Annotated in this window: 59 protein-coding genes and 1 tRNA gene (2 of these 60 running past the window's edge); 39 read left to right on the top strand and 21 right to left on the bottom strand. The window is 32.6% G+C overall.

Annotated elements, in window-relative coordinates; genetic code table 11:
* From Q1B37_RS01355 to Q1B37_RS01345, 3 genes are all read right to left on the bottom strand, one after another.
* Positions 1–101: the 5' end (the start) of a PorP/SprF family type IX secretion system membrane protein gene (locus Q1B37_RS01355; RefSeq protein ID WP_299894581.1), read on the bottom strand. Its footprint begins 811 nt before the window's first position; only the first 101 of its 912 coding nucleotides appear in the window; its start codon is at positions 99–101; the stop codon falls past the left edge of the window.
* A 5-nt stretch (positions 102–106) separates the two neighbouring features.
* Positions 107–7,279: a BspA family leucine-rich repeat surface protein gene (locus Q1B37_RS01350; RefSeq protein WP_299894578.1), complete on the bottom strand. Its 7,173-nt coding sequence runs from the start codon at positions 7,277–7,279 to the stop codon at positions 107–109.
* Between the two features lie 246 nt (positions 7,280–7,525).
* Positions 7,526–9,151: an AraC family transcriptional regulator gene (locus Q1B37_RS01345; protein ID WP_299894575.1), complete on the bottom strand. Its 1,626-nt coding sequence runs from the start codon at positions 9,149–9,151 to the stop codon at positions 7,526–7,528.
* Positions 9,152–9,389: 238 nt separating this feature from the next.
* Here Q1B37_RS01345 and Q1B37_RS01340 point away from each other — a divergent pair, with 238 nt between their 5' ends.
* Positions 9,390–10,904: an NADP-dependent isocitrate dehydrogenase gene (locus Q1B37_RS01340; protein ID WP_299894573.1), complete on the top strand. Its 1,515-nt coding sequence runs from the start codon at positions 9,390–9,392 to the stop codon at positions 10,902–10,904.
* 69 nt (positions 10,905–10,973) lie between these two features.
* Complete coding sequence (locus tag Q1B37_RS01335; RefSeq protein WP_299894570.1) at positions 10,974–11,351, top strand: hypothetical protein; 378 nt, start codon at positions 10,974–10,976, stop codon at positions 11,349–11,351.
* 154 nt (positions 11,352–11,505) lie between these two features.
* On the opposite strand, the gene Q1B37_RS01330 is transcribed toward Q1B37_RS01335, so the two are convergent.
* Positions 11,506–12,030, bottom strand: a complete 525-nt coding sequence (locus Q1B37_RS01330; protein WP_299894567.1) for a hypothetical protein — start codon at positions 12,028–12,030, stop codon at positions 11,506–11,508.
* 191 nt (positions 12,031–12,221) lie between these two features.
* On the opposite strand from Q1B37_RS01330, the gene Q1B37_RS01325 reads away from it, so the two are divergent.
* A complete protein-coding gene (locus tag Q1B37_RS01325; protein WP_299894564.1) occupies positions 12,222–12,761 on the top strand; it encodes a DUF427 domain-containing protein in 540 nt (179 codons plus the stop codon).
* Between the two features lie 95 nt (positions 12,762–12,856).
* Here Q1B37_RS01325 and Q1B37_RS01320 read toward each other — a convergent pair.
* A tRNA-Leu gene (locus Q1B37_RS01320) sits at positions 12,857–12,938 on the bottom strand.
* A 156-nt stretch (positions 12,939–13,094) separates the two neighbouring features.
* On the opposite strand from Q1B37_RS01320, the gene Q1B37_RS01315 reads away from it, so the two are divergent.
* From Q1B37_RS01315 to Q1B37_RS01290, 6 genes are all read left to right on the top strand, one after another.
* Entirely contained in the window at positions 13,095–14,036 is a 942-nt protein-coding gene (locus Q1B37_RS01315) for a ribose-phosphate pyrophosphokinase (RefSeq protein ID WP_299604191.1), read from the top strand.
* Positions 14,037–14,061: 25 nt separating this feature from the next.
* Entirely contained in the window at positions 14,062–14,664 is a 603-nt protein-coding gene (locus Q1B37_RS01310) for a 50S ribosomal protein L25/general stress protein Ctc (RefSeq protein WP_299894562.1), read from the top strand.
* Between the two features lie 230 nt (positions 14,665–14,894).
* Positions 14,895–15,521: an aminoacyl-tRNA hydrolase gene (gene pth, locus Q1B37_RS01305; RefSeq protein ID WP_299894559.1), complete on the top strand. Its 627-nt coding sequence runs from the start codon at positions 14,895–14,897 to the stop codon at positions 15,519–15,521.
* Positions 15,522–15,720: 199 nt separating this feature from the next.
* Positions 15,721–16,653, top strand: a complete 933-nt coding sequence (locus tag Q1B37_RS01300) for a bifunctional riboflavin kinase/FAD synthetase (protein ID WP_299894556.1) — start codon at positions 15,721–15,723, stop codon at positions 16,651–16,653.
* Entirely contained in the window at positions 16,650–17,969 is a 1,320-nt protein-coding gene (locus tag Q1B37_RS01295; RefSeq protein ID WP_299894554.1) for an HTTM domain-containing protein, read from the top strand. Before Q1B37_RS01300 ends, Q1B37_RS01295 begins: the two co-directional genes overlap by 4 nt.
* Positions 17,970–18,004: 35 nt before the next feature.
* Positions 18,005–19,903: a histidine kinase gene (locus Q1B37_RS01290; protein ID WP_299894551.1), complete on the top strand. Its 1,899-nt coding sequence runs from the start codon at positions 18,005–18,007 to the stop codon at positions 19,901–19,903.
* 332 nt (positions 19,904–20,235) lie between these two features.
* On the opposite strand, the gene Q1B37_RS01285 is transcribed toward Q1B37_RS01290, so the two are convergent.
* Positions 20,236–20,787, bottom strand: a complete 552-nt coding sequence (locus Q1B37_RS01285; protein ID WP_299894548.1) for a M23 family metallopeptidase — start codon at positions 20,785–20,787, stop codon at positions 20,236–20,238.
* Between the two features lie 824 nt (positions 20,788–21,611).
* On the opposite strand from Q1B37_RS01285, the gene Q1B37_RS01280 reads away from it, so the two are divergent.
* On the top strand, positions 21,612–22,298 hold the full coding sequence (locus Q1B37_RS01280; RefSeq protein ID WP_299894545.1) for an AraC family transcriptional regulator: 687 nt from the start codon (positions 21,612–21,614) through the stop codon (positions 22,296–22,298).
* A gap of 99 nt (positions 22,299–22,397) precedes the next feature.
* Here the strand turns inward: Q1B37_RS01280 and Q1B37_RS01275 are convergent, their stop codons facing one another.
* The 7 genes from Q1B37_RS01275 to Q1B37_RS01245 form a co-directional block, all read right to left on the bottom strand.
* The gene (locus Q1B37_RS01275) at positions 22,398–22,574 is read right to left on the bottom strand and encodes a hypothetical protein (RefSeq protein WP_299894543.1); all 177 of its coding nucleotides are present in this window, start codon (positions 22,572–22,574) and stop codon (positions 22,398–22,400) included.
* A 63-nt stretch (positions 22,575–22,637) separates the two neighbouring features.
* Positions 22,638–22,820, bottom strand: a complete 183-nt coding sequence (locus tag Q1B37_RS01270) for a hypothetical protein (protein ID WP_299894541.1) — start codon at positions 22,818–22,820, stop codon at positions 22,638–22,640.
* Positions 22,821–22,920: 100 nt separating this feature from the next.
* Complete coding sequence (locus Q1B37_RS01265) at positions 22,921–23,154, bottom strand: hypothetical protein (RefSeq protein ID WP_299894538.1); 234 nt, start codon at positions 23,152–23,154, stop codon at positions 22,921–22,923.
* A 30-nt stretch (positions 23,155–23,184) separates the two neighbouring features.
* Positions 23,185–23,343 carry a hypothetical protein gene (locus Q1B37_RS01260; protein WP_299894536.1) on the bottom strand — a complete coding sequence of 53 codons (159 nt, stop codon included), beginning with the start codon at positions 23,341–23,343 and terminating at the stop codon, positions 23,185–23,187.
* 459 nt (positions 23,344–23,802) lie between these two features.
* The gene (locus tag Q1B37_RS01255) at positions 23,803–23,961 is read right to left on the bottom strand and encodes a hypothetical protein (RefSeq protein WP_299604214.1); all 159 of its coding nucleotides are present in this window, start codon (positions 23,959–23,961) and stop codon (positions 23,803–23,805) included.
* 41 nt (positions 23,962–24,002) lie between these two features.
* The gene (locus Q1B37_RS01250) at positions 24,003–24,239 is read right to left on the bottom strand and encodes a hypothetical protein (protein ID WP_299604217.1); all 237 of its coding nucleotides are present in this window, start codon (positions 24,237–24,239) and stop codon (positions 24,003–24,005) included.
* Positions 24,240–24,264: 25 nt separating this feature from the next.
* Complete coding sequence (locus tag Q1B37_RS01245; protein ID WP_299894533.1) at positions 24,265–24,492, bottom strand: hypothetical protein; 228 nt, start codon at positions 24,490–24,492, stop codon at positions 24,265–24,267.
* 272 nt (positions 24,493–24,764) lie between these two features.
* On the opposite strand from Q1B37_RS01245, the gene Q1B37_RS01240 reads away from it, so the two are divergent.
* Positions 24,765–25,367: a hypothetical protein gene (locus Q1B37_RS01240; RefSeq protein WP_299894531.1), complete on the top strand. Its 603-nt coding sequence runs from the start codon at positions 24,765–24,767 to the stop codon at positions 25,365–25,367.
* A 1-nt stretch (position 25,368) separates the two neighbouring features.
* Entirely contained in the window at positions 25,369–26,118 is a 750-nt protein-coding gene (locus Q1B37_RS01235) for a hypothetical protein (RefSeq protein WP_299894529.1), read from the top strand.
* Here the strand turns inward: Q1B37_RS01235 and Q1B37_RS01230 are convergent.
* The gene (locus tag Q1B37_RS01230) at positions 26,107–29,241 is read right to left on the bottom strand and encodes a CHAT domain-containing protein (protein ID WP_299894526.1); all 3,135 of its coding nucleotides are present in this window, start codon (positions 29,239–29,241) and stop codon (positions 26,107–26,109) included. The two genes, Q1B37_RS01235 and Q1B37_RS01230, sit on opposite strands and share 12 nt — an antisense overlap.
* Before the next feature lie 246 nt (positions 29,242–29,487).
* A complete protein-coding gene (locus Q1B37_RS01225; RefSeq protein ID WP_299604232.1) occupies positions 29,488–29,865 on the bottom strand; it encodes a hypothetical protein in 378 nt (125 codons plus the stop codon).
* Positions 29,866–30,247: 382 nt separating this feature from the next.
* Here Q1B37_RS01225 and serS point away from each other — a divergent pair, with 382 nt between their 5' ends.
* The 9 genes from serS (at position 30,248) to Q1B37_RS01180 (ending at position 38,582) form a co-directional block, all read left to right on the top strand.
* The gene (gene serS / locus Q1B37_RS01220; RefSeq protein ID WP_299604235.1) at positions 30,248–31,519 is read left to right on the top strand and encodes a serine--tRNA ligase; all 1,272 of its coding nucleotides are present in this window, start codon (positions 30,248–30,250) and stop codon (positions 31,517–31,519) included.
* 95 nt (positions 31,520–31,614) lie between these two features.
* Entirely contained in the window at positions 31,615–33,402 is a 1,788-nt protein-coding gene (locus tag Q1B37_RS01215) for a tetratricopeptide repeat protein (protein WP_299894523.1), read from the top strand.
* A gap of 125 nt (positions 33,403–33,527) precedes the next feature.
* On the top strand, positions 33,528–33,836 hold the full coding sequence (locus Q1B37_RS01210; RefSeq protein WP_299604239.1) for a DUF4286 family protein: 309 nt from the start codon (positions 33,528–33,530) through the stop codon (positions 33,834–33,836).
* 32 nt (positions 33,837–33,868) lie between these two features.
* Complete coding sequence (locus Q1B37_RS01205; RefSeq protein WP_299894520.1) at positions 33,869–34,285, top strand: hypothetical protein; 417 nt, start codon at positions 33,869–33,871, stop codon at positions 34,283–34,285.
* Between the two features lies 1 nt (position 34,286).
* Positions 34,287–35,153 carry a 16S rRNA (adenine(1518)-N(6)/adenine(1519)-N(6))-dimethyltransferase RsmA gene (rsmA, locus tag Q1B37_RS01200; RefSeq protein WP_299894517.1) on the top strand — a complete coding sequence of 289 codons (867 nt, stop codon included), beginning with the start codon at positions 34,287–34,289 and terminating at the stop codon, positions 35,151–35,153.
* A gap of 86 nt (positions 35,154–35,239) precedes the next feature.
* Complete coding sequence (gene mgtE, locus Q1B37_RS01195) at positions 35,240–36,595, top strand: magnesium transporter (protein ID WP_299604246.1); 1,356 nt, start codon at positions 35,240–35,242, stop codon at positions 36,593–36,595.
* Positions 36,596–36,654: 59 nt separating this feature from the next.
* On the top strand, positions 36,655–37,056 hold the full coding sequence (locus tag Q1B37_RS01190; protein WP_299604248.1) for an acyl-ACP thioesterase domain-containing protein: 402 nt from the start codon (positions 36,655–36,657) through the stop codon (positions 37,054–37,056).
* 16 nt (positions 37,057–37,072) lie between these two features.
* Positions 37,073–37,438 (top strand): cupin domain-containing protein, encoded by a 366-nt coding sequence (locus tag Q1B37_RS01185; RefSeq protein WP_299604250.1) that lies wholly within the window; start codon positions 37,073–37,075, stop codon positions 37,436–37,438.
* A gap of 55 nt (positions 37,439–37,493) precedes the next feature.
* Positions 37,494–38,582 (top strand): Gfo/Idh/MocA family oxidoreductase, encoded by a 1,089-nt coding sequence (locus Q1B37_RS01180; RefSeq protein ID WP_299894514.1) that lies wholly within the window; start codon positions 37,494–37,496, stop codon positions 38,580–38,582.
* A gap of 59 nt (positions 38,583–38,641) precedes the next feature.
* On the opposite strand, the gene Q1B37_RS01175 is transcribed toward Q1B37_RS01180, so the two are convergent.
* Positions 38,642–39,076, bottom strand: a complete 435-nt coding sequence (locus Q1B37_RS01175; protein WP_299604254.1) for a hypothetical protein — start codon at positions 39,074–39,076, stop codon at positions 38,642–38,644.
* Positions 39,077–39,605: 529 nt separating this feature from the next.
* Here Q1B37_RS01175 and Q1B37_RS01170 point away from each other — a divergent pair.
* The 12 genes from Q1B37_RS01170 (at position 39,606) to Q1B37_RS01115 (ending at position 46,523) form a co-directional block, all read left to right on the top strand.
* On the top strand, positions 39,606–40,376 hold the full coding sequence (locus Q1B37_RS01170) for a hypothetical protein (RefSeq protein WP_299894511.1): 771 nt from the start codon (positions 39,606–39,608) through the stop codon (positions 40,374–40,376).
* Between the two features lie 181 nt (positions 40,377–40,557).
* The gene (locus tag Q1B37_RS01165) at positions 40,558–41,499 is read left to right on the top strand and encodes a 2-hydroxyacid dehydrogenase (protein WP_299894508.1); all 942 of its coding nucleotides are present in this window, start codon (positions 40,558–40,560) and stop codon (positions 41,497–41,499) included.
* Positions 41,493–42,113, top strand: a complete 621-nt coding sequence (locus tag Q1B37_RS01160; RefSeq protein ID WP_299894505.1) for a hypothetical protein — start codon at positions 41,493–41,495, stop codon at positions 42,111–42,113. Before Q1B37_RS01165 ends, Q1B37_RS01160 begins: the two co-directional genes overlap by 7 nt.
* 56 nt (positions 42,114–42,169) lie before the next feature.
* Complete coding sequence (locus Q1B37_RS01155; protein ID WP_299604262.1) at positions 42,170–42,586, top strand: response regulator transcription factor; 417 nt, start codon at positions 42,170–42,172, stop codon at positions 42,584–42,586.
* 144 nt (positions 42,587–42,730) lie between these two features.
* Positions 42,731–43,252, top strand: coding sequence for a DUF4199 domain-containing protein (locus Q1B37_RS01150; protein ID WP_299894502.1), 522 nt, complete (start codon positions 42,731–42,733; stop codon positions 43,250–43,252).
* A 14-nt stretch (positions 43,253–43,266) separates the two neighbouring features.
* Complete coding sequence (locus Q1B37_RS01145) at positions 43,267–43,725, top strand: DUF1801 domain-containing protein (RefSeq protein WP_299894499.1); 459 nt, start codon at positions 43,267–43,269, stop codon at positions 43,723–43,725.
* A gap of 57 nt (positions 43,726–43,782) precedes the next feature.
* Positions 43,783–44,166 carry a VOC family protein gene (locus Q1B37_RS01140; RefSeq protein ID WP_299604271.1) on the top strand — a complete coding sequence of 128 codons (384 nt, stop codon included), beginning with the start codon at positions 43,783–43,785 and terminating at the stop codon, positions 44,164–44,166.
* Positions 44,167–44,230: 64 nt separating this feature from the next.
* Positions 44,231–44,674: an NINE protein gene (locus tag Q1B37_RS01135; RefSeq protein WP_299604273.1), complete on the top strand. Its 444-nt coding sequence runs from the start codon at positions 44,231–44,233 to the stop codon at positions 44,672–44,674.
* A gap of 84 nt (positions 44,675–44,758) precedes the next feature.
* Positions 44,759–45,082 carry a metalloregulator ArsR/SmtB family transcription factor gene (locus Q1B37_RS01130; RefSeq protein ID WP_299604276.1) on the top strand — a complete coding sequence of 108 codons (324 nt, stop codon included), beginning with the start codon at positions 44,759–44,761 and terminating at the stop codon, positions 45,080–45,082.
* A 15-nt stretch (positions 45,083–45,097) separates the two neighbouring features.
* Positions 45,098–45,580, top strand: coding sequence for a DUF6428 family protein (locus tag Q1B37_RS01125; RefSeq protein ID WP_299604279.1), 483 nt, complete (start codon positions 45,098–45,100; stop codon positions 45,578–45,580).
* A gap of 5 nt (positions 45,581–45,585) precedes the next feature.
* Positions 45,586–46,083 (top strand): GNAT family N-acetyltransferase, encoded by a 498-nt coding sequence (locus tag Q1B37_RS01120; protein WP_299894496.1) that lies wholly within the window; start codon positions 45,586–45,588, stop codon positions 46,081–46,083.
* A 17-nt stretch (positions 46,084–46,100) separates the two neighbouring features.
* Positions 46,101–46,523, top strand: a complete 423-nt coding sequence (locus Q1B37_RS01115) for an arsenate reductase ArsC (RefSeq protein ID WP_299894493.1) — start codon at positions 46,101–46,103, stop codon at positions 46,521–46,523.
* Positions 46,524–46,538: 15 nt separating this feature from the next.
* Here the strand turns inward: Q1B37_RS01115 and Q1B37_RS01110 are convergent, their stop codons facing one another.
* From Q1B37_RS01110 to Q1B37_RS01095, 4 genes are all read right to left on the bottom strand, one after another.
* Complete coding sequence (locus Q1B37_RS01110; protein ID WP_299894490.1) at positions 46,539–47,483, bottom strand: mechanosensitive ion channel family protein; 945 nt, start codon at positions 47,481–47,483, stop codon at positions 46,539–46,541.
* 378 nt (positions 47,484–47,861) lie between these two features.
* Positions 47,862–49,670, bottom strand: coding sequence for a lysophospholipid acyltransferase family protein (locus Q1B37_RS01105; protein ID WP_299894487.1), 1,809 nt, complete (start codon positions 49,668–49,670; stop codon positions 47,862–47,864).
* A gap of 53 nt (positions 49,671–49,723) precedes the next feature.
* Complete coding sequence (locus tag Q1B37_RS01100; RefSeq protein WP_299894484.1) at positions 49,724–50,977, bottom strand: aspartate kinase; 1,254 nt, start codon at positions 50,975–50,977, stop codon at positions 49,724–49,726.
* A 41-nt stretch (positions 50,978–51,018) separates the two neighbouring features.
* Positions 51,019–51,501, bottom strand: a complete 483-nt coding sequence (locus Q1B37_RS01095) for a GNAT family N-acetyltransferase (RefSeq protein WP_299604293.1) — start codon at positions 51,499–51,501, stop codon at positions 51,019–51,021.
* A 177-nt stretch (positions 51,502–51,678) separates the two neighbouring features.
* On the opposite strand from Q1B37_RS01095, the gene fbp reads away from it, so the two are divergent.
* From fbp to Q1B37_RS01070, 5 genes are all read left to right on the top strand, one after another.
* Positions 51,679–52,692: a class 1 fructose-bisphosphatase gene (fbp, locus tag Q1B37_RS01090; RefSeq protein ID WP_299604295.1), complete on the top strand. Its 1,014-nt coding sequence runs from the start codon at positions 51,679–51,681 to the stop codon at positions 52,690–52,692.
* A gap of 269 nt (positions 52,693–52,961) precedes the next feature.
* Positions 52,962–53,312 carry a fructose 1,6-bisphosphatase gene (locus tag Q1B37_RS01085; protein WP_299604297.1) on the top strand — a complete coding sequence of 117 codons (351 nt, stop codon included), beginning with the start codon at positions 52,962–52,964 and terminating at the stop codon, positions 53,310–53,312.
* A 17-nt stretch (positions 53,313–53,329) separates the two neighbouring features.
* The gene (locus tag Q1B37_RS01080) at positions 53,330–54,154 is read left to right on the top strand and encodes a cell envelope biogenesis protein OmpA (protein WP_299604298.1); all 825 of its coding nucleotides are present in this window, start codon (positions 53,330–53,332) and stop codon (positions 54,152–54,154) included.
* Positions 54,141–54,632 (top strand): Rab family GTPase, encoded by a 492-nt coding sequence (locus Q1B37_RS01075; RefSeq protein WP_299604300.1) that lies wholly within the window; start codon positions 54,141–54,143, stop codon positions 54,630–54,632. The genes Q1B37_RS01080 and Q1B37_RS01075 overlap by 14 nt, the downstream gene beginning before the upstream one ends.
* Positions 54,633–54,636: 4 nt before the next feature.
* Complete coding sequence (locus Q1B37_RS01070; protein WP_299894481.1) at positions 54,637–56,175, top strand: ATP-binding protein; 1,539 nt, start codon at positions 54,637–54,639, stop codon at positions 56,173–56,175.
* Positions 56,176–56,227: 52 nt separating this feature from the next.
* On the opposite strand, the gene Q1B37_RS01065 is transcribed toward Q1B37_RS01070, so the two are convergent.
* Positions 56,228–56,659 carry a TerB family tellurite resistance protein gene (locus tag Q1B37_RS01065; RefSeq protein ID WP_299894478.1) on the bottom strand — a complete coding sequence of 144 codons (432 nt, stop codon included), beginning with the start codon at positions 56,657–56,659 and terminating at the stop codon, positions 56,228–56,230.
* Between the two features lie 186 nt (positions 56,660–56,845).
* On the opposite strand from Q1B37_RS01065, the gene Q1B37_RS01060 reads away from it, so the two are divergent.
* Positions 56,846–57,671: the start of an AraC family transcriptional regulator gene (locus Q1B37_RS01060; RefSeq protein ID WP_299894475.1), read on the top strand. 914 nt of this gene lie beyond the right edge of the window; only the first 826 of its 1,740 coding nucleotides appear in the window; the start codon lies at positions 56,846–56,848; its stop codon lies beyond the right edge, outside the window.

Below are 57,671 nucleotides of genomic sequence, written 5' to 3'. Positions count from 1 at the left end.
TTGTAGTAATAATCGGAGAAAACTGGTGTCTGTTGAGCTCTTGTGTTATTATAGTATGACGATAGCATTACCGCCATTAGTAGGTATATATATTTTCTCATAAAGTCTATCTTTTTAAAACTAAAAAGCCTTTTAGTTTTTTAAGTGAATTAGGGTTAGCAATACGAATGTTGAAAAAATATGTTCCTTCTGGTAGTTCTCCACCTCCAAGATTTGTTAACCTGTTTGCTGTCCCTCTAAAAACCCTTGAAGTATTATTATATCCTGAAATTTCAAATACCATATCTCCCCAACGGTTGTATATAGAAACAACATTTTCAGGATAATTTTCTATCCCGTCTATTTCCCAAAACTCATTAATTCCATCACCGTCTGGCGAAAATCCATATTTAGTATCGTCTTCAATAGCTACTACGAGTGTCTCAGTAATAAAACTCTGCTCGGCACAGCCTATAGCATCACCTACAGTATTGTAAGGAATGATGGTTACGAATATTTCTGTAGCCTCTGGCAAATCTGCTGGCAATTCATATGTTGTTGCATTACCAACGTCTTCATTATTTATAATATCAGCTCCTCCAGAAGTAGTTCCAACAGAAATAAGATACCCTGTTGCATCAGTCGCGGTATTCCAACTTAGGTCTGTAGCAATGGAAACATCAGTAGCTCCATTTAATGGAGAAGATAAACTGGTACAACCTGGAATAGTTGCTAAAGTTTCGGTAGTAAAACTCTCTTCGGTACAGCCAGTAGCATCTCCCACAGCATTATAAGGCATGATAGTTACAAATATCTGGGTGTTTTCGGGTAAATCAGTTGGAACATCATATGTTGTTACATTACCAACATCCAAATTATTTACAATATCACTTCCATTCGATGTAGTTCCAACAACTAATCTATAACCTGTAGCATCTGGAACAGCATTCCAACTTAAGTCTGTAGTAATAAAAACATCAGTAGCTCCATTTAATGGAGAAGATAAACTGGTACAACCTGGAATAGTTGCTAAAGTTTCGGTAGTAAAATTCTCTTCGGTACAGCCCGTAGCATCTCCAACAGCATTAGAAGGAATGATAGTTACAAATATCTGGGTGTTTTCGGGCAAATCAGTTGGAACATCATATGTTGTTACATTACCAACATCCAAATTATTTACAATATCACTTCCATTCGATGTAGTTCCAACAACTAATCTATAACCTGTAGCATCTGGAACAGCATTCCAACTTAGGTCTGTGGCAATGGAAACATCAGTAGCTCCATTTAATGGAGAAGATAAATTGGTACAACCTGGAATAGTTGCTAAAGTTTCGGTAGTAAAACTCTCTTCGGTACAGCCCATTGCATCTCCAACAGCATTATAAGGAATGATAGTTACAAATATCTGGGTGTTTTCGGGCAAATCTGCTGGTAGATCGTATGTTGTCGTATTACCAACATCCAAATTATTTACGATATCGCTTCCCCCCGATGTAGTTCCAACAATTAATCTATAACCTGTTGCATCTGTAACCGTATTCCAATTTAGATCCGTGGCAATGGAAACATCAGTAGCTCCATTTAATGGAGAAGATAAACTGGTACAAACTGGAATGGTTGCCAAAGTTTCGGTAATAAAACTTTCTTCGGTACACCCAGTAGCATCACCAAAACCATTGTAAGGAATGATAGTCACATATATTTCTGTAGTTTCAGGCAAATCTGCTGGTAAATCATATGTTGTTACATTACCAACATCTAAATTATTTACGATATCGCTTCCACCCAATGTAGTTCCAACAATTAATCTATAACCTGTTGCATCTGTAACCGTATTCCAATTTAGATCCGTGGCAATGGAAACATCAGTAGCTCCATTTAATGGAGAAGATAAACTGGTACAAACTGGAATGGTTGCCAAAGTTTCGGTAATAAAACTTTCTTCGGTACACCCAGTAGCATCACCAAAACCATTGTAAGGAATGATAGTCACATATATTTCTGTAGTTTCAGGTAAATCTGCTGGTAAATCATATGTTGTTACATTACCAACATCTAAATTATTTACGATATCGCTTCCACCCAATGTAGTTCCAACAGTTAACCTATAACCATCTGTATTCGAACTACTATTCCAGGTAAGGTTTGTCGTTACCAAAACATCTATAGCTCCATTTAGAGGGTCTGAAAGAGTTGTACAACTCGGAGGATCATTTAATGTAGAGTCTCCAGTTCTAAAACTTTCTTCAGTACAAGCTACTGCATCTCCCACATCATTATAGGGAATAATCGTAACATAAAACGTTCTATTTTCAATAAGGTCAACAGGAAAATCATAGGTAGTTGTATTACCGACATCAATGCTATTGGCAATTTCAATACCTCCTTGAGTAGTCCCAACTGAAACTAAATAACCATTTGCTCCATCTACACTATTCCAACTTAAATTAGTATCTATAGGGACATTTGTAGCACCGTTTAATGGCTCTGAAATAGTTGTACAAGAAGGCACAACTGGAATTAATTCTGTTGTAAAACTTTCTTCCACACATCCTGCAGCATTTCCTTCTTCATTGTAAGGGGTTATCGACACAAAAATCTCAGTATCCTCTGGTAAATCCGTTGGTAAATCATAGGTGGTAATATTACCAACGTCTTGATTATTGATAATATCGTTTCCTCCAGAAGTTGTTCCAACTGTAATCAAATAACCATCTGCATCTGGAATAGCATCCCACGAAAGATTAGTATCAATGACTATATCAGCACTTCCATTTACAGGATCTACTAATGAAGTGCATTCTGGTACGGATGCAACATCTGTAGATAAACTAAATGATTCGGAAACACAACCTGTTGCAACTCCTTCATCATTTCTGGGTTCTATCAAAACAGTCACACTAGTGGAGCCTACTAATGCATTAGCTGCAAATTCATAAGATGTAGTAGTTACAGTTTCAGTAATAACTGTGCCACTTGGTTGTAAAGTAATCGTAAGATCATAAGATGTTGCATATAGCACAGATTCCCATACCAAATTAGTATTTACAGGCACATCTACATCACCATTTTCTGGAGAAATAAGTTGTGTACACACTGGTATGGGACAATCAAGAATATCATCTGTAAAAATCCATCCATAATTATCGATCATGGATTGTCTTTGGGCTATACTTTCACAATAGAGTAAGGTCTCTGCACCGAGATTAATCCCTGGAGTTAGTGATTGCTCTGACCAAGAAATCAAAGTATTATCATAATTTTCTCTAGATAAGGCTGTATTATCAAGCATATCTTGCATATTGCTCACATTACTCACATTCCAATCTCCTAAGAATTGATCAAAGATCGTTGCATCCTCAAACATCGATCGCATACTTACGTTCCCAATAATCCACATATTCATTTCCTGATTATAACTGGAAGCATTTCGAAACATATAATCCATATTTTCAGCTCCACTTACTCTCCAATTGTTCAGAAGTTGATTAAAAGAAGTAGCACCGTCAAACATAGATTCCATGGTATTTACACCTCTAACATTCCAACTACTTATATTTTCATTGAAAGCCGTTGCATTACGGAACATCCCTTCCATTGTGGTTACCGAAGCAACATTCCATGAGTCCATTCCTTGGTTATAACTTGTTGCATCTCGAAACATTTCTTCCATGGTAGTGACAAAAGAAACATTCCATGCATCAATATTTTGATTAAATGCAACTGCTCCACTAAACATTTCCTGTGTGTTCTGCAATTCTCCTGTATTCCAGGAATTTAAAGGTTCATTAAAAGTTATAGCATCCTGAAACATCGATTGCATATTCGTAACTACGCCAACATTCCAAGAATTAATATTTTGATTAAACACGGAAGCTCCTTCAAACATAGAATTCATTATGGTTACAGAACTTACATCCCAATTATCTAAGGGTTGGTTGAATAGTAAAGTATCCTCAAACATCGAAGTCATATTTGCTACCGCACTAACATTCCAGGTATTTAAAGGTTGATTAAAAACATCTGCTCCTTGGAACATACTTGACATATCCACTACAGAATTAACATCCCAATTATCTAAGGGTTCATTAAACACATCTGCATTACTAAACATGGCACGCATAGTAGTTACATTTGTAACATTCCAACCATTGATATTTTGGTTAAATGAGGACGAACGTGAAAACATACTGCTCATAATTACGGCTCCAGAAACATCCCAATTATCTAGTGGTTGATTAAAAGCCGTAGCATTATAAAACATCCTATCCATAGAAGTCACATTTGCTACATTCCAAGAATTTAAAGGTTGATTGAATACAGTGGCGCTATCAAACATATCATTCATATTGGTTACACTACTTACATCCCAATTATCAATGTTTTGATTAAAAACAGCGGCGCTATCAAACATTTCTTCCATCGTAGTAACATTACTTACATCCCAGTTATCTAATGGTTGATTAAATGCATTTGTATCCTGAAACATTTCGGACATGTCCGTTACGTTACTAACATCCCAGTTATTTAAAGGTTGATCAAAAGCTTCAGCTCCTTCAAACATTCTAGAAGTATTAAGTACATTTGTTGTGTCCCAATTACTGATATCCTGATTAAAAAGAGTAGTTCTAAAGAACATCAACCTCATACTTGTTACATTACTAACATTCCAATTGTCCAAAGGTTGGTTATATAGATCTGTTACTCCAAACATAGCAGACATATTGGTTACATTACTAACATCCCAATTATTGATATTTCCATTAAAATTTCTGCATACAATAAACATGGAACTCATACTAGTAACATTGGAAAGATCAGGAATATCTGTAGCATTGTATTCCATGTTTTCGCAACCTGCAAATGCACTTTGCATACTTTCCCAAACTCGAGTTCCCCATTGATCAATGGAAAGTAATTTTATGGAATCACTATTAAACTCTGCATGTCTAATAGAAGGAAAAGTACCAATAATACTTACTGTATAAATTCCAGGTACTAAATAAGTATGTATAATTTCTCCTGTTACATTATTATCATATTGTCCATCTCCCCAATCTATTGAATAATTATATGCTAATCCAGAAGTAGTTTGAATTCTCAATTGGTTCGTTGGTGTAGACTGATTTGCTTCCTGAATTCTGGTGTCATAAGTCAATTTAAAAGCATCAGGGCTATTAACCCAACTTTCAACTACGGTAAAACTAATTTCAGGGCATCCTGTTGCTGGTCCGTCATTATTATAAGGTACTACAGTTACATATACAGTATCTCCTGGAGTGAATTCATTAGTAAAATCCAATCCTACCACATTACCAAAATCTTGATTGTCATAAATTATTTGGGTGGTTCCACCATTTTCTCTTCGTATACTAACTCTATATCCTGTAGCATTTGGTGCTGGATCCCATCGAATATCGGAATTAGCGGGTACATTGGTATCCCCATCCACTGGAGAAGTGATTTGAGTACAGAGTACAAATGTACAATTCACACTATCGCCAGTTATATTCCAATTATGAGTATCTATTAAATCTTGTCTAGCATCTCTTCCATCACAATACTCAAGATTAGTAGCACCCAAGTTTACATTACTTTGAACTGCCTGAGCGGCCCAACCTATTAAAATATTATCATAATTCTCTTGAGAGATTCCACTATTAGACAACATATTGGTCATATTAGTAGCGGTCGTAATATTCCAAGCCGATAAATTTTGATTAAAGCTTGAAGCACTAGAAAATGTTTCTCGAAAATTAGAAACCAAACCAACATCCCATGTATCTAATGGTTGGTTGAAAGCAGGTGCTCCTTGGAACATATTACTCATATTACTAACTAAAGAAACAGTCCAATTATTTATGGGCTGATTAAATTCGCAAAAGCGAAACATACCACTCATATTTGTAACATTAGAAACATTCCAATTATCTAATGGTTGATTGAATGGATGTAAAAGATCTGACCTGGTACCACTAAACATTCCAGACATATCGGTAACGCTACTCACATTCCAAGCATTGATTGGTTGATTATAGCTAGAGGATCTGAACATCTCGGACATATTGGTAACATTACTCACATCCCAATTGTCAATTGGCTGTGCAAACGCAATCGCACTATCAAACATATTACTCATATCAGTCACCGCACTCACATTCCAATTGTCAAGCGGTTGATTAAATGAGTTAGCTCTTTCAAACATCCCACTCATATTAGTCACATTAGATACGTTCCAATTATTAATAGATTGATTAAAGAACTCACATTCTCTAAACATTTCTTGCATATTGGTTACATTACCAACATCCCAATTATCTAAAGGCTGATTGAAATCCATACCAATAAAACCATAAAACATCCTTGTCATATCGGTTACATTACTCACATTCCAATTATTCAGAGGTTGATTAAAATCTCTGGCATCATCAAACATGCGAGCCATAGTGGTAACATTAGATACATTCCAGTTATTCAAAGGTTGATTAAAATCATTAGCATCTTGAAATGTACTATTCATAGTAGCTACCTGACTTACATCCCAATTATTAATATTTTGATTGAATCTACCGGCAGCAGCAAATGTGCTAGACAACGTAGTTACCGAAGCTGTATTCCAGTTGTCTAAAGGTTCATTAAAGGAATTTGCTCCCAAAAAAGTTTCTGACAAGTCTGTTACTGAAATTGTATTCCAGTTATCTAACGGTCTATTAAAAATACGAGCACCTGCAAAAAGACCAGACATATCTACGATGGTACTTACATCCCAATTGTTTACAATTCCGTTAAACGAAATACAGTCTCTAAACATGTTTCTTAAACTTGTCACTCTAGATAAATCAGGAGCATCAATAGCGTCAAAATTTAAGTTTTCACAACCATGAAAAGCGTCCTCCATAGTTTGCCACTCGATAATTCCCCACTCCAAGATTTCAATGATTTTTCTCCTGTCTCCACCATCATTAAAATATATTGCAGGAAAATCCCCGCTTATTTTTACAGTATAGGTACCAGCCGTGGCATAGGTATGGGTTATATCTCCCGTAATATTCGTATCTGTAGATCCATCTCCCCAATCCACTATATAATTATAAGTAAATCCAGGATTCGTAGGAATTGTGATTTCATTACCTGCAGAAGTACCTTCTTGCGTAGTATCCCAAATAGAGGTAAACTCTCCAACGAATGCTGTCAAGTCTAACTCACTATGATTCCTATTAGAAAAACTAAATAAAGTTGTACTAATAAATAAGCCGCATACATACAATAAGATACGTTGGTGTATTTTTTTAATCATATATAAGATCTATTTTCCCTTGTTTATACATTGAAAAATTCCGTGTTCATAGAAATTCTTCAGTTGATTTAAACAAAACTAGCTGGTGTGTACTTTTCTATCAACCTTGAAAACCACTGTTTTTAGATTTCCTTAACATAGTTGTGCATTGATAAAAGATCACCTCTAAAAATGTTCATTTCAAAACTAGCTATAAATGTTTGGGAAGAGGTTTCAAATTATAATTTGAAACGTGTAAATAGTCCTTTAAGCACTCTTTTTCCTGTATTCAGAAGGTGTTACTCCTACAAGGTTCTTAAAAGCTCTATTAAAAGAAGTCTTACTTTTAAAACCTGCTTCATAGCCAATGGCTACAATTTTATACTCTTCGTAAATTGGGTTTTTCATTAATTCTTTAACCTCATTTATTCTGTATAGATTCAAAAAATTATTAAAATTCTTTTGAAAGCAAGCATTTAAAACTTCAGAAACCTGTGGAATATTCATCTCTAGAGCTGTTGCAAAATCTGATTGTTTTAGATCTTCATTGAGATAGGGTTTTTCTTCTTCCATATATTTTAGGATTCTTTCTGCATACGCGTTTCTATCTTCAATACTCAATGAAGAATTTTGATATTTATTGGAAGTATTAGTGACACTTGTTTCAAGTTCTTGATTTTGTTCTCGAATCCTAATTTCATTCAACTTATCTCTTAGACTTTGATTTTCATTTTCCAAAAGTTCTTTATCCTTTGCTAGACTTTCGGATTCCTTTTTTAGTACAACCTTTCGTTTATAAAAATACACCCAAATACCTAAGGCTATTATAAGGATTATTAGGGCACCAAAAAATAGTGCCCTTTTATTCCTGCTTTCCAAAACCTCTTTTTCCTCTGCGAATTGTATTTCTTGCTCTTCCAAATCTCTTTCAGCAATAATACGTTTCCCTTCAGAAAGACTATTTAGATACTCATCTTTAACTTCCTCATACTTTTTATATGCATTGATACTTTTTTGCAATTCTTCCTGTAATTCGTATGCTTTTGCCAAATACTTATTTGAATACATTGTCAACCTTAAAAAACTATTCTCAGTTGCAATTCTTTCCACTTGCAAAAGGTTATCGATTGCTTTTTGAGATTCTTTCAATCCTACATGTGCTACCCCAAGATGTAAATAAGAATTTGCCTTACTTTCTATAGATTCCTCTTTAGTTATTAATGCTAAAGCTTCCGTAGCATTTTGTTTTGCTTTCTCATATTTCTTTAGCTTTGTGTAACAATCTGCGATATTATTAAGTGCTATAATCTTCATGTCATTTCTAGCCAATGCTGTCGCAAAACTATCTACCTTTTGAACATAAGCTAAGGATTCTTCATAATTCTTTTGATGCATGGCTGTAATCCCCAAAGCATTATATGATGCAATCAAAACACGCTCTGGATTATCATGCTGTTTTGCTAATCGTATTACTTTTTTAAAAGTTTCAGAAGCCTTATCGTATTGAGAAAGGTTATTATAAATATTTCCCAAATTAGCTAAAACAATGATCTTGGTTTTAGAATTTTCGGGCAACTCTTTTGCCTTATCTAAAGCAACCAGATACCTCTTCAAAGATTCGTGATATACATCCAAATTGCTATAATAAATTCCTTGACCTACAATAGCCAAAATCTCATCCTCCAAAAAACCGTAATCTTCCGTTATTTGTTGTAATGAGTCTACGTATTTTTTATATAATTCAAAATTACCTTTTCTATAAGTGGCTTGGGAGATTTGTTGAAGATCTCTTATCTTCTTAAGTGCTACAGAATCTTTATGAGAAGATTGAGCTAGTAAACCGGTATAAAAAATGGAAATAAAAAATAAAAGAAATACTCTAGAAGGATACATAGTAATCAATTGGGATCGTACGTTAAGTTAGTTAAAACTTTACCAATTAACGAAACTAAATATAGAAATAAGTTGAATCAACCCTGAAAACCACTATTGTTCATTAATTCCCATTAAACAGGCAAGAACTAATGAGAAAACATTTTTTCATAGATTATATTTATTTAATTCATAATATATATAAATAAAAATTTATGAATAATTATCTAGATATTTGTACTGGATAAAAATTAATTATATGAAAAACAATATATTAACTCAAGAGATCTCGAAAACAGATATTAATAAAACTATCAAAGTAGCGGTTGCTAAAGGAGATGGTATTGGACCAGAAATAATGGCTGCTACACTAGATATTCTTGATAAAGCTGGAGCTAAAATTGAACCAGAATTTATTGAATTAGGGGAAAAAGTCTATTTATCTGGAAATTCTGCAGGTATAGATAACAGATCCTGGGAAATCATTAATAGAAATAAACTTATTCTAAAAGCTCCAATAACTACCCCACAAGGTAAAGGGTTTAAAAGTCTAAATGTTACTCTCAGGAAATCATTAGGATTATACGCAAATGTACGACCCGTAAATTCTTTTTATCCATTTGTAAAAACCCATTTCCCTCAAATGGATGTTGTTATCATAAGAGAAAACGAAGAAGATCTATATGCTGGAATAGAGCACCAACAAACTGAAGATGTTGTACAATGTCTTAAGTTAATAACAAAACCTGGATGTGAACGTATTATTAGATATGCCTTTGAGTATGCAAAAGCATATAACAGAAAAAAGGTTACTTGTATGGTTAAGGATAACATCATGAAATTAACCGATGGACTGTTTCATCGTGTGTTTAAAGAAATATCTTTAGACTATCCTGATATACAATCTGAAACTCAAATAATCGATATAGGATCCGCAAAACTCGCTGCCAATCCAGAGGACTATGATGTAATTGTAACCTCTAATCTGTATGGAGATATCATTTCTGATATTGCTGCAGAAATTGCGGGATCTGTTGGACTAGCAGGTTCTGCTAATATTGGAGATAATATAGCCATGTTTGAAGCCATACATGGTTCGGCACCAGATATTGCGGGACAACAAATTGCCAATCCCTCTGGACTTATAAATGCAGCAATTCTTATGTTAGCGCATATTGGAGAATTAAAAATTGCCGACAAAATAAAAAATGCCTTGTTATCAACTATTGAAGCAGGATACCATACGGCAGACATCTATCAACAAGACTCAAGTTATAAGAAAGTATCCACTCGAGAGTTCGCAAATGAAATAATATCACGACTAGGACAAAAGCCTAAAAAATTAGCTCCAAGCAAAATTAATAAAGGATCAGGAATAATCAGGACGTTTGCCTACAAACGTAAGAAATCCAAAAAAGAACTTGTGGGAGTTGATGTATTCATTGATTGGCAAGGTTCTGACCCCAAAAAAATCGGTGACATGTTATCTAAAATTCAGGCTTACAAGTTAAAACTTAAGATGATTACAAATCGAGGAGTGAAGGTATATCCAAATGGTATGGAAGAAACCTACTGTACGGATCATTGGAGATGTAGATTTGTTGCCTATGATTCTGACATAAAAAAAGCGATTCCATCTTATAATTGTATTGACCAAGAACAAATAATCGCACTTTTATCCAAACTTAACAATCAAGGGTTTGATGTTATAAAAACGGAAAACCTCTATGAATTTGATGGAAAAAGAGGTTTCTCTCTAGGTCAAGGAGAGTAGTAAGATAATTCAAATTAAAACACATACATTCATAAAAGGCACTATACATAGCAAAAGAATAATTAAAAAATGAATAAGTGCCTTTTTCATTGTTATGAATCCAAAACAACATTATCTATTATCTTCCAAAAACAATTAGTTACACCAACCTATTTACCTATGAATTCCATGTATAACAATATAAAATTGGTAGAAGGAATTTATTCTCCTATCAACTCTACAGATGTGCTTTTATCTCTTATTGCTGATAAAATCAAATTTCACAACTTACAAATCCTTAGTTCAAAAAACGAAGATGACCCGAATGTAATTCATGCAAAAAAGAGAATAGCAGAACTAAAAGAATCCAGAAAACTCATAACCAATTTAATAATCCATGCGCGTGATCAAAATTTTCATATGAAAATTGACGGAACTGTAAATATTGAGTTGTTTAAACCAGCTTAAATCACTTTACCTTTTGAACAAATAAATAATTAATCAAACCTCAGCCGTTTGAAGTTTATCCTTAAAAACAATTTCTAAAGGTCTTATATTATTTGATCTTCATTAACCCTTTAAATATGATACTTCTATGTTTGATTTGACTACTCAAGTTTCACTAATTAGTTATAAAATATTCTACATCTAACAACTCCATAGCTGTTTGTGTTGCAATATCTAATGACTCTTCAATATCTAAAGTATGAATACAGCTAGAATTGGCTTCTATTTGTAAACATGGTGATTGAGAAATATTCGAATAACTGTTGGAAAACTCTAGTTGATCCGTTTTTATCGTTAGATAAGGTACACCCTTTACTGAATTATCGCTATTATTGTTCAACTTGATTTCAAACTGTAGGCGCAGCGTATTATTACCCGTATTTGGGGTAAATTCAAATTTTAAAACTTCATAAGTAAAACCTTCTAAAACTGGAGGTTGTGTTAAAACCTCTGGTTCTGTCGGTTCTGGTGTGTCGCAAGAAACTTCCTGTTCTCTATCGATAGTAAAACTTTGATTATTAACAAAATAAACCTGAGGTATTGTAATAATTTTTGTGCAATTTTCGTCATCACTGGATGAGCAACTAAAAAAGATTACACAAAACATTAAGCTGATCAAATATTTATATTTGTTTTTCATAAGCATGATTATGATGAATTGATGAATTTTCCGATAGTTTAAATGTAATATCAAAGATAATTCAATAGCATCTCTTTATTCAAAAAAGCAATTAAAACTTTGACGAACTACGAATAACAAAAATGCCCACAAGTTTTGTAACTTCATAGAATGTTTCAGTAATCTAGAACTAAAAACTTTATAAGACAACTATGAATTGGTTAGATAATGCGCGTAATCATTGGAAAAATAGAGGTGACAAAAGGCCTCCTTTCGCAATAGAACCTAAAAAAGGACAAAGATCTGTTTGGGATTTTCCTAGACCACCCATTATTGAAAAAGTCAATAAACCAGTACTAGTCAAAGATCATGATCACATAATTGTGGATTCAAAAAATGCATTGGCAGTATTAGAAACCGCAAGTCCTCCTACATATTACATTCCAAAATCGGATGTGAATATATCTACTTTGATCCTAATGCAAGCCAAAACTTCTTTTTGTGAGTGGAAAGGAAAGGCAATATACTATGCTTTACGCACCAATCCTCATCAATCAATAGCCTGGTCCTATCCTAAACCATTTCCTGAATTTACCTTATTAAAAGATTATATTGCTTTCTACCCACAAAATCTGCAGTGCTTTGTCGATGGGAATTTAGTAAAAGCTCAAAACAGTAAATTTTATGCAGGATGGATCACACCAGATGTGGTTGGACCTTTTAAAGGCGAACCCGGAACAGAAGGATGGTAATTAATGAAATGGAATAACTATTTTTAATCTAAAAGCCAAACCAAAAAGATTAATAATAAAAAAAAGCCTTCAGAATTAAATCCTAAAGGCATTTGTACTCAAGGTGGGAATCGAACCCACACTCCCGAAAGAACTGGATTTTGAATCCAGCGCGTCTACCAATTCCGCCACTTGAGCATTTTTAATCGAATTGGACGGCAAAATTAAAAAAATAATTCATCAGATCCATTAAATAAGTAATAAAATACTCACCAGAGTAGAAATAAATTTTTAAATTTGCACCTTGTTTTAAAAAAATAAGTTTTAACTCATTACAAAACAACTGTTTACCCTATGCCTAAATCAATTACAGAAGCGCAATTTTTTGCGTGTACCCAAAGTACAGAATTAGCTGAGAAGATCGTACATGCGTATGGGGCGAAATTAGGTAATGTTATTACATCAACGTATAGTGATGGTGAGTTTCAACCGTCTTTTGAAGAATCGGTAAGAGGATCTAGAGTTTTTATTATTGGATCTACTCATCCTAGCTCTGATCATCTAATGGAGATGCTGTTAATGTTAGATGCTGCAAAAAGGGCTTCCGCCAGACATATTACAGCAGTAATGCCATATTATGGTTGGGCACGTCAGGACAGAAAAGACAAACCGAGAGTTCCGATTGCTGCAAAGTTAATTGCAAAAATGCTAGAAACTGCTGGTGCCACAAGAATTATCACTATGGATTTACATGCAGATCAGATCCAAGGATTCTTCGAAAAGCCCGTAGATCATTTGTTCGCTTCTACTATATTTTTACCGTACTTACAATCCTTAAACCTGGACAACCTTACCATAGCTTCTCCAGATATGGGTGGTTCTAAAAGAGCATATGCATATTCTAAAGCACTGCAAAGCGATGTGGTAATCTGTTATAAGCAACGTGCCAAAGCCAATGTGATTTCTCACATGGAATTGATTGGTGATGTAACCGGAAAAAATGTTGTATTGGTAGATGATATGGTAGATACTGCCGGAACACTTACCAAAGCTGCCGATTTAATGATGGAACGAGGAGCAAAAAGCGTAAGAGCTATTTGTACTCACCCTATTTTATCTGGTACAGCTTATGAAAGATTACAAAATTCTAAACTAGAGGAATTAATCGTTACAGATTCTATTCCTTTAAAACAAGAAAGTAACAAAATTAGAGTGATTACTTGTGCAAATTTATTTGCAGATGTAATGAATAGAGTTCATAATAATGAGTCTATCAGCTCTAAATTTATAATGTAAATTAATAACTATTAATATATTTAAAATGAAGTCATTAACAATCAATGCATCTCAAAGAGAAAGCGTAGGCAAGAAAGCTACAAAAGCCTTACGTAATGCTGGACAGGTACCTTGTGTTATTTATGGTGGAGACACTATTGTACACTTTGCAGCGCCAGAAATTGCTTTCAAAAATTTAGTGTACACTCCAGACGTTCATACCGTGGTAATAGCGTTGGATAATGGTCAAAAAATAAATGCAATCCTACAGGATATTCAATTTCATCCTGTAACGGATAAAATTTTACACATCGACTTTGTTGAGATTTTCGATGACAAACCAATTACGATGGAAATTCCATTTAAAACTACTGGAAATTCTCGTGGTGTAAGAGCTGGTGGTGTGTTACGTTTTAACTTAAGACGTATCAAAGTAAAAGGTTTAGCATCAAAATTACCAGATGTAATCGAAGGAGATATTACAGAATTAAAAATCGGTAATAAATTATATGTTACTGATGTAGCTAGTGAAGATTATACAATTCTTCATCCTGATAACACAGTAATTTGTCAAGTGAAAACTTCGCGTAACGCAGTTGCAGATACTGATGATGAGGAAGAAGAAGAAGCGGCAGCAGCTGAAGCTTAATCTTTTCTTCATAGAAAACAATCAAAAGCGCTCTGATTATTTTTTCAGAGTGCTTTTTTTATTTTTGCAATGATTTTATGAGGGCGTGTCCTCCGCTATACTTCGGTCGGGCTATTCGTTTTACTCCTCGATTATTTATCTATCGAGAGCACTTCGACAAGCTCACTGCAGTACCGCAAAATCTATAATCTGCGGGGTGCTCACTACTATCCTCACGCAAAAAAAGAGCTATGTTTGCTATTTTTAGAAACCTTTTTTCAAAAAAAGAAGAAGAAACTCAAGAAGATCTTATGAAAAAATTTCTTGTTGTAGGTCTTGGTAATATTGGACCTAAATATCACAATACACGCCATAATATTGGTTTTAAAATTTTAGACGCTCTCGCAAAAGAGGAAAATCTTACTTTCGAAACTGAAAAATTAGGAGATCTAACCACCTATAAATATAAGGGGCGTACTTTATTATTACTAAAGCCAAATACATATATGAACCTCAGCGGAAAAGCAGTTCGCTATTGGCTTACCAAAGAAAAAATAGCTATCGAAAATCTTTTAGTCATAACAGATGATATCAATCTACCATTTGGTACAATTCGATTAAAAGCTAAAGGAAGTGCTGGTGGACATAATGGCTTAAAAGATATAGAAGCACAACTAAATACTTCCAAATATAGTAGGTATAGATTTGGTGTTGGAGCAGAGTTTAGCAAAGGCAGGCAAGTAGATTACGTATTAGGAGAATGGAATTCTGAAGAAGAAGCTGCCATGCCAGAAAGATTGGATAAATCCATTGCACTTATTAAATCTTTTGCAGGTGCAGGATTAGCCAATACAATGAACACCTTTAACGGAAAATAAATAGTAGATCTCGCAACATTTGCTTAATTTTATAGCTATCTAGCATTATGTATCTAATTATGAGTTATAAAACTAGAATAGCCACATGGTTGTATCAAAATTAATCTTCTTGAAATCAGACAAACACATAACACATACCACAGTTGTTGCTCATCTAAATAAATTCCATCTTACCCCTAAAAATCAATAAGAAAAGCGGATGAAACTTTATAATGACGCAAAAACATATGATAATCATTCTCCTTCAGTTGTTACTATCGGAACTTTTGATGGAGTTCATATTGGACATAAAAAAATAATTGATCGGTTAATTGAAGCCGCAAATCGAGATAATCTGGAATCTGTTATTCTTACATTTTTTCCCCATCCTAGAATGGTATTACAAAAGGATACTAATATAAAATTGATCAATACAATTGACGAACGTATCCAAATTTTAGAAAAAACAGGGTTGGATAACTTGGTAATCCACCCATTCACAACAGAATTTTCTAGACTTACTGCCAAAGAATATGTAGAACAAATGCTTGTTGATACGTTGAATATTCGCCATGTAATTATAGGATATGATCACCGTTTTGGCCGTAATCGGAATTCTAATATTACTGATTTGGCATCCTTCGGAATTCAAAATAATTTTACTGTCGAAGAAATTTCAAAACAAGATATTGACGATGTCGCTGTTAGCTCTACCAAAATTAGAGAAGCTTTGCTAGAAGGAGATATTACCAAAGCGAATAAGTACTTAGGGTATAATTTTATGCTTACAGGTAAAATTGTAAAAGGAAAAGAGCTTGGCAGAAAACTAGAATATCCAACAGCCAATCTTTATATAAAAGAAGAATATAAACTAATCCCTAAACGAGGAGTATACGTAGTAAAATCTCAAATTAATAATAAAACATACTTTGGGATGATGAATATCGGTAATAACCCAACGGTTAATGGACAACATCAGACCATCGAAACTCACTTTTTTGATGCTTCTTTTAATTTATATGAAAAGAAAATTCAGATAGAACTTTTAAAACGCATAAGAGACGAAAAGAAATTTAATTCTTTGGAAGATTTAAAAATTGCGATGCAAGAAGATGAGGATTTTTCTAGAGAATATATAAATTCTATGGTATGATCAATCGTTGGCTATTTACACAAATCGACAATAGTGCATTAATAATTTTTAGAGTTTTTTTTGGGTTTTTAATTGCTGCAGAGTCCTTTGGAGCAATCTTAACTGGATGGGTACGACGTACATTAGTAGAGCCCCAGTTTACATTTAATTTTATTGGTTTTGAGTTTTTACAACCATTACCTGGTAATGGGATGTATTTCTATTTTGCGCTTATGGGAATCTTTGGAATCTTTGTAATGATAGGTTTCAAATATCGATGGAGCATGATTGCATATACCATACTTTGGGCTGGTGTATACTACATGCAGAAATCGTCATACAATAACCACTATTACCTCTTATTATTACTTTGCATGCTCATGAGTACATTACCTGCTGGTAATTACTTTTCCATAGATGTAAAACGAAATCCCGTGCTCAAAAAAATATCAATGCCTAGATGGTGTGTTTTATTTATTATCATTCAATTATGGATCGTTTATACCTATGCTTCTGTAGCAAAATTATATCCGGATTGGCTGGATTATACTGTTGCAAGAAATTTGATGCTCTCTAGAGCAGACTATCCAATTGTTGGAAGTATCTTACAAAAACACTGGACGCACGTTAGCATTACATATTTTGGCATTCTATTCGACCTTCTAATTATACCATTATTATTATGGAAAAGGACACGATTAGCTGCTTTTTGTATAAGCATATTTTTTCACCTTTTTAATTCATTCGTATTTCAAATAGGCATATTTCCGTATTTATCGCTAGCATTCAGTGTATTCTTCTTTTCCAAAGAAAGAATACATAAAATTTTCATGCCCAAAAAAGAATTCTATATCGATAACGAAATTATTGTACCTTCTTATAGAAATCTTTTGATACCCGCACTATCGATATGGTTTCTTATTCAACTCGCCTTACCTGTTCGGCATTGGTTTATTCCTGGTGATGTTTTATGGACCGAAGAAGGTCATAAATTAAGTTGGAGAATGATGTTGAGAGGAAGATCAGGACATACTAACTTCTACATAGAATTTAAAGATAACATGTGTAAAAGAGTACAAATAGATAAAAATCAATATTTGACTAAAAAACAACGTCGAATCGTAAATACCAAGCCTGATGCTATCTGGCAGTTTGCTCAGTTCCTGAAAAAAGAACACGAAAAAAAAGGAATGAATATAGCTGTGTATGCTTCAAGTAGAGTATCTGTAAATGGCAAAAAATCTAGAGTTCTCATAGACCCAGATGTGGATCTTACTAGTGTTGATTGGAACTACTTTACAACCAATCCTTGGGTAATTAAATATGATAAAGAATAATTCTTTATTATTGTATAGCAATATTTTAGTGTGTAATGGGGGTTTCTACTAAAAGAATATTACTTGTATGTATACTACTTTCTTTTCTGACGAATAGCCAAGAGAAGAAAGATTGGTACTCTTTTTTTGGAAAAATACCCAATACAGTTTCAAAACATTATTATCAGAAATTAAAAAATTCAGAAAATCCATTAGACAAGGCTAGAATAATAGATACGATTGCTACGATACACATCCAATCTGGAAATACGGATTCGATTATTTATTACGGCAACTTATTGCAAGATCATATTTTATCAAAAAAAAGCGCATTAGAAGAATTCAATATTTATCTTTCTAAATCCTATCATATCCTCGGAAAAGGAAAGCTACAGAAAGGCCTTTTTGATGATGCTATGAAGCACCATCTCGATGGTATTGAGATCTCACCCATTTCAAATATGGAAAGAATGCACTATTCTCATCAACTAGGTCTAGGAACAGTGTATTTATATCAAAAGGAATATGACAAGGCACAACCTATTTTTGAAAATTGTATCAATAACACTAAAGATACGAGTCTATTGCTTTTAGCCAACAAACTATTAGCAGATACATTCTTTTTCAAAAACGAATATTCCAAAGCAAAGTCGATATATCTTGAAGTATTAGAAGGTCTGAGACTTTATGAGAATAATAAAATAAGACTACAGACCCAATTAAAATTAGGAAGAATAGATCTTTTCGAAAAAAATCTTTCTCATGCACTAACCTATTTTTCTTCGGTAAAAGATATCGCCTTAGAAAGCAAATTCTATGACTTATATATCGATGCGGTTATCCAAATGGGTATCGTTTATTATAATCAAGGTTATACACAAGATGCAGAAATAATACTATCCTCTGCTTATGTAAATACGGTACAATGGAATAAACTAGAACTACAACGCGACGTAATCAATGTACTTAGAAACTTAAAAGTTGCAGACAACGATTATGAAAACGCTTACAATCTGATGACCCAATATCTTTCTGTTTCCAACCAGATTCTTAAAGATCAGAACAAAGCGATTGTAAAAGAAATGGAGGTAAAGTATCAGACTCTAGAAAAAGAAAAGGAAATACTTGCTCTTAAGGAAGAACAACTATTAAAAGAAAGTGAAATTAAAAGACAACGTACTATCAAAAAAGCTTTTTTGATAGGTTTCCTAATTGTTTTACTCCCAGTCATTGCTCTATTATTTGTTTATTTTCAAAAACTAAAAACACAAATTGCGCTAAACAAATCACAAGAAGAAGTAAACTCTCAAAGAGTTCACGCATTAATGATTGACCAAGAATTAAACCTTATCAATGCTACCATGGAAGGTCAGAATAATGAAAGAAAACGATTAGCACGAGAATTACATGATAGTATAGGAGGAAATCTAGCCAGTATAAAACTGCAACTTTCTGGCGTAGATGATCAAGAAAGTTTTCAATCTAAGATTATCAAACAAATTGATGAAACCTACCATCAGGTGCGCGATATTTCTCATAATTTGGCTTCCAAGAAGTTTCAGGATAATGGTGTATCTTCCCTTATTAAAGAATATGTGAACAACATAGAAAACGGTAGTAATCAAAAAATTTCATTCAATCCTTATCCCGAAGAGAAGATTAATGAAATTGAAAGTCCATTAAAAGAAGAACTATTCAAAATCATACAGGAATTACTCACCAATACATTAAAACACGCCCAAGCAGATCAAGTAGATATATATTTGAATAGATATCAAACGATTCTACAACTCCTTTTTGAAGATAATGGTGTTGGGTTTGACACTTCAAAAACCAGAGAAGGAATTGGTTTTGAAAATATTAGAAACAGACTAAAACTTCTTTCGGGTAGTTTAATGATAGACTCCACTATTGATAGAGGTACAGTGATCAATATCGAAATTCCCGTTTCTTAATCTCATTATGGATTCTTCTTTTCTTTAATTCGATTTCTTTGGATATCATTTTCAAGTTACTAGTAGTAAATATCCATTGATCGACAGAAAACACAGGCTGATCTATAGTAATCATACGCTCATCTTTTTGGACACATAAATCATATAAATGCTTCTTACTTTTATACCAGAGTTATAAAAAATAGTACAGTTTGTATGAAACATAAAATAAGTAACCAGGAGTTGCCACTAGAAAGAAACATACAGTAATACTTAAACATATTGATCCCCAAAATTTCGCATCGTCATATTATGTCAAAGCTATGCATCTCGCATAGCTTTTTTTATATAGTTTAGGGTCTCAACCAAGTATCAGGATCTAGATAAAACATCTTACGATTTCCTTGAATAACGTTTGGATCTCTTAACCACCAATAAGGAAAAGGTGTCGTAATTGAATAATGTAAATGTGGTGGTTTCCCGATAGCATTCCCAGTATTACCAACAGTTCCTAATTTGGTTCCTAATTTTAACGGCTGAAAAGGAAAAGCCTCCACTTGATCTAAATGCGCATAATAATGAAAACGCCACTTAGGTCCTAACACCATAACCGTTTTCCCTCCTTTCCCACCTTCATAAGTGTAAATCACTAAACCGTAAGTAGCAGATATTACATCGGTTCCCTTCTCTTTAAATATATCGATTCCCTTGTGTGTTACAGAACTTCCCCAAGGATACGCCCAAAAAGAATTATCATCCCAATCTTTTATGGTTGCACCATGAACAGGAATTACCATTTTTTGAGGGATAAAAAAGCCAACAGCTATTATTATTAGAGGCAACAAAGTATATTTTCTGGTTTTACGATTTCTATATAGAAAACCCATCCAAGAAAATAATGACACCAGAAAGTTTTTTGTTGTAGATGTAATCATATTATAGATAAATATACAATATTAAATACACAGCTATTTTAAAGAGCTATATTACAAATGACTTTATAGCGGTTTTTAATCCTCTTTAATAAAGGTAAACTTTCAATATTGTTCTTCTCGAAAAATCCCAAAATACAAAAGGGGAAATTTACGGTAACATATTATTAGGTTTTTGCATAAACTAAAAGTAGGCCTTGGTTAAGAGGTCTCATTAATAAGCATGGTCCGATAGATTAAAACAGTTTGTCTATAGTGCATAGCTTGTTAACCAAGTAGGTTATTATTAACGAACCTATCGCATTCATATTTTGAACAAATTTTAAATGATTTTCACACTACACTTAGGAATTCTTTCCAACTCTTTACTTCTTTATATTTTATGGAAAAATGGTAGAAAAGAACTTCATTTCAAAGTACTTTTTATCATCTTTTTATGGATACTTTTTACGCAAATAAGTTTTTTAGGCTTTATTAACGAAAGTAAAATTATTTTTTATGCTATGTTCTTGTTTCAAGATACTCTTCCAACAAGCGTAGGCCCCTGTTTATATCTATATGTAAAAACAATCTTTTTTCCTAGTAAGCATGTTTTTAAAAACAATTACAAACACTTCATTATTCCTTTCCTCTATCTTCTTTTTGCTAGTATTCCTAAGCTAATTAGTCTCATAAATAACTCTGAACCCTTTACCCATCTTAGAATTGGTCTCGAAAACCTTTGGGCACTTAGCAATATCTACTCACTAATTTATTGTATACTAGCACTTATCGTTTTGTCAAAAACAAAAAAACTTGTGAAGTTCTATTATTCAAATATCAACTCCAAGGATTTAGACTGGTTACAGATTTTTTTATATGGTACAATTGTTATTATAGGTATTGATATTTCTATAACTATTTACGAAGTACTATTCGGTGATATCACTTCTGCAATCGGAATTATTGCCGTTTTCGTGGTCTTTTTAATTGTGTATTTAGCATACAAAGGTATTTCACAAACAAAGGTATTATTACCAGAATTCTTATTAAAAAAAGAAGATGTCATACACGAACAGAGTACAGAAGAATCTAGTTCTCATCAAACCAAAATCACACATGATCCAGAAGAATTGGATATTTTATTCAAACGACTAGAAATCATTATTCGCGAACAAAAATGTTATCTAACACCCGAATTATCCTTAAAGTCAGTATCCGAAAAACTCAACATCTCTGACAAAAAGCTATCCTACTTACTGAACCAACATATGAATGTTAGTTTTTATGATTATGTAAATCAATTTAGAGTAGAAGAAGTAAAGAAAAAGATTATAAACCCTTCATTTTCTAAATATACACTATTGGCTATTGCTCTGGAATGCGGTTTTAACTCTAAGACCAGCTTTAACAGAACTTTTCAACGCTTTGAAAAAATCACACCTTCAAAATTTAGAACCCAAGTTTTGAAATCAAAAAGTAATTATGACTTAAACGAATTGTAATATTTACAACTTGTGATAAACTTAAATACCAAATCTATTTCACATAAAAAAGCCGCCTACATATAGCAGGCGGCAATAATAAATTAAAGTATTCTCCTACTATAATTTACAACATATACAATGCCCTGTGATATAATAGCCAGGCTCGCAAGTTCCATCCGAAGAAAAATATGGCGCTCTGCATCTGTCCACTGCTATAGGAAGTAACCCTCCATTAATATTTTTTTGTTCTGATTTCTCTAAAATTTTACCTAAAGCTTGAATTGATTTTTTCATAAAATAATGAATTAATGATTTGTATATAATTACTGTTGTTTGATGATTTGACTATGAATCTTATTAAGAATACAAACAAAATTCTGGAATACACTGAATAGGTATAGTATCACTAAAAAGGTAACAACAACTAACATTGTCACAAATAAAATCTACGGTTGGACAATCTTGCGAAAAACCTCCATTGATTTGTTTTTGAGCATTTTTAGTAAGCACTATTCCAAAGCTTAATAATGATTTTTTCATAATGTACTAGTTTATTTGTTATTAAAACATTTCGCGTAATAATCCCTGTTAATTACCATCTTTGAAAACGGTATTCTATTAAAGATGCTTAGTCTTTTTATTAATAAAACCAAAAACCTCCACCGATACCTGTGCAAGCTGCGGCATGTCCGTTGATGGTACAACTCTCATCCTGTTCACGACCTACGCAAGCACTTGAGTGCCCAACAGAACCCACTCCGCCAGTACCTGTTCCGATACAAGTTGTAACTATAGCGATTAGACGACTTCCTGCGATTTGTTGTTGTTCTTTTCTAGTCAATACTTTACCTAAAATGGACAATGATTTTTTCATATTTAAAACTTAAAAATTAATCTTATTCAATTACAGAAAACAATTACCCATAAAGCAAGGCACTGGACATCTTGGAGCATCTGCTGGAGCATTTCCTCCTGCACACCAGAAGCCTCCCCCTTTTCCATTAATTTGTAGTTGTTGAGATTTACTTAATTCTTTCCCGAAGGTTAACAAGGATTTTTTCATTCCTAAACAATTTAGTGAGTTAATTAATCCCTGACCCTTTTTCGACACTCAGGGCTGTGTCTTTTTTTTCAAAATACACTCTCAAAAATAGATATATCCTACAAAACCAATGAGATAAATTATTCTGATATAAGCGTAAAGCTCCCCGAAGTAAAGTGTAAATTCCCTGAAAATCGTACCAAAAGAAGATGTGGTACCTTTTTTATTCGATTATAGTTTCGAATATGTACTTGAAGTAATTTTAAGAATACTTGGAAATAATAATTTAAAAAATAAAGAAGTGAGAACTCAATGACTTTTATTTTCTATTTTAAAATTTTACTATTCTACTGCATTTAAAGTGTGGTTTCAAATCTAAAACCATCTTTTAGGTCGCCATAGACCTAACTTGTTGTGATGTTTATAATAATTTTTTAAGATAAGAGCTTCATAAATCGAAGCTCTTATTTACTACATTAATTATAATAGACAATTACCCATAAAGCATCGAACAGGACACCACTGATTTGTAGTATGTGCGTTCCCGCCAGCACACCAGTAAATGTTTCCTTTTCCATTAATTTGTAATTGCTCTGATTTACTCAATTTCTTGCCAAATTCTAATAATGACTTTTTCATGGTTTTAATAGTTTATTTGTTTATTTAAGAATTATATGGTTTTAAACGCAGCATTGTCCATTAACAACACTACCAAAACAACGTCCTCCTGGAAAAGGATCTCCCCAAGCAGTTCCATTTGCAACGAAAGAACATTCTCTTCCATTAACAAACTCTCCACCTTCTAAAATGTAATCTGAAGAACATCCACAAGCCACAAAAGCAAGTCTTCCTCCATGGATCTCTTTTTGTTCTGATTTACTGATTGTTTTACCAAACTCTAACAATGTTTTTTTCATGATTCTAAAAGTTTTGATTTAAAAATTAAGCGCAAACACCTTGTCTTCCAAAACCAGCATCCAAATCACATCTTCCTGTACCGCAATCAGAATTGCTAGTACACGCACATCCTCTAGGACGCCCTTCTCCAGTATACACGTCTCCTCCACCAGCGCAGATATCTTCAGAATCGGTAAACGAAATACCTCCTTTGATTTGTTTTTGTTCGTTTCTGTTTAAAGCTCTTCCTAAGTTTAACAATGATTTCTTCATTAGTAATTATTTTAAAATGATTAAATCCTTGAACATTTTATGACACTCAAGGTATATGTCAATTCATTTATCAATCCCCTACAAAATGAATTTTCAGATAGGGTTCTATGGTAGTAATGCAGGAACTAAAAAACATAACAGCTTTTATCAATATTTTTTGATTTTTATTTTTTGATTAGCTTTGTATCCTTTTGAAACAATGATCCATAAAGGTTGTCTTTAATCAATAGATTTGATCACCGTTTAATTGTTTTAAAGAAATTTACCCTTATATGAATAGAAATAAACTTGAAAAGATTGTTGAACAAGCGAGGCAAGGAAATGAACTGCCATTTGACTACTTTTTCAAGGATCTTTTTAAGCGATTACAACCAAGACTTTTATCACTAACTAAATCTCCACAAGAAACTGAAGAGATATTTATTTCGGCTATGCAAAAGTTTTGGGAACGTTTCGTTATTCAAGAAGAAAACTTACCAATAAATAGTTTGGGATACATTTATCAAATGTGTAAAAACAACTGGCTAATGAATAAGAGGAATCCATGGAATTCCTTTGCATTAAAAGACGATTTACATTTGTTGAGTAACCGAGAACAATCTAATAATACATATAGCAATGACTCTATAGAAGATCTCGAACAGGAATGGCTACAAAACAAAGCATTATCACAAGCATTAGATGCCTTATCCGACAAATGTAAAATGCTAATGCAGTCGGAAATAAATCCTGAAATTAAATTAAAAGATTTACAACAAGAATTAGGATTTGGAAATTATCAAGCTCTTGTGCAAGCAAAATATAATTGCAAAAAAAGACTTATTAAAAAGGTATATGAAATATTTGATCAACTAATAGCTCATAAACAACGTTAAGATGAAGAAGATAGAGGATAACGATATAGCATTAATTACTCGGTATTTTGACCTTGACCTTTCTGAAAAAGAAATGGAGGCGTTTGATCAAAGATTTCAAAATGATCCTGACTTTGCGATTAAGGTAACGAAATATCGTCTTAGTATAGGTATTATTAAAGAACATTATCCTAACCAAGAGCAAGAACAACGCTCTGAAAAATGGAAACAATTAATTTCTGAGAATCCATCAGTGAACCAAAAACAATCCTGGAAATTAATTGCGGCTATTGCTGCTACAATTGTAATATTAGTAACATCTTGGTATTTCTCGGTTTCATCATCCGAAATTAATCTCAAAGTTTTAGCAAAAAATGCTTGGGATAAGAATGTCGGTTTTAGTGATTATCTAGTAAGAAACAATGTTGAAGACAATCCAAAAAAACTAGTAATTAATGCCTTTAAATCTTATAAAAAGAAAAATTATCAGTCAGTGCTTGAGCAATTAAAAGATTTAGATAATTCGTATACATATTATGAAGATGTTCTTTTAATAAAAGCTCTTGCTACGTATAAAACAGGACATTCCAAAAAAGCATTGCAGATATTAGATTCTTTGAAAAATTATCCCTCAGAAAAGCTATCCAAAGAAGCGCAGTGGTATATGGGATTAATTTATTTAGATCAAGATGATCTTATAGCCGCTAAAAGATATCTCGTAATTCCTAATCACAAAGATCATGAGATACAATTAAGCGAATCATCTTATTAATTTTCTTTTCAGGAAGAAAAATATACCTATAACTAAAAATCCTAACAAAAAGAACCACTTCCAGTTATTTGTACTGGGTGTTTCAAATGTAATAGTACTATAATCCCCTAATAAAAAAAAGCCTCCCCAATAAAAAGGGTCTTTTGTAAAAACATCTGTAGTTTCCAGATATTCTAATTTTGCTTGTTGCAAGGCTATAGCTTTATTCATTCCTTTAGTAAGGTTACTATAAAAGCTTTGTATTATTATAGGCGTAGTTTTATCTGATACTTCCCAACTAGTAAGCAATAAACTTTTTGTTCCTGCATATTGAAAAGCAGTCCCTAAGCTTAAAATCCCTTCTCCTTTAGCGACCTTCCCCATTCCAGTATTACAAGCACTTAACACGGTTAACTCCGCCGGAATCTCGAGTGAGTACAATTCATGACTATAAAGAATATTATCTTCTAATGAATCTTTGGTTTTGGTAAAATAAATTCTGGAATTATCTGGGTTTTGATGATCCACTTCTCCATGGAGTGCTAAATGAACCACATTATAGGAAGAAATATTATTTTTGAAGTTGCGCTCGATAGCTTGATCTCCATAAAAATAACGCCCTTTAACTAGATTCGCAATACTTTTTATTTCCTTTCGCGTACCAGGAAGGTCATCATCACTATTCCGTAACAGTTCAAAATCTACCACATTGCCTTCATTTAAAGAAGAATCTGGATTAGAAAAAGAAAATGCCAAACATTCTTTTCTTAGGCCATGTGATTCCTTCTCTTTCAAAAATTTTCCAAACAAAAGACTAGCAGAATTAGCATAACTTATAGCATAATCCTTTAGCAAATATGGTAATTCTTGATAATCGCTCGTTCCCAAATCTGAAGTTAATAGCAGTTCAAAATTTAAATGCCATAAGGATTCATCCGGCACAATTATAAGTTGATTTCCAACAATATATTCTTTTATCGGTAATAAAAGTTGTTCATATAGTTCATACGCTAAAGTTTTATACGCTTCTTTATCTTTATCTAGAATAGCAGATCTAAATTCCTTTATTTTTTTATTAATTTTTTCTCCAGCAAGTTCTTTTACATTTGCTGTGTTTTTAGTTATTACAAAAGAATACATCTTATCATCTGCCATAAAATACTCTACAAGTGTTCTTTGTTCACCTAAATGTTTTTGAACATCTGATATGGAAAGTAGATTGTCATCATATTTTAAACTATAATATCTTGGATACTGAATTTCCAAGGACTTTTTTAATGAATCCTGACGCCTAGAAATATCACCAATTACAGTATTTATTTCAGATACTTTAGTACTATCTTTATTTTCTGTTCCTATTAAATTGTAATATTTAGATTTGACAGAGGACAACTCTTCTCTTAGCTTCTTTTCGTAAGCCAACAGCTCTTCCGGAAGCTCTGAAAATCCTTTAGCGTTTGCTTCATTCAATAATTCTTTTAGCAAATTTGCTTTGCTACTTTCTGCATAACCAAAAGCCCTTTCTATGGTTAGATCTTTATTGCTGTTTCGTAGTAATTGAGTAGCAATACCTCCATGAAAAACATTTTTAACATCCTGAGCAAATGTTATCTTATCTTCTTTGTGATATTGTGTTTTTCTTATTACTTCTATCAATCTATCTGCCTTTGCATAAGTATCTATACTTTCTTTAAGTAACTCTAGATCATTTTCCTCTCTATACTTCCTTCGCAGAACCAATCCCTTCTGTTCCAAGGACTTCAACAATCTGGTTAAACTCACATAACTGTCAAATTCTTCATCATCGAATAAATCACTGGTCTCGGATTTATTATTAGCCATAATTGCTTTTTCAAGATATCCCAACGCTTTATCATAAGCATTTGCTTTCGTTTCTATGTCAGCCATAAGGATATAAGATTCTACCACATAAAAGCTATTAACACCAAAGCCTTTTAAACGAATATCGAGTGCTTTATTAGCATACTCAATAGCTTTTTTATACTGTCCTATTTCCATATAAAGTTCACTAGTGTAAGAATAGAAATAACTAGTTCGAACGTTTTGTTCTCCATAAGCCTTGCGTGCTAAATCAAGTGCTTTTTTAATGTAAGTAATGCCATGTTCTCCTCTAATCAACAACCCTTTTATGCTATAAGGTAAGGCTAACATTGGAAAATCAGCACCGAATACACCCTCTCCTATATTGATTGTTTTATTGATGTGGAATAATGCTTTTTCCTTATTATTTTGCATATAATAAACATCACCGATATTATAATGCATTTGAACTTGATCAGGATGATTTTTACCCATGTGTAGTTCACTAAGATGCAATGATTTTGTAAAGTACTCAAGACTTCTGTTATACTCATTATTATACTTATACATCAAACCAATATTGTTATATAAGTCGACAAAATGGAAATTATCGGGTTTGTATACCTCATTTGCAATTGCTATTGATTTCTCTAGATATTCCAAGGTCTTGTCATACATACCTTGCTCAAAGAAAACATTCCCTATCTGGCGATAAATCTCGATTGTATTAATTGCTTTCGAACCATTAGTTTTATGCTCTAAATCTAAGGCCTTTTCAAAATAACTAATAGCATCTTTATAACTTCCTTTGGAAGTATATACTGTTCCTAAATTAAAGTATGACTTAGCAAAATCATAGTGATTAATAGAGAGATTTTTTGTTCTCAATTCTAAGGCCAAATCGTAGTGTTTTTTTGCTAAATCAAAATCAGACTTACCTACCACATAATAAGATCCTAAATTATCTAAGGCTTTTGCTCTTATCACAAAGTTTTCAGGTATTTTATGTTCACATATCTGCAAAGCACTTTCTACGTGGGATAAGGCTTTATCTAAAACAAAAACATTCCTATAGCTTTCAGACAACTTACATTCGGAAAGAGCAAGTCCCTCCCAATCCTGATTTCGTTTGTATATTTTCCGTGCTTCTTTGAAATACTCTATGGATTTCTTAAAACTTTTTTGCTGTAATAACGAATCCGCTTTTTTAAAAAATTGTATAGCAGTTGGACTGTCCTTGGCTATTTGGGAATTGGAGTTTGTGCAATAAAAAAGTACGAATAGCTGAAATAGTAGAGGTAATAATGAATACTTATTTATCATAAGTGGCAACTAAATTTTGAGATGATGTGTGTTTGTTATTAATAACACAAAGATCATAAATGTTACCAAGAACGGAACGCATTTCTCACTAACAAAAAAGTATAAAGTAAAACAAAAGTTCTTTTTTATTGTAAATCAAAGGAATACCAAAAAATCATTTATAAAAAAATGAGTATGATTATTACCACACTCATCTAAATTATAATTTTTAATCTTTTTGCAAGGTATCTCAGCAATAATAAAAACCTAAAAAGTCGGAATGGAAGCTGCTAAAACTTCTTTTTCGTAATGCGTGATTTTATTGTCCTCAGAAAACTCAAACTTCATGATCATCGAGGATTTTTCTGCTTGCATAATGTATGATTTTTCTCCATCCTTTTCAGAAATCATTCGACAGTCTTCTATCATTCCAAGAGTTTGATTTGTACTATCCAGAAAACGATCAATTTCTTCCATAGTCATTTTCTCTTGATACTTTTCGTCTAATAGATCAAAAATCATCGATGGAGAAAGATAATTATATCCTTTGGTGAAATCTGCAATAATTACGTCCTTATCATCCAGATTCTGAGCAGAGATTGTGTGAATAAAAAATACGGTAAATAAAAAATATAATGGTTTCATGTTGGGGGTGTGTATTGATTATTCCTTTTATAAATGTAAGAAAAAACTTCAAAATAAAAAATTATTTAATCGATAAAAAAACATTTTTTATCGATTAAAAGAATGTGTAAATCAAAGTATTACCCCTTGAATATCATCAAAAATTATAAAAAGATAAAGTCTGGTTTACTTGATTACATTTTTCATCGATCCATACTAATTTTTACCCACATAATACTATGCTCGTTTTCTATCTTTATTTAAATTTGCTTCTTTAATGCGAAAGGGATAGTAGCGACATCCTTTTGTTTTATTATTCTGAGCTTGTCGAAGGAAAAAACAAAAGATATAGCGAATAGCCCGACCACGAGGAAAGCGAGTGGAATCGCCCAAAACAAAACACATGTTACTTGCACAACAAATCATAGCCAATAAAGAGGAGTACGTTAAAGCTCTAGCCAAAAGAAATTTTGATGCTGCTGAGATATTAGAAAAAGTCATCAGTCTAGATGAAGAACGTCGTGCTACGCAATCTAAATTAGATACCATAAAAGCTGATTCTAATAAATTAAATAAAGAAATTGGTTTTTTATTTAAAAATGGAGAACAACAAAAGGCTAATATTTTAAAAGAAAAAGCTTCTCAAATAAAGGAAAGTATGAATTCTCTGGAACAGCGACTTCCAGAGGTAAAAACAGAACTTACAGAACTTTTGTATACGATTCCAAATATCCCACATGATTCTGTACCCAATGGACAAAGTGATGAAGATAATGAAGAAGTGTTTAGAGAAGGAGAAATTCCTGTGCTAGAAGAAGGTGCATTACCACATTGGGAATTGGCGAAGAAATATGATATTATAGATTTCGAGCTTGGAGTAAAAATTACAGGAGCTGGATTCCCAGTATATAAAGGAAAAGGAGCGCGACTACAACGTGCACTAATTAGTTACTTTTTAGATAAAAACACTGCGGCTGGTTATAAAGAGTACCAAGTACCTCACTTGGTAAATGAAGCTTCTGGATATGGAACCGGTCAATTACCAGATAAGGAAGGTCAGATGTATCATGTAACTGCAGATGATCTATACCTGATACCTACGGCAGAAGTGCCTGTAACAAATTTATTTAGAGATAATTTAGTAAATGAAAATGATCTTCCGATTACTTGTACTGGATACACACCTTGTTTTAGAAGAGAAGCAGGGTCTTATGGAGCTCATGTAAGAGGATTAAACCGTTTACATCAATTTGACAAAGTAGAGATTGTTCGTATTGAAAAACCAGAAAACTCTTATGAAGCATTAGATGGAATGGTCGCTCATGTAAAAGAAATTTTGAACGAACTTAAATTACCTTACAGAATTTTGAGATTATGCGGTGGTGATATTGGTTTTACTTCTGCACTAACTTATGATTTTGAAGTTTTTTCTACCGCTCAGGATCGTTGGTTAGAAATTAGTTCTGTATCAAATTTTGAATCTTATCAGGCAAATCGTTTAAAACTTAGATACAAAGATAGTAATGGTAAAAACCAATTAGCGCATACCCTAAATGGTAGTTCTTTAGCTTTACCGAGAGTACTTGCTGGAATTCTAGAAAACTATCAAACACCTAATGGAATCAAAATTCCGGATGTGTTGGTTCCTTATTGTGGATTCGAATACATTGATTAACACATACTATATTGGATTGTTAGCATACTAGTTTAACAGTATCTATAACATTATATCAAAGCGCATTTTGCTATATTTACAAAAAAACTTGCAGAATGCGCTTTATTGCTATCATTATATTTTTTGCTTTCTTAACACCTGTTTTCGGTCAATCCGAACAATTGGCAAAGAACTATGTGCAGCAAGGTCAATATGAAAAAGCACTTTCTATTTATCAAAAGCTTCATTCTAGAAACCCAAATAGAACTACTTATTTATTAGGTCTTGTAGAAGCTCATCAGCAGTTAGAACAATTTGATAAAGCAGAAGAAATTCTGAAAAAGCAGATTGAGCGAAAACCCAGTAATGCGCAATTGTTAGTGGAACTTGGTCATCATTATGAAGTTCAGGGAAACCCAGAAAAAGCAAAAATGTATTATGATAAGGCTATTAAAATATTTAATAGTAATAATGTAAATGCTGCTTATTCTCTAGCACAGACTTTTGAAAAATATAACCTTTTGGATCAAGCTGCTTTGATCTATGAGAGAGGTATGGCCTCTAATCCAGGTTCTAATTTCAACGTACAACTTGCTAAAATCTATGGAGAACAAGGAAAACTAGAAAAGATGTTTAATAGTTACCTTTCGTTACTCATTTTACAACCTAATTACAAAAATATTGTTCAGCGAAATTTTAGTCAATATATAACTGAAGATCCTTTTAACGAAGCTAATGTTATATTCAGAAAATTATTGATTAAAAAACTACAACAAAATCCAGATATCATCTATAACGAAATGCTCAGTTGGCTTTTTGTGCAGCAAAAGGATTTTAAAAAAGCTTTCGTGCAAGAAAAAGCAATTTACAAACGTAAAGATGAAGGTCTGCAAGGTATTATCGGTCTTGCGAGAATTGCCATTGGCGATAAAGACATTAAATCAGCAACGCAAATTTTGGATTATATCCTTAAAGCTCCCGCTGGAAACGACATGAAACTTACTGCTCATAAGATCATTCTAAAAGCAAAAACAGATCTGGCAGAGAAAAAAGACTATAAAGAAATTAATAAACAGTATACCGAAGTATTTAACACCTATGGAAAATCTCGAGAGACTATCGGATTACAAATAGACTATGCTCATTTCTTAGCTTTTAATCAGGATGAAAAGCAACAAGCAATTGATTTTTTAAAACGCTTACTAAAGGAAGAAAAACTATCCAGATTTCAATCATCTAGAGCAAAAATGAAAATTGCGGATATCTTAGTATTGGACCAAAAGTTTAATCAAGCATTGATTTATTATTCTCAGGTACAAAATGCCCTAAAAAATAATTTTCTTGCTCAAGATGCACGTTTTAAAGTCGCAAAAACCAGCTATTATAAAGGGGATTTTGCATGGGCGCAAACTCAACTGGATGTTTTAAAATCATCAACTTCTCAGTTGATCGCAAATGATGCTATGGAATTGAGTCTCATTATTAGTGACAATTCATTAGAAGATTCTACACAAACAGCTCTTAAGATTTTTGCAAAGGGAGACTTATTATCTTTTCAGAATAAAAACCTAGAAGCTATTGCCAAATATGAAGAAATTTTAGTCAATCATAAAGGAGAAAAGATAGAAGATGAAGCCTTTCTGAGACAAGCTAAATTATTCGAAAAAGAACAGGAATTTGAAAAAGCGAAGGTAAATTATCTAAAAATTATAGAATTCTATCCTGATGACATTTTAGTAGATGATGCTTATTATTGGTTGGCTGAGCTCTACGTAAACCAACTAAACCAACCAGAGAAAGCAAAAGAATTGTACGAAAAGCTCATCTTTAATCATGCAGATAGTATCTATTTTGTAGATGCGAGAAAAAAATATCGTGCACTACGTGGTGATGCTATAAATTAGATTCGCTTTTAATCCCTTGTCACTTTTAAATATTAACTAAGAAGTAATAGTAGGTCTTAGCTTCTTCGTACCTTTGCCTGCTACCAATAATTTTTGGTGTAGCAATAATAAAGAAGAATATTCGCATGTACATATATAACGTAACTATCAATATTGAAGAATCCAAAAACGAAGAATGGTTACAATGGATGAAAAGCGAGCATATTCCAGATATGTTGGCAACAGGAAAATTTAGTAAAGCACTAATGACTAAAGTTTTGGTAGATGAAGAAATGGGTGGTATTACTTATTCGGTGCAGTATACTACCGACAGTAAGCAAACTTTAGAGAAATACTATCAAGAAAATGCCGAGCAATTGCGTGCCAAATCCAATAGGTTTGCTGGTCACTTTGTTGCTTTCAGAACGGAACTAGAAATTATTAGTGAACACTAATTCATACCTAAAAAACAATTAAAAATAGATTTGTGAAGACATATCATGCGTCCATACTATATGCTATCAAAATTTTCGGTCTCATTGTTTGTGCTGGCTTTGCGGTATTTATTATAAGCCTATTCATTAATATCGTCTCATTTTTTATAGAAAGTTCACTATTCGAAAAAATTGTTGTTGGTATTCTTGGTACTTCATTTTTAATAGCAGCATTTTTAATTATTAGATCTAATAATCCATCGATAAGCTTTCACGAGAAGTATATGCGTATTGGACGTCAGGAAATTCCTTATGAAATTATAGCTAGTTTTCATAGCGCAAAAGGAGGTTCAGAACCGTATTTACTAACCAAACAAGGAAATAAGATTGATCTTGAAATTTCCTGGTTTAGAAAAAAAGATCGATTAGAAATCGAAGAGACTCTTTTAGAGAAATTAAATCCATCATAGCATGTCATCTAAATTTAAAAAAAATAAAAAGCATAGTTCTCATGATAAAATCAATTATGAGAAAACTGCTGTACGTGCTAAAAAACATTTGGGACAGCATTTTTTAAAAGATGAAAATATAGCGAGAAAAATAAGTGATACTCTAACGCTAAATAACTATATTAATGTTATTGAGATTGGCCCTGGAATGGGCGTACTCACCAAATACATACTCCAGAAAGATCTCAATCTGGTTGCTATGGATTTGGACACAGAATCTATTGAATATCTCAATACTAATTTCCCTTTGGAACATCCAGAAATAAGAAATGGAAAGGGTAGCTTTACCGTGATCGAAGCGGATTTTTTACGATTTGATCTCGATACTTTATTTGATAACGAACCTTTTGCGATAACTGGTAATTTTCCATATAATATATCCTCACAAATAGTCTTTAAAACCTTAGAAAAAAGAGAAATAATTCCTGAATTTACAGGCATGTTTCAAAAAGAAGTTGCCCAACGTATTTGTGAAAAACCAGGAAGTAAAACATATGGTATTTTATCTGTATTAACTCAAGCGTTTTATGATGCTGAGTACCTATTTACCGTGCCTCCATCTGTTTTTAATCCTCCACCAAAGGTGGATAGTGGGGTCTTGCGTTTGATCAGAAAGGAAAACTATACACTGCCATGTAACGAAAAACTATTTTTTAGTGTGGTAAAGACGGCTTTTGGTCAACGTAGAAAAACCTTAAGAAATAGTTTAAAAACATTTCAACTACCTGATGATATTAAAGAAATGGACTTGTTCACCAAAAGACCTGAACAATTAGATGTCACTCAATTTATAGAGCTTACCTTACTCATAGAAAAAACAGTGAATTAATTCATTTAACATCATTGTAAAGTGCAATTCATTTCTTTGGTTATCTTTGTGAGCGTTTGTAAAGAATTCCTATAAACGAATATCCTATGGCATTTGAGATTTCCGATAAATTTATTGACCAAGTGAAGCACCTTGTGGAAACGGAAGGGAATGTTCATTTGCAAGAAATGCTTGAAGAAATTCATTTTGCAGATATCGCAGAGATAATAGGCGAACTCAACCTTTATCAGGCAACCTACATTATAAAACTACTAGATAGTGAAAAAACTTCTGAGGCTCTTATGGAGTTAGAAGAAGATTTTCGTGAACGTATTTTAGAAAACTTATCTGTAAAAGAAATTGCGGAAGAGTTAGAAGAAATGGATACGGATGATGCCGCTGATATTATTGCCGAATTGCCTGATCACCGTGCAGAAGAAGTAATTGCCGAAATAGAAGATGAAAAACATGCAGAAGATATTAAAGAACTGCTGTTATATGAAGAAGATACTGCTGGTGGGTTAATGGCTAAAGAATTAGTGAAGGTAAAAGAAACTTGGACAGTAGCAGGTTGTGTGCGTGAAATGCGTAGGCAAGCAGAAAAAGTTACCCGAGTACATTCTATTTATGTAGTTGATAAAGAAGGTAGACTTAAAGGACGATTATCTCTAAAGGATTTACTTACTGCTTCTGCTAAGGCATATATTAAAGATGTATATATTCCAAAAGTAGATTATGTAAATGTAGCAACTGAAGGAGAAGAAGTTGCTAGGATTATGCAAAAATATGATTTGGAAGCAATTCCGGTTGTTGATAATGAGACCGTTTTATTAGGTAGAATTACCATTGATGATATGGTTGATTTTATCAAAGATGAAGCCGAAAAAGATTATCAAATGGCAGCTGGTATTTCTCAGGATGTGGAAGCCGATGATAATGTATGGGAGCTTACAAGAGCAAGATTACCATGGTTAGTTTTAGGACTTTTTGGTGGTTTAGGTAGTGTCTTTATCATGCAAGATTTTGAAGATGTCATGAACAACCCCCAAATACGAGACCTATTCTTTTACACACCTCTTATAGCCGCTATGGCAGGTAATGTAGGTGTACAATCTTCTGCTATTATCGTTCAAGGTTTAGCCAACGACAACGTAAAAGGAAGTCTTTGGAATCGTTTATTAAAAGAAATTGGATTAAGCTTAATCAACGGTGCTGCTCTTGCTTTATTGATTATTCTTTTTGGTATGATCATGGGATACGAAATATCCTTTAGTCTTACCATTGCTATCTCGCTAATGAGCGTAATTATTGTAGCTGCTTTAATAGGCACTTTCGTACCAATTATTTTAGACAAAAGAGGAATAGATCCCGCCATTGCTACCGGACCTTTTATCACCACTAGTAATGATATTTTTGGAATTTTCTTATTCTTTTATATTGCCAAATTAATCCTCGAATTTTAGCCGTAACATTCAGCTAAGTATTGTATCTTATTCCAGAAGAACAATGCATTACTTCTTATATGAATACTGAAATATTTGAATATAATATTACTGTTCCTGCATCGGCAATTGATGATATGAATCACGTAAATAACGTAACGTATCTTCAATGGGTACAAGATATTGCCAAAAAACATTGGGAAGCCAAAACGAGTAACGAATTAAGAAACACCTATGTTTGGGTTGTTCTTAATCATTACATAGAATATCACCATCCATCTTTTGAAAATGAAAAATTGATCATAACCACCTGGATTGATCATCATCGTGGTGCAAAAAGCGAACGACATACCAAAATCGTAAATAAAGTAACCAAAAAGGTAATTATAACAGCCAAAACCTCTTGGTGTTTGCTACATAAAGAAACGTTAAGACCCACCAGAATCACCGAAGAAATAAGTACCTTGTTTTCGTATCAATAATTTATCAATCGAAAACATGGAAGCGATAAACATAAAAGACAAACTTTCGCAATTTAATAAGCAATGGCATCCACATCGTATTGCTACCGTAGATGATAATCAAATTTACCTAGCAAAAGTATGTGGTGATTTCGTATGGCATAAACACGATGATGAAGATGAACTTTTTCAGGTAGTAAAAGGAACTCTTTATATGAAATTTAGAGATAAAACTGTAAAGGTTGAAGCTGGTGAAATTATTGTGGTCCCAAAAGGTGTTGAACATTGTCCTACGACAAAAGATAATGAAGAAGTACACCTATTGCTATTCGAAAAGGCGAGCACTAAACATACTGGAGAAACCATTTCCGAACGAACTGTATCTGAATATATTGACATTTAGAAAACGCTTTTGATTTATAAAAAGCATCTATCTTGAATCTTAAATTATTGGAGTTATGAGTTTAAATAGAAGAACTTTTATACGTAATATTGGTTTAGCTGCAGGATATAGTCTTATTCCTTCTCAATATTTACTTGCTAATTCATCTGAAAAAAAGTTAGGCGTATGTCTTGTCGCGCTTGGAAACTATAGTACTACTGTGTTAGCACCTGCTTTGCAATTAACCAAGCATTGCAAACTTACTGGAATCGTTACTGGAACGCCTTCTAAAATTCCTATTTGGCAACAAAAATATGGCATACCCGACAAAAATGTTTACAACTACGAAACGATGGATCGCATAGCGAACAATCCAGACATAGATGTTATTTACATCGTTTTACCCACAGGTTTACATGCTAAATATGCGATTAAAGCTGCTAATACTGGAAAACACGTTTGGTGTGAAAAACCAATGGCGAAAACCGAAGAAGAATGCCAATCCATTATAAACGCATGTCAAAAGAATAAAGTGAAACTAGCTATTGGATATCGTATGCAGCATGAACCCAATACTCAAAAAGTTATACAATGGGCATCGACTAAACCTTACGGTAAAATAAAAACCGTTCATGCCGAAATAGGTTATTACGTAGGAAATCCAAAAAAAAGCTGGAGATTAGATGCAAAATTAGGTGGTGGAACAATGTATGACTTGGGAGTTTATTCTTTAAACGCTGCGCGATATGCCACTGGTGAAGAACCTATTTCTGTAGTAGCTGAACAAATGACTACTAGACCAAACATATTTACAGAAACTGATGAAACTACTCATTTTACATTAGAATTTCCATCAGGCGCAATTGCATACGGAAAAACAAGTTTAGGTCATGATATGCATAGACTTCATGTTGATGCAGCCAACGGTTGGTATCAATTGCAACCATTTTCTATGTATTCTGGCGTAAAGGGAACGACAAGTGATGGAAAACAACTGAATACTTATATTGCTAACCAGCAGGCCAAACAGATGGATGATGACTCACTTTCTATCATAAACAATACTGATATGATTGTTCCTGGAGAAGAAGGCATAAAAGATATTAGAATTGTGGAAGCTATTTATAAATCCGCCAAAACTAAGCATAAAATATCCTTAACATAATAAGTAAACACACATATTATGCTGATCTTAAAATCAAAAAGATAGTATTGATATAGAATTTATAGCTCTTCTTTACAAGACCTTACGGCTTCATAAAAAAGTCTATAATCTGTAGTGGTTACGACCTCTCCCTTTGTACTTAATGTAACCGTTCCATTTTTTGCTATTTCGCTATAAGGAACTTGCTTTTTCACATATCCCTTGTATACAAATTCGAAATAACTATTCTCATTTAACTTACTAGGATTTACCAAAAAATCATACAGTCCATCTTCGTCAGTGTAGGCTTTCATACAAGTATTCTCGTCGACAACCAGTTTTACAGCAACATATTGCATTTTCTTCTTGCGCTTACCTAGAACTTTTCCAGTAAGTAGTTCATCCTCTGTTATCGACTCGATGCCTTCATTTTCAGTAAGGCCTTCGCTTTTCTGTTGCGACTTGCAAGAAACAAGTAGGGATAAAACAAATGATAATAGTAGTAGTACTCTCATAGTATAGTAATTTTGGGTTTGTACATTATAAGTATAGTAAAAAAAACTAAAATTTCCGCTATTTTTTATAAATCTTGGTCAAGTTACAAAATAAAATTACTTGTTTCACATAACTTAGGTAGTGTTTTTTTATAATATGTTAAAATAGGGTAATTTCTTCATCAATTCATCTTAAAAACGTGTAAACCACCTAAAAATTTAAGTGGTTTACTAGGAATTATTAGTTCATTAATAGTGCTATCGATAAAATCATACTTACCAAAAATGTGGTTTTCTTTAGTTTTTAATCAACTTATATCTTTTACTATTTGGCATGCCTAATTTAACAAAATAAGCTCCGGAACTCAGATCTCTGATGTACCCTTTACTTATTGCATAAACTCTCTATTATTATTGTTTTCATAAACCACTTATTATTCAAAAGCATAATCTTCATAACACTAAAAACACGTATAAATACGATATTTTCCCTCATTCTTATTTTATAGTTTTAACCTTATTAAAACCTACGCTCAAAATTCAAAACAATATGACCACTACAGTTGAAAAAAATCCTACTTCTAATACATCTAATGAGACAAATACAACAAAAATAATTCCTGGAATATCGGAAAACATCATTCAAACTCTTAGCGATGAAATAAACAATATGTTATCCTACGCCATTTTTAATGGTATTACAATTAATACGGAGGTAAACACACTAATTCAAAATAGTTCAGTGGATGATCTTATCAATGCTCATAATTTATTATGCAAAAACGTTGCTCCTGCTACTCCAAAATCTATTGAATTTATTAGAAAAATTAGAGAGCAAGGTAAAGGGAAAAATTTCCTTAGTAAATTACCGATTCTAAGAAATCTAGTACTGTTATCTTTAATCTTTCTAGTCGCATTTATTGTTACAGGAATTTCTCCTGAAGTAAATAATGATTCGCTGGACAAAGGCATCATGGAGAATCAAGGTATTTCTTTATTGCTCAACCTTGGTTTTTTAACATCCATATCAGGATTAGGAGTACTTTTTTATCTGCTAAAAAATGCAAGTACAGCAGTTAAAAATGGAACACTAGTTCCTGAAGACACCATATATTATGCGGCTCTAATAATATTGGGTATAATCGCTGGAATTATTTCGTCAGAAATCATTTCCTTTTACCAGGAAGATGGTAAGAATATCAATCTATTTAATAAAAGTTTATTAGCATTAATAGGAGGATTTTCTTCGGATGCAATTTTTAGTATTCTCCAAGGAATCATAGATAGAGTTAAAACGATTTTTATTCCCTCAGCTACATAGTAATACAACAAAATTAACACTCGTTATACTTTTAATCTTTTATTAACTATTTTTTGACCTTTTAAGAATACCTTACGAATTAATTTATCTTGTAGACCAAGTGGATGCTGGAGTATAACTAAAAGTATTTTGAGCATCGAAGTGTCTTTTTATAAAATCAAAAGTCAACCAATAGTTATTCATGAAAATATTACACATAGATGAAAATCATCCCTTACTTATTAAACAATTAGAAGCGCTAGGATTTCAAAATGATGAGGATTATGAAGCTATAAAATCTGAAATAGAAGAAAAAATAGATCGATATGATGGCGTAATTATAAGAAGTAGATTTAAAATTGACAAAACATTCATAGATAAAGCAACAAATCTAAAATTCATAGGACGTGTCGGAGCCGGTTTAGAAAGTATTGATATAGAGTACGCTCAGAAAAAAGGGATTCAACTTTTTTCAGCACCTGAAGGAAATCGAAATGCTGTTGGAGAACATGCATTAGGAATGTTATTATCTCTTTTTAATAAATTAAACACCGCAGACCAACAGGTAAGAAAAGGAGCTTGGAATCGAGAAGAGAATCGTGGAATTGAATTGGATCTAAAAACTGTTGGTATTATAGGATACGGAAATATGGGGAGAGCATTTGCTCGTAAACTAAGAGGATTTGATGTAGAAGTAATTTGCTATGATATTAAAGAAGATGTAGAAAATAGTGATGCTACACAGGTAGACTTAGAAGAACTCTTTGAGAAAACAGATGTGTTGAGCCTACATACTCCTTGGACTCCATTAACCGATAAAATGGTCAATGCTTCGTTTATCGATAACTTTAAAAAACCATTTTGGCTTATTAATACAGCAAGAGGAAGAAGTGTAGTTACTAAAGATTTGGTGAATGCTTTGGAATCAGGAAAAATTTTAGGTGCAGGATTGGATGTGTTAGAATATGAAAAATCTTCATTCGAAAACCTATTTACCTCAGAAAACGAAATGCCAGAGCCTCTAAAAAAATTATTACAATTCGATAATGTTATCTTAAGTCCGCATATTGCAGGGTGGACTATTGAATCTAAAGAAAAATTAGCACAAACAATTGTAGATAAAATCAAAGCCCAATTTTGCTAAAGGAAATTTTCACAACACTTGTTTCTACTTATTCTGATGACTCTCAAGTCATAGATGCTCTTTGGAGTCAAATATTGAAAAAACACAATAAGAAAAATCGCTATTATCATAACTTATCACACCTAGAAAATGTATATCAGAAATTACTCGTTGTACAAGACAAAATAGCTGATTGGGATATGATTTTGTTTTCCATTTTCTATCATGATTATATTTATAATGTTCTCAAAAAAGATAATGAAGAACAAAGTGCTTTAAAGGCAAAAGAAGTTCTAGAATCATTAGGAATAGATCCACAAAGAATTGAACTCTGTACAGAAATTATCATCGCTACAAAGGGACATCAAATATCTGAAATCAATGATATTAATTACTTTACCGATGCTGATCTTTCAATTTTAGGAAGTAGTTGGCATGATTATGAAATCTACTATAAACAGGTAAGAAAAGAGTACAAATACTATCCAGATTTTATGTACAACAAAGGAAGGATTGAAGTGCTAAAACATTTCCTAAAAATGCCTCGTATTTTTAAGACCGATTATTTCTTTGATAATTTTGAAAGGCAAGCAAAAGAAAATCTTCAAAAGGAAATTGTCATACTTTCAAAATAAAATTAGCAAGGTAATTTCTAGAGGCAATTAAACTTTAGTTTTGTTACATTTATAATGTGAAGAAAACCGTTTTTATTTTTGGAGCTTTAGTACTGGCATTGCTTACCCTATTTAAGTTAAGTAAATACAGTTTTGTTTCAGGCAATACCTCTATTGAATTTATTCTAGCTGCTATAGCAATTATCTTTTTTGTTATTGGAGTAATGATCAACAGAAAGGTACTTCATAAAAACAAAACTTCTGGTAAAGAAATTGATCATAAAAAAATCACACAGCTTGGACTGAGTAAACGAGAGTATGAAGTTTTATGCGAAATAGCTTTAGGTTTATCGAATAAAGAAATTGCCAACAAACTTTTTGTTTCAGAAAGTACGATAAAAACACACGTATCAAACATTCTAGTTAAATTAGGCGCCAAACGAAGAACCCAAGCCATACAAATTGCTAAAGAGTTAAAAATCATTTCTTTTTAATAATACTTAGCACTAAAGTACTACTAAGTACACTACAAACAATATCACCACTTTTAGCTAAAAATAAGATTTCATACTTTAGTATGAGTAGTTTTTTGGGCACCTAATTTACTTTTGAGCTCAACCTTATAAATACATATACAAATGAAAAACACAGTTATTCGTTATGGAATTTATGGTGCTATCACCATATCTATATTGTTTCTATTAGCACTTACTTTAGGTAGAAATCTTTCCTATTTCGCACAAGAAGTTATTGGCTATACAAGCATGGTCGTTTCTTTACTTTTCGTTTTTTTTGGGATTAAACATTATAGAGATCATGAGAATAATGGCATTGTTTCTTTTGGAAAAGCCCTCCTCATAGGAATACTGATATCCTTATTTGCTGCATTGGCATTTGGGATTATCGATGTCATCTATATCTTATATATAAATCCAGATTTTGCCGCCGAATACTATGGGCATATGGTAGAGCAAATGAGATCAACCCTTCCTGAAGAAGAATTTAAAATAAAGCTTGCAGAACTTGAAGCCGAAAAGGAGTTGTTTTCCAGTCCGGTCATGAATTTTTTATTAATGTCATTTACTGTTCTTATCATAGGATTTATAATTTCGTTAATTTCAGGTCTCATTTTGCAAAGAAAATCAACCACCAATAACTAAAACAAAACCAGATCATGCAGTATAAAGCAAACTCACCAGAAGAGTATATCAATGCCATCCCAGAAGAACGTAAAGAAGCTATGCAAACCCTTAGAAAAGTGATTTTGGAGAATCTTCCAGATGGATTCTCAGAAGTAATGAGTTATGGAATGATAGGGTACGTAGTTCCTCATGAGCTATACCCTAACGGATATCATTGTGATCCTAAATTACCCTTACCATTTATGAATATTGCATCTCAAAAGAACTTTATTGCGGTATATCATTCTGGTATCTATGCGGATAAAAATTTAATGGATTGGTTTGTTGGAGAATACCCTAAATATGTAAAAACAAAACTAGATATGGGCAAAAGTTGCGTCCGATTTAAAAAAATTGAAACAATTCCCATGCAACTAATTGGAGAACTTGCTTCTAAAATGACTCCAAAACAATGGATAGAATTATATGAAGCTAATGTAAAAAAGAAGTAAGTAATAACGATTTTATAAGATTCCCTTCTTCAAGGGAATTACTAAAAACATATAAATATGAAAAGAGTAACTGGATTAGGAGGATTTTTCTTTAAAACAAAGGATCCAAAAGCTACTAAAGAATGGTATGGAAAACATCTGGGATTACCAGTTGATGACTACGGCTGTACTTTTTGGTGGAAAGATAAAGAAGGAAATGATTGTTCTACACAATGGAGTCCTTTTAAAGAAGATACGAGCTATTTTACACCAAGTAAAAAACAGTTTATGATGAATTTTAGGGTAGAAAACCTAGAAGAACTTCTTAAGGTCTTAAAGGAAGAAGGAGTCCAAATAGTAGGAGAAATTGAGGAGTATGACTATGGAAAATTTGGTTGGATTCTAGATCCTGAAGGAAATAAAATTGAACTCTGGGAACCCGTGGACAAGGCATTTCTATAAGCCAAAAAGAGATAAATATTTTTTGTAACTTTCTACTCACTAATCAATTATATAACTGTTATTTATGAGCGAAGAAAACAAAAACCTTGGTGACGATCTAAAAAAAGGGGCTGAAGAAGCTTTTGATAGTGCAAAAGATGCTGCTAAAAAGGCATCCGAAAAAGCAGGTGAATTTGCAGATGATGCCAAAGATGCTATTAGTGATTTTGCAGAAGATGCCAAAGAAACGGCAAATGAGTTTGCAAAAGAAGCCAAAGAAACTTTTAATGAAGTAACTGGAGACAATAAAAAGGTTCTAGCAGGTATTTTAGGGATTTTATTTGGTTCTTTAGGCATTCACAAATTCGTATTAGGATATACAAAAGAAGGCTTAATCCAACTAGTAATATCAGTAGTAACTTGTGGAGCTGGAGGTCTTATAGGAATTATAGAAGGTATCATTTATCTTACAAAATCAGATGACGAATTTTATCAAACATATCAAGTAGGCAGAAAACCTTGGTTCTAGAAATAGGATAAAAAGCCAAAAAAAACAATTTTGGCTTTTTAGTTTTATTTTATTATCGTAATATTGCGATATTATAATTTAAATATGGGTATTACTAAAACGCAAATATTTGATCAAAGGCAAAATGAATTGGCCCAACTTTTTAAAATACTTGGACATCCAGCAAGAATTGCCATACTACAATACATCAGTAAACAAAATGCTTGTATATGTAATGATCTGGTAGAAGAAATAGGTTTAGCGCAAGCTACCATATCCCAACATTTGAAGGAATTAAAGAGTATTGGATTATTAAAAGGAGAGATCGAAGGAAAAAGCATGTGTTATTGTATTGATATTGACAGTTGGAATGCATTACAACAAAATTTGAACTCATTTTTTAACACCACCAAACAGAATTGTTGTTAAACTAAAAAATACATTATGAATACATCAGAATTTATCTCTCTATTGGGAGAACATCAGGAGAAGTCGTTACTTTTCGAATATGCACCAGGAATGTTAGTAGGTGCAAACTATCACGTTACCGAAGTTAAGCATGTTACTATTGATTCTGTAGACTGTGGTGCCGGAAAGGATTCTTGGAAAGAAACTATCATACAGTTATGGGAAAGTCCATTAGAACTAGGAAAAACAGATTATCTAACCACCTATAAAGCGTTGGGCATTCTCCAAAAAGTGGGAAAAATATCAACTTATGATATGGATGCGGTAGTAAAAATTGAATACGGTAATACTATGTTTCATACCGCTCATTTACACATTACTGGTTTTAGTGCTCAAGAAGGAAAATTAATCATCCGATTATCAGTACAACCAACAGATTGCAAAGCAAAAGAAACTTGTGGCGTTCCCGAAACAAACGCTACCGCAAATGCTTGTGCACCTGGAAGTGGGTGTTGCTAGAAATAATGAGTGCCGAAGTCGAAATAACTAATTTTACCAAACAAGATTGGCCTAATATCGCTACAATCTATAAAGAAGGTATTGATACTGGTACAGCAACTTTCGAAACTACTGTTCCAACATGGGAACAATGGGATACATCACATATTAATTCTTGTAGGCTAAAAGCTGTTCTAAATACCGAAACGGTCGGTTGGGCAGCACTAGCACCTACATCTAAAAGAGAAGTTTATAAAGGTGTTGCAGAAGTTAGCATTTATATAACATCAAAACATCGAAATTTAGGTATCGGAAAGTTACTTTTGACCAATTTGATTACCGAAAGTGAAAAAGAAGGGTTTTGGACATTACAAGCCGGTATCTTTAGTAAAAATAATGCTAGCATTAAGCTACACACCAATGTAGGTTTTAGAATCATTGGGTATAGAGAAAAAGTAGCTAAATTAAATCACATTTGGTATGATAATACCATTTTAGAAAGAAGAAGTAAAAAAATTATATAACCGCAAAACACCACAAAATGAATATTTTAGTTTTATGTACAGGAAACTCTTGTAGAAGTCAAATGGCAGAAGGGTATCTAAAACACTTTGTAACAGATAACGCAACAGTGTATAGTGCAGGAGTAGAAACTCATGGAGTTAATCCAAGAGCTATCGCTATTATGGAAGAAGATAATATTGATATATCAAATCATACATCAAACAACCTAGATGAATATTTAGATATTAAATTTGATTATATACTTACAGTTTGTGACAACGCTAAGGAAAGATGTCCATTCTTTCCAGGAAAAGCTGAACGTTTGCATTATAACTTCTTTGATCCATCCAAAGTAGAAGGAACAGAAGAAGAAATTCATGCTGCTTTTACAAAAACCAGAAATCAGATTAAGGAGTATTGTAAAGATTTTGTAGCTAAAAATGTGCTACAGACTTCCTAAATATGCAACAACACCTTATCGATCAATTTTGAAACCTGGTTTGGCATAATTCTCAGGAATATTAGAAGGAGGTACCGTCAGAGAATTTCCATCTCTTACAGCGTGATAGTGAGGAGATAAAATCTCAATTCCTGCCTGATGCAGTTCATTTTTGATATTTTCGTGTAATACAGAATAAATCTTAGATGACTTTTCTGGATTTTTTGTGTAAACATTTAATTCATAATGCACATAAAAGTCATCCAAACTTTTAATCAACACAAAGGGTACAGGTTCCGATAGTATGCTATCTGTACTCTTTGCTCCTTTTTTAAGAGCTTCAATTACATCATCACTTGGTACATCATATCCTATGGTTACCGAAGTATGTAAAATAACACCCACATCTTCTGATGCATTTTTTGTGAAATTAATAATATGATTTCCTAGAATAGAAGAATTAGGAATGGTAACATCTAAATTCTTAATTGTTCTAATTCTAGTTACCAATAAACTTCTTTCCGTGACATCGCCGATAGTATTACCAATCTCCACCCTATCTCCTACTTTAAAAGGTCTCATATAGGTAATGACAACACCGGCAACAATATTAGAGATAGCTGATGTAGATCCTAAAGAAAATAATATTCCAAAGAAAATTGATAATCCCTTAAAAGCAGGAGAATCCGAACCAGGGATGTAAGGGAAAACAATAATCAATGCAAAAGCTATAATAAAAACACGTAATAGATTAAATGTAGGTCTTGCCCAATCCGCATGAAAACCATCTAATCTAACTGCTTCCTTCTCTAATTCTGTAGTAACATATTTTAAGAATCTTATTAGATATTTAGTAACTAAAAAAATTACAATTATAAAAAAGAGATTGGGTATAAATCCAATTAAACCTTCATATAAAAATATCAATGGTTTCTTTATATACCCAAGTACTACATCCGCATATTCTTTAGTTTGCGGCACCAAACTAAATAAGAAAGGGAGATAGAAAACGAAAAATATTAAAACAACAGTAATTTTAAGTAGTCTAAGAATAAAAGTTAATATATGCCTTTCTCTCCTAGGTGTAATGAATCTAAAAAACTGTGAGAATTTTGTTCTTCCGAAGAAAATATTGTTTTCTAATTTACTTATTTTGCTCTGTAGCCATTTGAAAAACTTTTTATTCAGAAATAGAAAAAGTATAACGCCCAACAGCGCAATTGCAAAATAAATGTATTGTACTACCACAGTTAGATATTTTAACCTTCAAATTAGGAAAATATCTCAGGAACTGAAAGAAATAGGTTATTTAAAAAAGGGAATATTACGATCAAATACACAAAACCACCGACAATAACATTATTTGTCGGCATTCTTAAAGTACTTCTGCTCCAGTTCCGCTTGAAATTCTTCCATCACTGGTTTAACCGTACTATCAGGAAGATCTGCAATTCTGATATACATTAAACCATCTACAGCATTATTAAAAAGAGGATCCACGTTAAATGCTACTACTTTAGCATTCTGCTTGATATATTTCTTTATTAGAACTGGTATACGAAGGCTTCCAGGTTCTATTTCATCAATAATTTTATCAAACTTATTCAGATCGCTCCTACTTTCATCAAAAACAAAATCTTTATCAGCGTCTTTTAGTTTTACCTTAAACTCTTTCTTTGGTCGTACATACTGAGCAACATACGGATCATAATAATGAGATTTCATAAATTCTATCATCAACGATTTAGAGAAGCTACTAAACTTATTACTGATACTTACGCCGCCTATTAGATATTTGTGCTCAGGAAATCTAAGGGTACAATGAACAATTCCTTTCCAAAGTAAAAACAATGGCATTGGTCTTTGCTGATATTCTTTGATAATAAAAGCCCTCCCCATTTCTATAGATTGGCTCATCATTTTATGTAGTTCTGGCTCAAATCTAAAAAGATCTTGTAGGTAAAATCCATCTATCCCATATTTAGAATAAATCTCTGTACCCATTCCCATTCTATAGGCACCAGCTAATTTTTTGGCACTTTTATCCCATAAAAACATGTGATGATAGTAATCATCAAATGGATCTAAATCTATAGACTGATTTGTTCCTTCACCTATTTCTCTAAAAGTAATTTCCCGTAATCTTCCTATTTCATGCACTACGTTTGGAATACATTCCGTTTTTGCCAGGAAAACCTCATAATTTTTGCTCGCAAGTAAACGCTTATCATTTTCTCTACAATACTCCAATTCCAATTCTATGGCACTGATACTACCTTCTAAAGCGATTTGCTTAGGAGATTTAGGAAGTTTAAGATTTTGTGGAATAGATTCCCTTAATGTTTTCTTCTCATAAGGATTTGCCAACATGTATGTCTTTTTACGTAAAAATGTGGTAAAATCTTCAATATTAGCATACTCCTCCTGATCTTTTACAGAAACAGGATTCCCAATTCTAACCTTAATTACCTTATTCTCTTGTGAGAATAGTTCACTAGGCAATTTAGCAGTTCTAAGGGTATCGTTCATTGACGCTAATTGATAAAACAATCGGCTATTTCTGGCATGAAAATAAATCGGAATTACAGGGACTTTTGCCTTTTTCACCAATCGCATAGCTCCTGACTCCCAAGGTCTGTCTACATACTGTTTACCTTCTTTAATCGTAGAAACTTCTCCAGCGGGAAAAATTCCCAAAGGTTTTCCTTCTTTAAGATGCCTAATAGCATCTTTAATTCCTTTAAGACTTGATTTTGCTTCTTTCCTTCCTTCAAAAGGATTTACAGGCATTATATACTGCTTTAAAGGAACAAAATTATGTAGTAAAAAATTCGCTATAATCTTATAATCCGAACGGTGTTCTAACATTAATTTCAGCAATAAAACTCCGTCCAACCCACCAAGCGGATGATTAGAAAGGGTAATAAATGCACCGCTTTTGGGTAATCTTTTTAAATCTTCTGGAGGAATTTCAAAAGTAACACCGTACATCTCCAATACCGTGTTTACAAAATCTTCTCCCCTCAAATGACTAATTCGGTCATATTGACGATTAATTTTTGATAACCTTGTGATTTTTAAAATCATCCAGCCAACAAAAGTGCCAATAAAACCAAGTTTATCTAATTTGAGCCCTTTGGCTACTTCTTTTGAGGTGACTACCGCCATTAAATACGTTTTGTGCTAACTACAAATATAACAAAATCATTGAATAGAGTATCTTATTGTTTTGCAACCATTTGATAGGTTTCTTTTGTACTCTGTTTTAGTAAAATATCCTTGTTTTCTTCTAAAAACTCAATTGCATTGCTTGTAAAATGTCTAATCGTGAATAACGAAACATGCTTTTCATAGATCACACGAAATTTTGCTTTCAAATGAATTAACAGCTCGTCAAAATTATGAAATTTATCATCTAAACAAACAGAAAAACTTATAGCAGAGTTTTGAATAAGATCTACTTTTAGATGGTATTGATGGAAGAGACTGAATATTTCGCTGATATTTTCTTCTACAATGAAAGAAAAATCTAAAGACGAAAGTGATAACAATATCTGATCTTTTTTAACAATAAAACAAGGCATATATGGGACTAAACTCTGTCCTTTTCTTACAGATGTTCCTTCATTTTCCGGATTAAGAAATGATTTTACGAATAAAGGTATTTCTTTTCTTTGTAGAGGTTGTAATGTTTTAGGATGAATTACAGACGCTCCATAAAAAGCTAATTCAATTGCTTCTTCGTAAGAAATTTGTGAAAGTAATTCTGTGTTCTGAAAAACTCTTGGGTCTCCATTTAAAACACCAGGAACATCTTTCCATATAGTAACATTGGCGGCATTGGTACAATAGGCAAAAATCCCCGCAGTATAATCACTACCTTCCCTTCCTAGAGTGGTCGTAAAGTTATTACTATCGGAACCAATAAAACCCTGAGTAATTGTTAACCCTGTTTTAGCAACTTTATCATTAATACATTGTTGAGTTAGCTTCCAATCTACAGTAGCATCTCTGTAATCATCATTCGTTTTTATTACATCACGAGCATCCAATAATGTATTCGTATACCCTTTTTCGGACAAATATTCACTAACAATAGTTGTAGAAATTAATTCTCCATAACTCACCGTCTGATCATAAACATAATCATATTGTACGGATTTATTTCTTCTCAACATAGTTTCCATATCAGAAATCAAGGAGGTAACTTTCTCAAAAACTGGATGTTGTGCATTCGGAAAAAGGTCTTTTAAAATCCCAAGATGATATGTTCTAATAAACTCTAGAGAATTATTAAATTCGGGGTTTTTGTTTAGATAATTCGCAACTACTGTTTCTAGTGCATTTGTCATCTTACCCATAGCAGATATAATAATAATTGTATCCGCATGCCCAACTTTTTGTAATACCTTGATTACATTTTGAACTCCTTCGGCATCTTTTACCGATGCTCCTCCAAACTTAAAAACTTTCATTGATTTATCTAATTTCCTGATATGCGATACTACAATTCAGCTTAATTCTTAGACACAAATGCTTGTAACCCTTGTTCATCCATTTGTACTACCTGCCAACCTTCTAAAATCTTAGCACCACTTTTTAGATAAAAATTTACCGCTGGTGTATTCCAATCCAAAACATTCCATTCTACACGTTTTACACCTTTTTCTGTTCCATATTGCATCACTCTTTTGTAAAGAGCCATTCCAATACCTGAACCTCTCATAGATTCTCTCACAATCAAATCTTCTAAATGAACCGTTCTTCCTTTCCAAGTAGAAAATCTAAAATAAACTAATGCCAAACCTACGATTTCACCTACTGATGTCTCAGCGACAAAGCAATGAAACAATGGTTTATTTCCAAACCCTTCTTTTACTAAATCATCTACAGTAACTTCTACAGCATCGGGTTCTTTTTCAAAAACGGCTAATTCTTTGATTAATTGAAGTGCTTGTGGCATATCTCCTGCCACTCCTTCTCGTATAATATAGTCCATAGGTCAAAAGTTTATCAAAACTATAAAATATGTGTTAGAATCTAGATAATTTTATAATCTTATATAGAACTAATTTTAGTTTTTACAAAACTCACTAAAGTTTGACAAATTAGCCTTACGAAAACGTTTTAGTTGTCTAAAAAATAATATTTTTGCACAAATCCAACACAACCTAACATGACAAGAAAAAACCAAACCTTAGGAGAATTTATTATAGAAAACCAAAAAGATTTTCCATATGCTAGTGGTGAACTTTCACGACTGATCAATTCCATTCGCCTTGCTGCAAAAATGGTAAATCACGAAGTAAACAAGGCAGGTTTAGTAGACATAACTGGAGCTGTTGGAGAAACAAATATACAGGGTGAAGATCAACAAAAATTAGATGTACTTGCTAATGAAACGTTCATCAATACCTTAACCAATAGAGAAATTGTTTGTGGTATTGCCTCTGAGGAAAATGATAATTTCATTACCATTAAAGGTCAAAAAAGCGATCATAGGAATAATTATGTAGTTTTAATGGATCCTTTAGATGGCAGCTCTAATATTGATGTTAATGTCTCAGTAGGAACTATCTTTTCTATTTATCGCAGAATTACTCCAACAGGAACACCCGTAACCATTGAAGATTTTTTACAACCTGGAAATTTGCAGGTAGCAGCGGGATACATTATTTACGGAACCTCCACAATGTTGGTATACACAACTGGAAATGGAGTAAATGGTTTTACATTAAACCCAGCTCTGGGAACCTATTATCTTTCGCATCCTAATATGACATTCCCCGAGGATGGTAGAATTTATTCTGTAAATGAAGGAAATTATATTCATTTCCCTCAAGGAATTAAAGATTATATAAAATACTGCCAGGAAGAAAAAGATGATCGTCCTTATACATCTAGATATATCGGATCATTAGTAAGTGATATTCATAGAAATATGATAAAAGGTGGGATTTATATGTATCCTAGTACTTCCAAATCTCCTAATGGAAAACTACGATTGTTATATGAATGTAATCCTATGGCATTTTTAGCAGAACAAGCTGGTGGATTTGCTAGTGATGGTTTTAGAAGAATACTAGAAATTAAACCTACTGAATTACACGAAAGAACACCGTTTATCTGCGGAAGCAAAAACATGGTTAAGAAAGTAGAATCTTTTATGCAAAAGGAGAGTGCGAAATAATATATTCTTCCAATCTCACATAGTAATAATAATACAATGATCTGTATTTAAATTGGATACTGCTTTTTTTTTAGTATTCTTGCATAATAAATATATCTGTCTGTAGGCCTACCCCTCACTCTTCCCTTTGACTATAGATTAGATGGATTATATTTTTAATGGAGTTGAAAGGAAATAATGATTAACATTATTACTCCTTAACTGTATTTTTTAATGTTTTTATATTAAATTTACTTTTAGCTCATAGAATAAACATAAATTGACCGATAATGGCTAAAGAAACTAAAGCTGTCCAAGAACAGGTTGCTAACGATCCTTCTTCAAAGATAGAAGCAATAAAAAATTTAATTTTTGGAGAAAATATTGCGGCTTATAACTCTGAATTTGACGCCGTAAAAAAAGACATTTCTTCTAAAAAGAAAGAACTAGAAGATTTTATTGAAGACACTAGAAAAGAGCTACATCAAGCGATTGATAATTTAAGTACTGATATCAATATTAGAATCACTGAATTAGAAGATAATTTAGCAGACAAAGTTTCCATGTTAGATGATAAAAAAGTCGACAGAAAAACGTTAGGTGATCTTTTGATTGCCATGGGTGAGAAAATTAATAAGTAATCTGCCTATCCAAGATTATGGAAGAGCAGGACAAATTTAAAATTCTTAAAGAACTTCTTCTTACAGATGAGAAGGAGTATGCAGATTCCATTGCTAAAAAAGTTGAAGAGCTTAGTAAAATAGTTTATCAGAAGCAAGAGCTTTCTGAGAAAGTAGATCCTATTATTGATGACAAATTAGAAGAATTTGTTGAAGAAATTCCTAAAACACTAGGCCCAACGATTACACAAACGCTAAAAGAAGAAATTAAGAATTCTCAGGATGCCGTTGTAGAAGCTTTATTTCCAATTATTGGAAAGATGATTAAGCGCTACATCGCTCATGAAATGAAACTCTTAAGCGACAACATTAACAAAAAAACCAAACAAGCTTTCTCTTTTAAAAATTGGTTTAAAAGAACCAAAGCAAAAGCACAAGGTATTAGTGACGGTGATTTGGCAATTTCAGATTACGCCAAACCTAGATTAATCCAAATGTTTGTCGTTGAAAAAGATTCAGGATTACTTATTGCTGATTATAGTCCTCTTTCTGATGGCACAATTGATAAAGATATGGTAGCTGGTATGCTTACCGCAATAAAGGGGTTTGTTGAGGATGCTTTTCAGGGTGGTAATCAAAACTTAGAAACTATAGAATACGAACTATACACTATACATATACAGAATTTTTATTCTTATTATATAGCAGCTGTTATTTCTGGTGCCTACAACATCATGTTTAAAGAAGTATTGGAAGATCAAATTATTGAATTTGCTAAGAATCATATTTCCAGAAGGGATCTAGAAAATAATGAGCTTTTTACAAATAAATTAAAAAAACATTTTGAAGATGACATTGTCTAAAAAAGTAGTGCTTTTAGGACACTTTGGAGTTGGGAAAACATCATTATTTAGACGTTTTGTTGACAACGAATTTTCTGAAGATTATAAAGTAACATTAGGAGTTCAGATAAAAAAGAAAGTTGTTGAAATGCCAGATGGCAGAGAACTTTCGATGATCATTTGGGATACCGAAGGTCATACCGATATCGAAGACACGCGAAAATCATATCTTCTTGGCTCGAATGCCTTTATTTACGTATTTGACCTTACAAGAATAGACACCTATAAAGATCTTACTAAAGATTTAGAATACCTAGCCAAAAATCACCCAAAAGTGATTATCAAAACAATTGGTAATAAGTTAGATTTAGTAAGCGAAAAAGAAATCCAAAAGAAATTTGATGAGTTAAACATTACTGTAGATTGTTTAACAAGTGCTAAAACAAACAAAAATGTTCAGAATTTCTTTACTGATCTTTCTATCGAAATAACATCATAGCCTTATGACTTACCAAGAAGAAAAGTTGTTTTTTGATCAACAAATGCAATGCACAATTACAGGCCATGATGGTGTGATTAAGGAAACCGATGCAAATATTTTTAGTTGGAAAGTCAGTACTTCTATTTATGATGCACATCCTTTTTTCGAGATCATAAAAGGATTCTTAGAAATATTTGAACAAGAAGAAACAACCTATAATTTTCCTTGTATTCACTTAGAAGAAGGAAAACTAGAAAAGATATGCGATGTAACTATCAAAATCAATACAAAAGAGGTAGTTATTCTATTATTCGATTATTCGTCTAAATATCATGAGCTTAATAAAATAGCGCAACAAAAAAATGAATCTGTTCTTAGAGCTAAAGAATTAGAGCTCAAAAATAAATTCCTTATTGATAAAGAGAAATTTAAAAACAGTTTTATCGCTAATATCAATCATGAAATCAGAACTCCTTTAACCAGTATTTTGGGATTTATAGAGGTATTACAAAAGACCAATTTAAATTTTGAACAAGAAGAATTAGCTAGAATTATTAAAAGACAAAGTCTACATCTTAACTCTTTAATAGAGGATATGGTAGATATTTCTAAAATAGAATCTGGTAAAATAAAAATTGTAGAAGAGCGCTTTTTGTTTGTAAATCTCATGGAAGGTTTCCAAGAAACCTATTCGAAATTAGCTGAAGACCGAGGATTAGCATTTGAAACGTATATTGATCCTAATATTCAGGAGTATTTAATTGGAGATCGAACCAGAGTATTTCAGATCATTAATAATGTGCTCAATAACGCCTTCAAATTTACTGAAGAAGGTAAAGTAAGTCTTTCTGTGACTAAAAACTTTCAACGAACCAATAAGTTAAGTGTTAGTTTCAAAATTGAAGATACCGGATTAGGAATACATGAAGAAGACCTCGAAAATATCTTTGATAGATTTACCCGTTTTAATAGAGACAAACAGATTTCGGGAACAGGATTAGGACTAGCCATTGTAAAAGATTTGGTAGACCTCCTGAATGGAGAAATTAAAGTAACTAGCGAACCGGATAAAGGGACTACTTTTGATATTAAACTACCATTTAAGTTTGAAATTTCAAAAGCTAAGCCAGAAAAGAAAAAGAAAAAATATAGTTTACCCGAATCAAAAAAGAAATTCAGAATTTTAGTTGTGGAAGACGAAGAGTCTACGCAATTCTTAATTATGAAAATACTTATTAGTCACGGTAGTTTCTTTGTAGATGTTGCTATGAATGGAGAACAGGCCATTAGCTATATGGAACGAAGAAATTACGACTTAGTTCTTATGGATCTAGAATTATCTAAAATAGATGGCTATAAGGCAACTCATATGATACGCAAAAATTATGGAGATAAAGCCATAGCAGAGGTTCCAATTATTGGTTTTACTGCCAGAGCTACCGAAGCAGAACGAGATAAATGCCTGAGATCTGGAATGGATGATTTTATCGCCAAACCTTTTGAGCAAGAAGATCTACTATATAAAATAGTTAAACAAATAGCTAAAAAAGCCGCTTCATAGAAGCGGCTTTTGTCATTTTGGTTGGATGTGTTTTCCTTGTTTAAAAAGAAAATTATCTGTTCATATTTTTAATCTCTTCGGCAAAAGTATCTCCATCCACATCTTGATCTACTAATGTTAAGGCTTTATCCACAACATACTTTGCATTATCAGATTTAAAACCTAATCCGATACATAATTTTTCTAATAAAACTACCTGATCATCTCCTTTGATGTTATCTGCATATACCATTCTCGCTAAATCAAATAACCTTTCTAATCTTGCATCATAACTAGTCGGAGGATTGATAGGATGAGCAGCATAATTCTTAGAAATTTCTTTATAATCATTTTCAGAAATATCAAGGTTACGAGCCAATCTATCTAAGAACGCTCTCTCTTCGTCTGTTATAACTCCATCACTCATGGCTACTCTTACAATAGCAGCAAAATGGTCTTGATTTCTCTTTTGAAACCCACTATCAAATAAATCAGATATTGACATTATGTATTTTGTTTATTTTGCCGCAAATATAACCAAACTTAATTCCTTTTAAAATATATATGTATCCTTTTTTAAGGATCAAAAAATATTTAGTTCACTGAACATGTGGAGCTTTAGCACAATGGTTCAACTATGATTCTAGTTGAAGTGTATTGGATTCCTCATTAAATTCAATATTTTTGAACCATGCAAACTCATCATATCAAAAAACAGAAGATCATCCTTATGATCTTTGTATTTATCATTACTACTATAGGATACACTCAAAAAATTGCGATTCCGGATTCTTTGCAAACTAAATCGTTTAATGAAATCGAGGTTTTACTATATGAACAATCAAGTGATTCGATCAAAGCAGTCTTTTTTTCAAACATACTACTAGCCAAAGCAAAACAAGAACAAGAACAAGATAGCCTTAATTTAGCCAAAGCGTATTTCCAAGTTTCTTTTAATAATGTGCAAAATCCTCTAAAAAGAATCGCCTACTTGGATAGCTCTATTACGTCTAATCCTAATATTAAACATAGCTTTTTCCCTGTACTGGCATATATTAATCGAGCAGGAACGTATAAAGAAATTGGAAATTATGAAAAAGCATTAGATGATTATCTAAGTGGATTAAAATATACTGATAAAGTAAACACCAATATATATCAAGATATAAAGCACAATATTGCAAGATTAAAGAATGAAATAGGAGAATATGAAGAGGCAAAGGAAATGTATATGGATATTATGAAGTATGAATCCAGTAAAAACATTGAAGGTCGTCAACATTTGATTACTGTTTTAGGATTAGTAGAAACGTATAGAAAACTAAAACAATTTGATTCAGCATCTTACTATGCTAACAAGGGAATAAAAGAATCTATTAAAGACTCTCTAAATGTATATCACTCATTTCTATTAGCCGAAGGGATTAATTTATACTATAAAGATAAATATAACGCTTCTATAGAAAATATAAACAAGTCAATTCCTGTCATTAAAAAAATAGAATCCCACAATATGG

The sequence above is a fragment of the uncultured Aquimarina sp. genome (genome assembly GCF_947492965.1).
In the GTDB taxonomy this organism is placed as follows: Bacteria; Bacteroidota; Bacteroidia; order Flavobacteriales; family Flavobacteriaceae; genus Aquimarina.
The sequence above is the reverse complement of the archived record's forward strand: the minus strand, read 5'-3'. Positions and strand labels throughout refer to the sequence as shown.

Excerpts from the sequence above, each read along its gene's own strand:
- Q1B37_RS01240 (WP_299894531.1), top strand. The coding sequence starts at position 24,765 with ATGAATAGAAATAAACTTGAAAAGATTGTTGAACAAGCGAGGCAAGGA.
- Q1B37_RS01270 (WP_299894541.1), bottom strand. The coding sequence starts at position 22,820 with ATGAAAAAATCATTATTAAGCTTTGGAATAGTGCTTACTAAAAATGCT.
- Q1B37_RS01075 (WP_299604300.1), top strand. The coding sequence starts at position 54,141 with ATGACATTGTCTAAAAAAGTAGTGCTTTTAGGACACTTTGGAGTTGGG.
- Q1B37_RS01140 (WP_299604271.1), top strand. The coding sequence starts at position 43,783 with ATGAAAAGAGTAACTGGATTAGGAGGATTTTTCTTTAAAACAAAGGAT.
- Q1B37_RS01265 (WP_299894538.1), bottom strand. The coding sequence starts at position 23,154 with ATGAAAAAATCATTGTCCATTTTAGGTAAAGTATTGACTAGAAAAGAA.
- Q1B37_RS01080 (WP_299604298.1), top strand. The coding sequence starts at position 53,330 with ATGGAAGAGCAGGACAAATTTAAAATTCTTAAAGAACTTCTTCTTACA.
- Q1B37_RS01235 (WP_299894529.1), top strand. The coding sequence starts at position 25,369 with ATGAAGAAGATAGAGGATAACGATATAGCATTAATTACTCGGTATTTT.
- mgtE (WP_299604246.1), top strand. The coding sequence starts at position 35,240 with ATGGCATTTGAGATTTCCGATAAATTTATTGACCAAGTGAAGCACCTT.
- Q1B37_RS01330 (WP_299894567.1), bottom strand. The coding sequence starts at position 12,030 with ATGAAAAACAAATATAAATATTTGATCAGCTTAATGTTTTGTGTAATC.
- Q1B37_RS01130 (WP_299604276.1), top strand. The coding sequence starts at position 44,759 with ATGGGTATTACTAAAACGCAAATATTTGATCAAAGGCAAAATGAATTG.
- Q1B37_RS01300 (WP_299894556.1), top strand. The coding sequence starts at position 15,721 with ATGAAACTTTATAATGACGCAAAAACATATGATAATCATTCTCCTTCA.
- Q1B37_RS01180 (WP_299894514.1), top strand. The coding sequence starts at position 37,494 with ATGAGTTTAAATAGAAGAACTTTTATACGTAATATTGGTTTAGCTGCA.
- fbp (WP_299604295.1), top strand. The coding sequence starts at position 51,679 with ATGACAAGAAAAAACCAAACCTTAGGAGAATTTATTATAGAAAACCAA.
- Q1B37_RS01225 (WP_299604232.1), bottom strand. The coding sequence starts at position 29,865 with ATGAAACCATTATATTTTTTATTTACCGTATTTTTTATTCACACAATC.
- Q1B37_RS01070 (WP_299894481.1), top strand. The coding sequence starts at position 54,637 with ATGACTTACCAAGAAGAAAAGTTGTTTTTTGATCAACAAATGCAATGC.
- Q1B37_RS01290 (WP_299894551.1), top strand. The coding sequence starts at position 18,005 with ATGGGGGTTTCTACTAAAAGAATATTACTTGTATGTATACTACTTTCT.
- Q1B37_RS01100 (WP_299894484.1), bottom strand. The coding sequence starts at position 50,977 with ATGAAAGTTTTTAAGTTTGGAGGAGCATCGGTAAAAGATGCCGAAGGA.
- Q1B37_RS01170 (WP_299894511.1), top strand. The coding sequence starts at position 39,606 with ATGACCACTACAGTTGAAAAAAATCCTACTTCTAATACATCTAATGAG.
- serS (WP_299604235.1), top strand. The coding sequence starts at position 30,248 with ATGTTACTTGCACAACAAATCATAGCCAATAAAGAGGAGTACGTTAAA.
- Q1B37_RS01190 (WP_299604248.1), top strand. The coding sequence starts at position 36,655 with ATGAATACTGAAATATTTGAATATAATATTACTGTTCCTGCATCGGCA.
- Q1B37_RS01145 (WP_299894499.1), top strand. The coding sequence starts at position 43,267 with ATGCAGTATAAAGCAAACTCACCAGAAGAGTATATCAATGCCATCCCA.
- rsmA (WP_299894517.1), top strand. The coding sequence starts at position 34,287 with ATGTCATCTAAATTTAAAAAAAATAAAAAGCATAGTTCTCATGATAAA.
- Q1B37_RS01135 (WP_299604273.1), top strand. The coding sequence starts at position 44,231 with ATGAGCGAAGAAAACAAAAACCTTGGTGACGATCTAAAAAAAGGGGCT.
- Q1B37_RS01275 (WP_299894543.1), bottom strand. The coding sequence starts at position 22,574 with ATGAAAAAATCAATTCAAGCTTTAGGTAAAATTTTAGAGAAATCAGAA.
- Q1B37_RS01245 (WP_299894533.1), bottom strand. The coding sequence starts at position 24,492 with ATGAAGAAATCATTGTTAAACTTAGGAAGAGCTTTAAACAGAAACGAA.
- Q1B37_RS01250 (WP_299604217.1), bottom strand. The coding sequence starts at position 24,239 with ATGAAAAAAACATTGTTAGAGTTTGGTAAAACAATCAGTAAATCAGAA.
- Q1B37_RS01255 (WP_299604214.1), bottom strand. The coding sequence starts at position 23,961 with ATGAAAAAGTCATTATTAGAATTTGGCAAGAAATTGAGTAAATCAGAG.
- Q1B37_RS01150 (WP_299894502.1), top strand. The coding sequence starts at position 42,731 with ATGAAAAACACAGTTATTCGTTATGGAATTTATGGTGCTATCACCATA.
- Q1B37_RS01315 (WP_299604191.1), top strand. The coding sequence starts at position 13,095 with ATGCCTAAATCAATTACAGAAGCGCAATTTTTTGCGTGTACCCAAAGT.
- Q1B37_RS01230 (WP_299894526.1), bottom strand. The coding sequence starts at position 29,241 with ATGATAAATAAGTATTCATTATTACCTCTACTATTTCAGCTATTCGTA.
- Q1B37_RS01345 (WP_299894575.1), bottom strand. The coding sequence starts at position 9,151 with ATGTATCCTTCTAGAGTATTTCTTTTATTTTTTATTTCCATTTTTTAT.
- Q1B37_RS01105 (WP_299894487.1), bottom strand. The coding sequence starts at position 49,670 with ATGGCGGTAGTCACCTCAAAAGAAGTAGCCAAAGGGCTCAAATTAGAT.
- Q1B37_RS01095 (WP_299604293.1), bottom strand. The coding sequence starts at position 51,501 with ATGGACTATATTATACGAGAAGGAGTGGCAGGAGATATGCCACAAGCA.
- pth (WP_299894559.1), top strand. The coding sequence starts at position 14,895 with ATGTTTGCTATTTTTAGAAACCTTTTTTCAAAAAAAGAAGAAGAAACT.
- Q1B37_RS01120 (WP_299894496.1), top strand. The coding sequence starts at position 45,586 with ATGAGTGCCGAAGTCGAAATAACTAATTTTACCAAACAAGATTGGCCT.
- Q1B37_RS01065 (WP_299894478.1), bottom strand. The coding sequence starts at position 56,659 with ATGTCAATATCTGATTTATTTGATAGTGGGTTTCAAAAGAGAAATCAA.
- Q1B37_RS01340 (WP_299894573.1), top strand. The coding sequence starts at position 9,390 with ATGAAAAACAATATATTAACTCAAGAGATCTCGAAAACAGATATTAAT.
- Q1B37_RS01325 (WP_299894564.1), top strand. The coding sequence starts at position 12,222 with ATGAATTGGTTAGATAATGCGCGTAATCATTGGAAAAATAGAGGTGAC.
- Q1B37_RS01185 (WP_299604250.1), top strand. The coding sequence starts at position 37,073 with ATGGAAGCGATAAACATAAAAGACAAACTTTCGCAATTTAATAAGCAA.
- Q1B37_RS01115 (WP_299894493.1), top strand. The coding sequence starts at position 46,101 with ATGAATATTTTAGTTTTATGTACAGGAAACTCTTGTAGAAGTCAAATG.
- Q1B37_RS01335 (WP_299894570.1), top strand. The coding sequence starts at position 10,974 with ATGAATAAGTGCCTTTTTCATTGTTATGAATCCAAAACAACATTATCT.
- Q1B37_RS01215 (WP_299894523.1), top strand. The coding sequence starts at position 31,615 with ATGCGCTTTATTGCTATCATTATATTTTTTGCTTTCTTAACACCTGTT.
- Q1B37_RS01165 (WP_299894508.1), top strand. The coding sequence starts at position 40,558 with ATGAAAATATTACACATAGATGAAAATCATCCCTTACTTATTAAACAA.
- Q1B37_RS01260 (WP_299894536.1), bottom strand. The coding sequence starts at position 23,343 with ATGAAAAAATCCTTGTTAACCTTCGGGAAAGAATTAAGTAAATCTCAA.
- Q1B37_RS01310 (WP_299894562.1), top strand. The coding sequence starts at position 14,062 with ATGAAGTCATTAACAATCAATGCATCTCAAAGAGAAAGCGTAGGCAAG.
- Q1B37_RS01125 (WP_299604279.1), top strand. The coding sequence starts at position 45,098 with ATGAATACATCAGAATTTATCTCTCTATTGGGAGAACATCAGGAGAAG.
- Q1B37_RS01210 (WP_299604239.1), top strand. The coding sequence starts at position 33,528 with ATGTACATATATAACGTAACTATCAATATTGAAGAATCCAAAAACGAA.
- Q1B37_RS01350 (WP_299894578.1), bottom strand. The coding sequence starts at position 7,279 with ATGATTAAAAAAATACACCAACGTATCTTATTGTATGTATGCGGCTTA.
- Q1B37_RS01295 (WP_299894554.1), top strand. The coding sequence starts at position 16,650 with ATGATCAATCGTTGGCTATTTACACAAATCGACAATAGTGCATTAATA.
- Q1B37_RS01085 (WP_299604297.1), top strand. The coding sequence starts at position 52,962 with ATGGCTAAAGAAACTAAAGCTGTCCAAGAACAGGTTGCTAACGATCCT.
- Q1B37_RS01175 (WP_299604254.1), bottom strand. The coding sequence starts at position 39,076 with ATGAGAGTACTACTACTATTATCATTTGTTTTATCCCTACTTGTTTCT.